We start from the raw sequence: 57,671 nt of genomic DNA on the forward strand, positions 1-57,671 counted from the left end.
CGAGCTCGGTCGCGCGGGTGACCCGGCCGCCGGCGCTCGCGGTGGCCGTCGGGGCGACACCGGCCACCTCCCCGACGACGTCCAGGAGCCACTCCCACGTGCCGGGGGAGTCGTCGGCCGGGACGTCCCGCACGAGGGCCAGGGCGACGCCGTCGTAGACCGCGAGCAGCGGCTGGCGCCACGACCGGCGCCGGGCCACCGACTCCCACACGTCGAGCTCGCGCTCGGGGTCGCCGGGGTGGTGCCGGCCGGGATGGGGATCGCCGGAGCTCTCGCCGGGGCGAGGCTCGCCGGGTCGGGCCTCACCGGAGTGCGCGCCGGAGAGCACGACGACCCGCCACGGAGCGGGTGGCAGCCAGCCCTCGGCCTCGAGCGTGTCGCCGCTCAGCAGTGCCCGCAGCCGGTCGGCGGCCACCCTGCGGGCGAGGTCGGCCTGCGAGCGCAGCCGCAGCAGGTGCAGCGCCACGACCGACGCGGTCTGGGCCAGTGAGGCGAGCACCGGCGCCGGGGGCTGCTCGTCGACGACGGCCCAGATGGAGCCGAGCCACTCGGTGCCGGCGCGCACCGGCACCACCGCGCGGGCGCCGAGGCCGCGACCGGCCGGCACGAAGAACGGCTCGTCGGAGCGCGCGAGCCGGCGGAAGACCCCGCGCCCGCGCAGGCCCGCGAGCACCTCGTCGGGCACCCGCCGGCCGACGATCGTCGAGACGCGGGCGGGGTCGGCGACGTCCTGGGTCGAGGAGTAGGCGAGCACGCGCGACTGCGTGTCCTCGATGGTGATGGGGGCGCCGACGAGCGCCGCGCACGCGTCGGCGAGGGCGAAGAGCTCGTCGAGCACCGGACCCTCGGCGCGCAGGGTGGGCCCGCTCGCCGCGCGGTCGAGCACCCCGCGCAGCAGCCACACGACGTGCGCCCACGAGGCGTGGTCGGCGAGCTCGACGAGCGGCACCCCGACCCGGCTCGCCGCCGCGCGCACGCGGGGGTGGCGTGCCGCGACCCGCCGCAGCACGACGGCGCCACTGCCGGCGGAGGCCGCGCCCTCGAGCAGCGCGACCGCGTCGTCCGCCCGCTCGACACCGACACCGAGCAGCAGGTCGCCGGCCTGGCCGAAGACCCCGGATGCCGGCTCCGCGAGGGTCACGTCGTCGACCGTGGCCCCACCGGCGGCCACGGCGACGGTGAGCAGCCCTCCGCCGAGCGTGTCGACGAGCCGGTTGACCGCGAGGCCGACCGTCGTGGTGGACGACGTGCGGGTGGCGGACTGCGAGCGCGAGGGGGCTGACGGCATACCCCATTGTCGCGCCCCGCTGTGCCGTGAGCACAAGGAGAGCCCGGAAGTCTGGCATTCCGGCACCACGTGGAGCGCACCCCCCGGCCCGACCATGGACGCAGGCACCAGCCCGTCAGTGTTGCCGAGTCCCGCCGAGAACCAGGAGCCGACCCGCATGTCCGCCGTGAACCCCACCGCCCCCGCCCCCCAGCGCGTCGCCGTCGTCGGCGCCGGCATGGTCGGCCTCGCGACCGCCTGGTTCCTCCAGGAGCGTGGCGTCGAGGTGACCGTCATCGACCGCGACGGCGTGGCCGCCGGCGCGTCCTGGGGCAACGCCGGCTGGCTGACCCCCGGCATCGCGACGCCGCTGCCCGAGCCGGCGGTGCTGAAGTACGGCCTGCGGGCCGTGCTCAGCCCGAGCTCGCCGGTCTACGTGCCGCCGAGCGCACGCCCCGACTTCCTGCGCTTCGTCACCGGCTTCACCCGCAACAGCACGATGAAGGCGTGGAAGAAGGCCATGGGCGCGCTCGTGCCCGTCAACGACCTGTCGCTCGCCAGCTTCGACCTGCTGCGTGACGGCGGCGTCGACGCCGAGACGTACGAGGCGAAGTCGTTCACGGCCGCCTACCGCACCGCCGAGGAGCGCCAGACCCTGCTCGAGGAGATCGAGCACATCCACGCCTCGGGCGGCGACATCACCTTCGACGTCCTCTCGGGCGACGAGGCCCGGGCCATCGAGCCGGCCCTGTCCGACGAGATCGGCGCCGCGATCGTGCTGCACGGCCAGCGCTTCATCAACCCCGGCGCCTACGTCGCGGCGCTCGCCGACTCCGTCACGGCCCGCGGCGGCAAGATCCTCACCGGTAGCGCCGTCGCCGGCCTCACCGAGACCGCCTCGGGCGTCACGCTGACGACCGAGATGGGCACGACCGAGCAGTACGACGCCGTCGTCGTGGCGACCGGTGCCTGGCTCGGTCGCCTGGCCCGCGAGTTCGGCGTCAAGCGAGTCGTGCAGGCCGGTCGCGGCTACTCCTTCAGCGTCGCCGTCGACGACCTGCCCAACGGCCCGGTCTACTTCCCGGCCGCCCGCGTGGCCTGCACGCCCGTCGGTGACCGCCTGCGCGTCGCCGGCATGATGGAGTTCCGCCAGCCGGAGGCCGCCCTCGACCCGCGGCGCATCCAGGCCATCGTCGAGTCGGCCCGCCCGCTGCTGCAGGGCGCCGACCTCGACCACCGCCAGGACGAGTGGGTCGGCTCGCGCCCCTGCACCGTCGACGGCCTGCCGCTCATCGGGGCCACCCGCAGCTCGAAGGTCTTCGTCGCCGGCGGCCACGGCATGTGGGGCATCACCCTCGGCCCGGTCACCGGTCGCCTCCTCGCCGAGCAGATCGTGACGGGCACCGCGCCCGCGCAGCTCGCGCCGTTCGACCCCCTGCGCTGAGACACCGGCTGCGCTGAGACACCCGCTGCGCTGAGACACCGGCTGCGCGCGGCGCGCGAGCACGGACAGGGCCCACCTGACGATCAGTCGTCAGGTGGGCCTCGGCGTGCGTCCCCCATCCCGCCGGCCCGTGCACGAGGCGGGCGGCGGCGGACGGCCGCCGCCGGACCCCTCAGTGCGGCGGCGACCGTCTCTGGTGCTTCGGAGTCCCGGCGCGGGCGGATGGGGGCTCGGGGGAAAAAGTTTCCCCGACCCCTCAGGCGGGGGTCAGCACGACGAGCGAGTAGGCGCCCACGGAGACCGTCCCGTGGGCGACCGACCCCTCGCCGGAGTCCGGGCCCTCGCCCTCCGGACCCTCCACCGGCCCCTCGACGGCGTCGACGCCCTGCGTGTCGTGACCGGCGAAGAGGGCGCTGTAGGTCGACGCGTCGGAGTTGAAGCGCACGGCCCAGTGCCCCCCGTGGGGCAGCCGCGTGCTCACCTCGCGCGGCTCGGCGGCCGCGTTGACGACCACGACGGCGGCGGCGTCGTCCGACTGCCGCGCCCAGGCGAGGGTCTTGGCCCCGTCGTCGAGGTGCAGCACGTCGAACCCCTCGCCCCGCAGGCCGCGCGAGACACCCTCGGCGTCGCGCCGGAGAAGTATGAGGTCGCGCGTGAGGCGGACGATGTCGCGGAACTGCTCCGCGCGCTCCCAGTCGAGCGGCACGTCGTCGCGGAACCACTCGTCCTCGAGGAACTCCTGGCCCTGGAAGAGCATCGGGATGCCGGGCGCCGTCAGGGCGAGGGCGAAGCCGAGGGTGGCCCGCTTCTGGGCGGCCCAGCCGCTCGGGTCGTCGCCGTCGACCTCGTGGGGCACCCGGAGCTTGCCGTTCGCGACCTCGTCGTGGCTCTCGGTGTAGACGATGCGCCGGAAGGGCTCGTCGACGCCGCGCAGCGCCTCGGCGAGCGCGCCCATCGAGCGACCGGAGTCGTCGACGGCCGTGAGCAGCTCGCGGACGGGGTGCACGAAGCTCGTGTCCCACTGGGCGTGGAAGCCGGCTCCACCGTCGTCGGTCGAGGTCATCGCCGGGTCGGCCTGCAGGTCCTCGGCGATGAGGATCTTGTCGGGGTGGCGCTCGCGGACCGTCGAGGTGATGGCGCGCATGACGTCCCAGCCCTCCGGCAGGTCGCCGGTGCCGAGCCCGTCGACGGTGCGGACGTAGAGCGTCGCGTCGAAGCGCAGCCCGTCGAGGTGGAACTCCTCGAGCCACATGAGCACGTTGTCGAGCAGGTAGGCCCGCACCTCCTCACGGCCGTAGTCGGGCCGGGTGTCACCCCACGGGGTGGCCGACCGCTCGTCGTTGTAGAAGTAGATGCCGCCCTTGTCGTTCTCGCTCCACCCGTCGAACTGCCACAGGGACAGGTCGCTCGGACCGTAGTGGTTGAGCACGACGTCGAGGATGACGGCGATGCCGTGCCGGTGCGCCTCGCGCACGAACGCCTTGAGGGCGTCGGCGCCGCCGTAGCCGCTCTCGACGGCGAACGGGTTCGACGGGTTGTAGCCCCAGGAGTAGTCGCCGGCGAACTCGGCGACCGGCATCAGCTCGACGGCGGTGATGCCGAGCTCGGCGAGGTAGCCGAGCTTGCCCGCCAGGCCGCCGAGGTCGCCCGCGTCGCCCTCGGAGGCGACGAACGAGCCGATGTGCGTCTCGTAGATGACGAGCTCGTCGTGCGGCGGGCAGCCGAACGAGTCTCCCTCCCAGTCGAATCCGTCGCGGTCGTAGATGACGGCGTTGCCCGACGAGTTCGTGACGACGCGGGCGCGCGGGTCGATGCGCATGAGGCGCTGGTCGCCGTTCGTGATGACGAACTGGTACTCGTCCCCGGCGCGCGCCCCCTCGACGTCGGCGTACCAGTGTCCGTGCTCCTCGGCCTCGAGCGGGTGGCCGTCCTCGGACCAGTCGGTGAAGCTGCCGGTGACCGCGACGGCGTCGGCGTTGGGGGCCCACACGCGGAAGGCGGTGCCCCCGTCGTGGGGCATCGACCCGAGGCCGGGACGGTGGGGTTCGGGGGCGGGCATGTCGGGCTCCAGTCTGCGGCGCGTCAGGGGGGCGGCCACCCCCGGGCGTCGCCGGCCGTGGAGGGACCGACCCGTGACGTACCCGTTCGCGGCCCGTCAGCCGACGAGCAGGTATGCCGGGTGCTCGGGCAGGGCGCCCGTGTCGCGCAGGTGCCGGGCGAGCAGGAGCGCGCCGTCGAGGGCGCCGCCCCGGGCGGGGGAGCGGTGGGCGCCGCGCTCGGCGAGCCGGGCCTCCAGCGCGGCCGCGACCGGCGCCGCGGCGAGCAGGCCACCGGTGGCCGCGAGCGCCGGCTGCTCGAGGCCCTCGGCGGCGCGCAGCAGCGCGTCCGCGAGGTCGGTGCCCGACCGGGTGCAGAGGGCGAGGGCGACCGGGTCGTGGGCCGCGGCCTCCGTCACGAGGGGCGCGACCGCGGCGAGCCGCTCGGGGGCGTCCGGGGTCGTCATGACGAGGCGGGGCCAGCCCTCCGGCGGCCCGAGCAGGTCGGTGGCCGCGGCGAGCAGCACCGGTGAACCGTCGGGGAGTCCGTCGTGGGCGCGCAGGGCGGCCCGCAGCCCGGCCATGCCGAGGGTGGCGGCCGACCCGGCGTCGCCGAGCACGTGGCCCCAACCGTCGACGCGCCGCCACTGGCGGTCGAAGTCGGTGCCGAAGGCGACGGCCCCCGTGCCGGCCGCGACGACGGCGCCGGGGGCCACGCGACCCGTCGCACCGACGAGCCCGGCGACGGCGTCGCTGACGACGACGGTGCGCCGGGCGCCCAGGCCCTCGGCCACCGTGCGCATCACCTCGGCCCGGTCGGCGAGGAAGAGCAGGCCGCGCATCGACCAGACGAGGACGTCCGGGCGGGCCGGGTCCGTGGCGCCGGAGGGGGCGTCGGAACGGGCGTCGGCCGACGCGAGCAGGGCCCGAGCGTCGCTCACGAGGGCCGGCACGTCGATGCCGCCCGCCCCGACCCGCGCCCCCGGTGCGGTGAGCACGGGACCGGGGGTGCCGGCACCCGTGCGCAGCCGCAGGCCCGAGCCCCCGACGTCGACGGCGACGAGCGGGCCCGTCACTTGGCCATGCCGGCGGTGAGGCCCGCCACGATCTGCTTCGTGGCCACGAGGAAGAGGACGACGAGCGGGATCGTCGTGATGACGAGCCCGGCGAAGACGGCCGAGTAGTTCGTCGCGTTCTCGCCGAAGAAGTTCGTCAGGCCGACCGGGAGGGTGTACTTCTCCTCGTTGCGCAGCAGCACCAGCGGGAAGAGGAAGTCGTTCCAGATCGGCACGAAGCGGAAGACGGCCACCGTGGCGAGGGCGGGGCGCACGAGGGGCACCATGATCCGCGTGAACGTCTGCCACGGGCTGGCTCCGTCGAGCGCCGCTGCCTCTTCGAGCTCCTCGGGGAGCTGCCGGAAGAACGTCGTCAGCACGAAGATCGAGAACGGCACGCCCGACGCGGCATACATGAGCACGAGGCCGAGGCGGGAGTCGATGAGTCCGAGGCCGTCGAAGAGGTAGAAGATCGGCAGGATCGCGAGGTGGATCGGCAGCATGAGGCCGGAGAGGAAGAGCGCCTCGAGCCAGCGGAAGATCCGGGAGCGACCGCGGGCGATCGCGTAGGCGGCCATCGTCGCCACCGCGGTCGAGATCGCGACCGCGCCGACCGTGACGAGGAGCGAGTTGCCGAAGTACGTCGCGAAGTTGCCGGTCGTCCAGGCCTCGACGTAGCTCGCGGTCGTCGGCGGGGTGGGCAGGCCGAGCGGGTCGGTGATGAGGTCGGCGTTGCTGCGGAAGCTGTTGCTCAGCATGAGCAGCAGCGGCACGAGGGCGAGCGCCGCATAGCCCCAGAGGAGCACGCTCGCGCCGGCACCGCCGACGGGAGCGCCGGCCCGGGGCGGGCGTCGGCGGCCGCGCGTGGCCGGGCGCGGGACGACCGGCTCCTCCGCGGCCTCGGTGGGGACGATGACCGTGGTCATGCGGTGATCCTCCGCTCGTGACGGCGCAGGACGGCCGTGGCGGCGTACGCACCGCCGAAGATGATGAGGAAGAGCAGCGTCGCGAGGGCCGACGAGCTGCCGATGGCGTCGGTCGCGCCGGAGTCGAAGGCCGTGCGGTAGAAGAGCAGCGAGACGAAGTCCGTTGCCCCGGCCGGGTTTCCGGTCGACCCGCCGAACGCGTACGGCAGGGCGAACGCCTCCATGGCGAAGATGAAGGTCAGCACCGAGACCGTGCCGATGGCCGGGACGAGGAGCGGCAGGGTGATCTTGAAGAACGCCTGGCGGTTCGTCGCGCCGTCGACGCGGGCGGCCTCGGTCAGCTCCTCGGGCACGCCGCCGAGGGCCGCGCCGTAGAGCAGCACGGGGAAGCCGATCCACTGCCAGACGCTGACGAGGATGACGACCCAGATGGCCGTCTTCGGGTCACCGAGCCACGGCAGCGCCCACGACTCGAGCCCGACCTTCGTCAGCAGCGTGTTGACGGGCCCGAAGGTCGGCGAGAGCAGCAGCGTCCAGAGGTAGCCGATGACGATGGGGCTCACGAGGTAGGGCATCGCGTAGAGCGTCTGCAGCACCCGGCGGCTGCGCGGGCGGCTGTAGAGCAGGTAGGCGATGGCCAGCCCGAACGTGTTCTGGATGAGCATCGTGCCGACGAAGAAGAGCACGTTGTGCAGCAGCGCGCGCGGGAGGTCGGTCGTGAAGGGAGCCTTGGTGAAGAGCGTCACGAAGTTCTCCAGCCCTGCGAATGCTCCGCGGGTCGTGCCCTGCCACGAGAAGAAGGCGTACGAGAACGCCGTCACCATCGGGTAGAGCACGAACACCGCGAAGAGCGCGAGGGCGGGCGCGACGAAGACAAGGCCGGTGCGGCGCCTCATGCTGTGCCTTTCGGGTCGAGCGTCAGGCGCTCGGCTTGAACCAGGTCTTGATGCCGGTGTCGAGGTCCTGGCTGACGCCGCCGGCGTCCTTGGACCCGAGCAGCATCTCCTGCAGGCCCTTGCCGAGCAGGTCGGTGCCCGACGGCGAGCCGTAGCGGAAGTCGGTGAGCAGCAGGTAGGGCGAGCCGGAGTTCGTGTAGTTGTCGCTCATCTGCTTGAGCAGCGGGTCGCTGGGGTCGACGCCCGGCACGGCCGAGATCTGCTTGATGTCGTCGTTCACCATCTGGCCGAACTCCTTGGAGGTCATCCACTTCACGAGCTCCGTGGCCTCGGTCGGGTGCTTCGACTTGGCGCTGACGGCGAAGTTGCCATCGGCCCATCCTGCCGTGGTGGCGGCGGACCCGCTCGGGGAGCCCGGGGCCGGCGGCACCTGGAAGATGCCGATCTTCATGGCCGGGTTGGCCTTCTGCAGCACCGAGAGGTCGAAGGAGCCGCCGGGGATCATCGCGGCCTTCTCGGCCGAGAAGAGCGTCTGGGCGTCGGTCTGGGCCACGCCCGTGACGTTCTTCGGCATGTACTTCTCGAGGTCGCCGACGACCTTGACCGAGTCGACCCAGTCGGGGTCGGTGAACGAGGTCTTGCCCGAGAGCACGTCGTCCTGGAAGGCCTTGCCGCCGAAGCGGGCACCTGCGAGCACCTCGTGCACGATCGGCAGCGTCCAGTCGTCCTTGGCGCCGACGGCGATCGGCGTGACGCCGGCCGACATGAGCTTGTCGTTGGCGGCGATGAACTCGTCCCACGTCTTCGGCGCGGCGATGCCGTTCTTCTCGAAGAGGCCCTGGTTGTAGAACATCTGCACGGTCTGGCGGGCGAGGGGCACCGAGTAGGTCTTGCCGTCCTCCTTGCCCTTGGCGCTTGCGACGACGTTCTCGTCCCAGCCGGTGAGGTCGACCTTGCCGTCGAGGGGCAGGAGCGACTTGGCGGCGACCGTGCCCTGGAGCTGGCCGTAGGAGCGAACCTGCGGCACGTCGGGGCCGCTCGAGCCGGCGAGGCCGGTCGCGAGGATCTTGTTGTACTCCGTCGCCTTGAAGGCCTTGAAGTCGACCGTGACGCCGGGGTGCGCTTTCTCGTAGGCCGCGAAGATCTTCTTGTAGGCGGCCTCGTCCTCGACGCGCCACGACCACACCGACAGGGTGACGTCGCCGCCTCCGCCGCCGCTGCCCGAGGAGCCCGACGAGGACGGGGAGCAGGCCGTCACGGCGAGCGTGCCCGTGAGGGCGGCGATCGTGAGGACCGTGCGGCGGGTGAGACGCGACGAGCCGGTGGGGCGTGAGGACGTCATGGGTGGAGCTCCTGTCGGTGCTGCAGCGTGCCGGGTGGTGGCGCGCATGGGGTGGTGGGTCGGGTGGTGGGTCGGACGCTTCTTCGGTCAGGGGTGCTGGGTCGAGCGGTTCGTCGTGCCGGCGGTGGGGGAGCGGGAAGGGGAGGGCGGGTTCAGTGGATCCGGGCCGGGCCGGCCGTCACGGGTCCGCCCAGCACGACGAGGGCCTGCGCGACCGAGCCGTCGTGGTCGGCGATGGCGCGGCGGGCGCTCGCGGCGTCGACGCCGGCCAGCATCGACAGGAGCGCGGGCTTCAGCTCGCCGTCGGCGTCGTCGAGGGCGCGGCGGGCCTGCTCGGCGCTCGCGCCGGTGGCCTCCTGCAGGATGCGCACGACCCGGCCCCGCAGCTTGGCGTTCGTCGCGACGACGTCGACCATGAGGTTGCTCCACGTGCGGCCGAGGCGGATCATCACGGCGGTCGAGAACGAGTTGAGGATGAGCTTCTGCGCGGTGCCGGCCTTGAGACGGGTCGACCCGGTGAGCGCCTCGGGTCCGGTGTCGGCGGCGAGGAGGTGGTCGGCGAGCGGGGCGAGCTCGGCGTGCGGGTTGGCGGTGACGAGGGCGGTCACGGCGCCGATCTCACGGGCACGGGCGAGCGCGCCGGCCACGAAGGGAGTGCGTCCCGAGGCGGTGAGGCCGATGGCGACGTCACCCCGGTGGAGCATGCCGGCCTCGGAGCGGCCGAGGTCGACGTCGTCCTCGACGTTCTCGACGGCCTGGAGCAGCGCGGCCGGTCCGCCCGCGTGGTGGGCGACGACGAGTCCCGCCGGCGCGTTGAACGTCGGGCGCAGCTCGGCGGCGTCGAGCACGGCCAGGCGGCCCGACGTGCCGGCGCCGAAGTAGTGCACGGCGCCCCCGTGGCGCAGGGACTCGACGGCCCGGTCGACGAGGAGGGCGAGCTCCGGCAGCACGGCGCTCACGGCGCCGGCGACGGTGGCGTCCTCGGCGTTGAGCGCACGGAGGATGTCGAGCGACGGGTGGGTGTCGATCGACATCGTCCCCGGATGGCGCTCCTCGGTGGGGGCGTCCACGGTCACCTCGCTGCTCACCCGAGCGATGTTAGTTTCCTACGCCACCAGCGTCAATGGTGTAAATGAGTAACATCTGTCGACTCCCGTCGGGTCAGTCGGTGACGTGGTGGCCGGCCACGGCCTCGCGCGTCTCGGCGACGGCCTTGCGCACCCGGCGCAGGTTGCGCTGGGCGACCGCGATGTAGAGGCAGTCGACCACCGTGAGCGCCGCGATGCGGCTCGCCGTGGCGCCCGAGCGCAGGCTCGTCTCGCGCGCGGCCGTCGTGAGCAGGAAGTCGACGCCCTCGGCGAGCCGGGAGAGCGGGAAGTTCGTGATCGCGAGGGTCTTGGCGCCCGTCGAGCGCGCGGCGGCGAGCGCCTCGATCGTCTCGGTCGTCGTCCCGGAGTGCGAGATGCCGATGGCGATGTCGCCCGCCCCGAGCAGCGTGGCGCTCGTCAGGGCGAGGTGCGGGTCGTTCCAGGCGAAGGCGACGATGCCGATGCGGTGCAGCTTCTGCTGGAGGTCGACGCCGACGACCGCGCTCGCGGCCACCCCGTAGATGTCGACGCGGCCGGCCTTGGCGATGACCGCGGCCGCCGCCGCGAGCGCCTCGCGGTCGAGCTGCTGGGCCGTCTCCTCGACCGCGCTCGCGTCGGTGAAGGCGACCTTGGCGATGATGTCGTCGATCGTGTCGCTCGCGCTGATGTCCGTGCCGCCCTGCACGAGCGTGCGCGGGTGGGCCGACTCCTCGGCGAGTGCGAGCCGCAGCCGTGGGTAGCCGGGCAGGCCGAGCCGCCGGCAGAAGCGCAGCACCGTGGTCTCGGACGTGCGCGCCGCCGCGGCGAGCTCGCTGATGGTCAGTCCGGCCGCCCGCCGCGCGTCGGCGAGCACGATGTCGGCCACGCGGTCCTCGGCGGGCGACAGCGAGGGCTTGATGCCCCGGAGCCGGATGAGCAGGGAGGTGCTCATCGCGGCGGCGGTGGCCGGCGCTCCGTCCTCGGTCTTGGGCATGGCCCTACGCTACGGCGTCGCGGCCCGTCGGCCGCCACCCATCCGCCGTCAGCGACTCGGGGTGTCGCTCCGCGTCGAGCAGCAGGCCGCGGTGCCCCGTGACGCGGATGCCGTCGACGAGCACCCCACGGCCGAGGTATGCCGCGTCGGTCGTCAGGCGCCAGCGCACGAGCTGGGTGCCGCCTGCGAGGGCGGCCCGCGCCTCCATCCAGCGTCGGGTGCCGGACCCGGCCACGGTGCCGTCCGTCGTCCGCGTGGCGCCGCGGTCCTTGAGCGTGAAGGGCAACGGTGCCCACGTCGCGCCGCCGTCCGTCGAGCGCTCGAGGTGGAGCAGGTCGGTCTCCTCCGTGTCGACGAAGAGGTCGAAGCCGAGACGGGCGCCGCGGGCGTCGACCGCGAGGGGGCGTGTCGTGAGGGTCGCGGTCGTCGCGTCGGAACCGCCGGCATACCAGGACGTGCGGCCGTGGCGCGGGCGGACGGGCATCGCGGTGGCGAGCCCGTGGGCCCACTCGCGGCGGGCCCCGTTGACCGATCCCCAGTCGCGAGAAGGGTGCACGCGGTTCGTCAGGAGGATGGCGAAGGAACGGCTGTCGAAGTCGATGACGATCGACGTCCCGGTGTAGCCGGTGTGGCCCGCGGTGCGCGGGCCGGAGAGCGCGTCCATGTACCAGCGCTGGTCGAGCTCGAAGCCCAGGCCGTGCGCGTCGCCGGGGAAGGCCTCGTTGAAGTTCGTGATGAGCTGCTCGACGCTCGAGCGTTCGAGGATGCGGTGGCCCCGGTAGGTGCCCCCGTTGAGCAGGGCCTGCGAGAGCACGGCGAGGTCGTCGACCGTCGAGAAGACGCCGGCGTGCCCCGCGACGCCGCCGAGCGACCAGGCGTTCTCGTCGTGCACCTCGCCGCGCACCATGCCGCGCGGCGGTGCCGTCTGGAACTCGGTCGCGGCGGTGCGGTCGACCGCGGTCGGGTTGTAGCCGGTGTCGGTCATGCGCAGGGGAGCCGTGATGCGGTCGTGCACGACGCGGTCGAGCGACTCGCCGCGCAGCCGCTCGACCATGACGCCGAGCGTGATGAGGTTGAGATCGCTGTAGAGGTAGGTCGTGCCCGGAGCGTTGGTCAGGGGCTGGTCCATGACGGCCTTGATTCGCGAGGCCTTGTCGGGCCACTTGCTCCAGAGCGGCAGCCACGAGGTGAAGCCGGAGGTGTGCGTCAGCAGCTGGCGCACGGTCACCGCCTCCTTGCCGCCTGCGGCGAACTCGGGCAGGTAGGTCGCCACCGGGCTCTCGAGGGAGACCCGCCCCTCCTCGACGAGCTGCACGACGGCGATCGAGGTGAACAGCTTCGACATCGAGGCGAGGTCGAAGATCGTGTCGGTGCGCATGGGGACCCAGGCGTCACGGGGCAGCTCGGTCGTCGCGTCGGCGTACCGGAGGGCCCAGCCGCTCGCGTCGCGCTCGACGATGCGCCCGTCGTGACCCATGATCCCGACGGCTCCCGCGAAGAGGGGGTGCCCACCGGCCGTGGCCTGCTCGTGGGCGTGGATCCGGTCGACGGCCTCCGCGATGGGCGCCGGGTCGAGGCCGACCCGGGCGGGCGCGGCGTCGCGCAGCACCGTGCGCGGCGACGCGAACCCCGGGTGGGGGTCGTCGAAGTCGTCGGCGGTGGCGGGCGCGGCCGTCATGAGGCCGCCCACGAGGACGAGGCTGCCGAGGGCCGGGACGAGGGTGCGCAGGCGCATGTCACTCCTGAAGGGTGCCGCAGCGGGGGACGGGGAGGGGCGGGCAGGGGGTCAGCGGGTGGCGCCGCGGTAGAGCAGGTACGGGCGCCGGCGTGCGTCGAAGGCGGCGAGCTCGCGCCGCCACGCACCGACGACCTCGTCGGCGTCGGCGCCGGCCGAGATCTGCGTGCGCAGGCGCTGCGACCCGGTCAGCTTGTCGATCCAGTAGGGCCGCGCCGGGTCGTAGCTGTCGTAGCGCCAGGCGAAGTCGGGGTAGAGCCGCTTGGCCGCGACGAGCATCTCGACGGCCGACCGGATCGGGTCGAAGCGGCGGCCGTCGGTGACGTGCAGCTGCACGCCACCGCACACGACGCCGGTGTGCTTGCTGAAGGTCGGCGTGAAGTAGGCCTCGCGGAACATGACGCCCGGCAGGTCGAGCGCCGCGAGCGCCTCGGCCCAGCGGTAGTCGACGTACGGCGCGCCGATGAGCTCGAAGGGGCGCGTCGTGCCGCGTCCCTCGGAGAGGTTCGTGCCCTCGAACATGCCGGTACCGGGGTAGACGAGCGCCGTGTCGGGCGTCGGCATGTTGGGGCTCGGCGTCACCCACGGCAGGCCGGTCTCGGCGAAGGGGGTGCCGCGCGACCAGCCCGTCACCTCGACGACGGAGAGCTCCCCCAGCCGTTCCCCTGCGTCGGCCGGGAGGAACTCTCCGTCGAAGTAGCGCGCCAGCTCGCCGACGGTCATGCCGTGCGCCTGGACGATCTCCTTGGCACCGACGCCGGAGGTCCACGGCGTCGTCATCATCGGGCCGCGGGCCGTGCCGCCGACCGGGTTGGGCCGGTCGAGCACGACGAACCGGGCGTCGACGGCGACTGCTGCGCGCATCGCCGTGTACATGGTCCAGATGTAGGTGTAGAACCGCGCGCCGACGTCCTGGATGTCGAAGACGACGGTCTCGACCCCGGCCGTGCGGAACATCGAGGTCATCTTCTCGACGCCCGCGCCGTAGGCGTCGTAGACGGTGAGGCCGGTGCGCGGGTCGGTGTGGGTGCCCTCGGAGTCGCCGGCCTGCGCCGTGCCGCGGAAACCGTGCTCGGGGCCGAAGACGCCGACGATGTCCACGGCCCCCGACTCGTGCATCTCGTCGACGACGGTCCGGAGGTTGGTCAGGATGCCGGTCGGGTTCGTGATGACGCCGACCTTCTGCCCCGCGAGGACCTTCCAGCCGGAGGCAGCCGCGCGCTGGGCGCCGGTGAGCAGGGTCGTGCCGTGCGGTGGACGCCCCGGGCCACCCGGCCTGCCGGGACCACCGGGCCCGCCGTGGTTCTCGGCCGCGCCCGCCGACGCGGCGGTGGCGACGGCCCCGACGGTGCCGGCCGCGCCGGCGGCGAAGAGCTGTCTGCGGTTGAGGTTCGTCATGGGTCGTCTCCGCGTCAGTAGGTGAGGCCGTGGCCGAACGGGTAGAGGATCGTGCCGGGGTCACCCGCGGCCGGGATGTCGACGGGGAGGGTCGCCGTCGGCGAGGACGCCCCCGTGAGGATGCGGGCGGCGGCCTCGATCGCGACGGGGCTGTAGGAGTAGGTCGCGACGTAGGTCGGGGCGTCGGTGAAGTAGGCGATGTCGTAGGGATCGCGCACGGACACGACGACGACCGGCGTACCCGAGGCGAGCAGGGCCTTGACGAGCTTCTGCTGGCCGCCCTTCGGGTCGGTCACCGAGGTGTCCCAGGCCTTCATCGTCGTCACGACGACGAGGTCCTGGCCGGCTGCGGCCGCGACGGATCGCGACACGGTGGCGTCGGTCGGGGAGGTGCCGGTCTCGACGGTCGTCGTCGTCGCACCCTGCGCGCCGAGGGCGGCCGCGATCGTCGCGGTCGTCGTCGCGCCGTAGCCGGTGACGAGGACCTTCCTGCCCTTCGGGGCGAAGGGCAGCACGGCGTCGTCGTTCTTGACCACCGTGGTCGTGCGGTCGGTGACGGATGCCGCGGCCGCGAGGTTGCGCGGCGTGCCGACGCTCCGCGCGACCGCCCGCGGGTCGGCGAACGGGCGGGCGACCATGCCGCGGCGGTACTTGAGGTGGAGCACGCGCGCCACCTTCTCGTCGAGGGCCCGCGTGCTGAGGCGGCGCGTGCGCACGGCCTCGATGACGGCGGCATACGCGTCGTCCATCGCGGGCGTCATGAGCAGCTGGTCGACGCCGGCGAGGAGGGCCCGCACGGCGACCTCGGCGTCCCCGTAGAGGTCGCGGACGCCCTGCATGGCGAGGGAGTCGGTGATGATGACGCCCGTGTAGCCGAGCTCCTCGCGCAGCAGGCCGGTGAGGATGGGGTGGCTCAGCGTGGCCGGGTTGCCCGAGTCGTCGAGTGCCGGGAACGACAGGTGGGCCGTCATGATCATGTCGATCTGCTCGCGGATCGCGGCGCGGAACGGCGGGGCGTCGATCGTCTCCCACTGCTCACGCGTGTGCGTGATGACGGGGAAGGCCACGTGGCTGTCGGTCGCCGTGTCGCCGTGGCCGGGGAAGTGCTTCGCGGAGGAGGCGACCCCGCCGTCGCGCTGGTAGCCGGCGACCTGGGCGGCCGCGAGCTGCGCCGCGAGGTCGGGGCGTGAGGAGAATGACCGCGTGCCGATGACGGGGTTGAGCGGGTTGACGTTGACGTCGCAGTCGGGCGCGAAGTTCGTGTTGACGCCCATCGCGAGCAGCTCGCGCCCGGTGATGGCGGCGGCCGTGCGGGCGTCGGCGGCGCTGCGGCCGGCGCCGAGGGCCATCGACCCCGGGAACTGGGTGGCGGGCGGGCCGATGCGCGTGACGACGCCCTGCTCCTGGTCGGTCGAGATCGACAGCGGCACACGGACCTTGCTCCGCTGGGTGAGCGCCGCCCGCTGCAGGCCGTTGGACAGCCCGACGATCTGGTCGGGGTCGCGCACGCTGTCGGTCCAGGCGAAGTAGATGACGCCGCCGAGGTGGTACTTGCGCACGACCTCGGCCGGGCTCGCGACGCCGTAGAGCGGCAGGTTGCGGTCGTCGGGGGTCGTGGCGTCGGAGCCGTAGACGTTCTGGACGAACAGCTGGCCGACCTTCTCCTCCAACGTCATCCGTCGGAGCGTGGAGGTGACCCAGGCGTGCTCGCGACCCTTGGGGCCGTGCGAGCCCGGGTGGCCCGCGCTCCCGGCGTCGCCCCCGGTGGCGCTCGCGCCGGTCGCGGTCGCGCCCACCGCGGCCGCGGCGAGGCTGCCGGCCAGGACGGACCGGCGGGAGAGGTCGGACGTGGACATGGTGCCTCCAGGGATGTGAAGAATTCACGCATTGTGTCGTCCGAACGGAACTTACCTACGTACTCGGGCGTAGGCAACAGATAGCGCCCGCCGACCTTCCGGGCGACGGGGCGGTGCGAGCGGGCGGTGCGAGCGGGGGGTGCGACGGGGGTGGTGCGACGGCCGTCACCCCGCGGGAGGGGCGACCGCGCGTGACCTCACCAGCCGGCGAGCGACCTCACGGTCTGCACGGTGTCGATCTCCGTCACCGGCTTGTCGTCGCGGTAGCGCAGCACCCGGGCGAAGCGCAGCGCCATCCCCCCGGGGTAGCGGCTCGAGCGCTGCACGCCGTCGAAGGCGATCTCGACGACCTGCTCGGGCCGCAGCCGCACCACCCACTCGCTGCGGTCGACGGGGCCCTCGGCGAGCTCGGTGAAGCGCTCGGTCTGCCACGCGAGCATCTCGTCGGTCATCCCCTTGAACGTCTTGCCGAGCATGACGAGCTCGCCGGTGTCGGGGTCGCGGGCGCCGAGGTGGATGTTCGACAGCCAGCCGCTGCGCCGGCCGCTGCCCCACTCGACGGCGAGCACGACGAGGTCGAGGGTGTGGCGGGGCTTGACCTTGACCCACCCGGGCCCGCGGCGCCCGGCGGCATACGGCAGCTCGGGGTCCTTGACGACGACGCCCTCGTGCCCCGCGGCGACGAGGTCGGCGAAGAACGCCTGGGCGCGCTCGGGGTCGTCGGTGAGCTCGCGCGGCACGCGCCACGCGGCCGGCACCGTGGCCGCGAGCCGCTCCCAGCGGGTGCGCGCCGGTGCGTCGAGGAGGTCCTCGCCGTCGAGGTGGAGCAGGTCGAAGAAGAACGGCGTCAGCGGCACGTCCCGGCGCAGCGCGTCGACGTCGGCGCTGCTCGCCGTGCGGGCACCGGTCACCTGGAACGGCTGCGGTCGCCCGTCCGCGGCGAGCGCGATGACCTCGCCGTCGAGCACGAGCGTCTGCACGGGCAGCGCCGCGAGCGCCTCGGTGATCTCCGGCATCCGCTCGGTCACCTCCTCGAGCGTGCGGGTGAAGAGGCGCACGGTGCCCGGGGACGTGCGGTTGTCGACGTGCGCCTGCAGCCGGATGCCGTCGAGCTTGGTCTCGACGACCACCTCGCCGCCGAGCGCCGTGAGCGCGGCGGCGACGTCCGGCGCGGAGCCGGCCAGCATGGGCCGCAACGGCCGACCGACCTCGAGGGTCAGGGCCTCGAGGGCCTCCACCCCGCCGGCGAGGGCGGCCCGCGCGACGGGGCCGGCGAAGCCCGCGAGCATGACCGCGCGGCGCACGACGGCGTCGGGCACCCCGGCCGCCTTGGCGACCGCCTGGAGCATGACGCCGTCGCCCGCGCCCTGGCGGGTCTCACCCGTGATGAGGCCGCGCAGCCAGGTTTGCTCATCGGCCGTGGCGCGGGCGAAGAGGTCGCGCACGGCCGAGGCCCGGGCGGCCCCCGACCCCGGGCCCCCGATCGCCGCGATGGCGGTGGCCGCCGCATCGACCTCCTCGACGGTGAGCGTCGAGGTGTCGGCCGGGGGAGGGAGGTCGCGCAGGCCGCGCCAGCTGACGCCGATGCGGCGCTGCGGGAGCACGCCGGACAGGTGCGCCGTCACGACCTCGACGACGTCGGGCCCGCTGTCGGCCGCGCCGCGCAGGCAGTCGGCGAGGGCCTCGACCTTCGCGGTGCGCGAGGACGTGGCGGCGACGGAGTGCGAGGTGGCGACGACGTCCGCGAGCAGCATGCCTCCATCGTGCCCGCCCCCACCCACATCCCAACCGTTGAGAGGCCACCCATTGCGGGTGCGCCACCGTCGAGAGGCCACCCATTGCGGGTGCGCAACCGTCGAGCGGCCACCCTTTGCGGGTGCGCCATCGTCGAGAGGCCACCGTTTGTACGCCGCCGGACTAGATTCGCGACATGGCAGCCATCGTCGGTCGGGCCCGCGGTCTCGCACGCCGGGTCGGACTGGGCTCGGCGGCCGCGGTCGGTGCTCTCGTCGTCACGGTCAGAACCACTCCGTGGCCGTCGGCGCTGCTCATCCGGGCCGTCTTCGACCGCGGCGCGGCACGCGCGAGCGCCGCGCTGGAGAAGCACGTCCCCGGAGACCTCGTGGAGGTGGTCGACGAGGCCTACGACATCGCCTCGCCCGACGGGCGGCTCGACGTCTTCCGTCCGTCCCGACGCGAGCCCCTGCCCACCGTGGTGTGGGTGCACGGCGGCGCCTTCGTGTCCGGCTCGAAGAACGACGTCGCCAACTACCTTCGCGTCCTCGCCGGGCGGGGCTTCACGACGGTGGGGGTGGACTACTCCATCGCGCCCGGCGCGCGGTACCCGAGGCCCGTCGAGCAGGTGGCCGCGGCGCTCGACCACCTCGTCGACCACGCCGACCGGCTGGGCGTCGACCCGGGCCGCATCGTCCTGGCCGGTGACTCGGCCGGCGCGCAGATCGCGGCGCAGGTGGCGCTCGCCGTCACCGACACGGCATACGCCAGGGACGTCGGCATCGAGGTCGACCTGCCCTCGAGCTCCCTCAAGGGGCTCGTGCTCTTCTGCGGCGCCTTCGACCTCACGCTCGCCCACGGGTCGACGCGCCTCGGCAGCTGGCTCGTCGACACGGCCATCTGGTCCTACCTCGGTTCGAGCCGACGGCACGACGACCGGACGACGGAACAGGGATCGATTCCGGTCCACGTCACGCCGTCGTTCCCGCCCGCCTTCGTCTCGGCCGGCAACGGTGACCCGCTGCTGCCGCACACCTCCGCGCTCGTCGAGGCCCTCGATCGACACGGCGTCGACCACGACACGCTGCTCTTCGACGAGACGCACGAGCCGCGCCTCGGGCACGAGTTCCAGTTCGACATCGACAGCGCGGACGGGCGGCAGGCCCTCGACCGGGCCGTCGCGTTCGTCGAGCGCGTGACGGGCTGAGCCCGCGACCCGCAAAAGCTGGCCTCTCGACGGTGGGGGACCCACAAAGAGTGGCCTCTCGACGGTGGGGGACCCCCAAAGAGTGGCCTCTCGACGGTGGGGGGCACTTGACGGGGAGGAGGGTTTGCCGCAAGGTAAGCAAGCGCTTAGTCAACCGCGAGGAGCTGGCATGCCCGACACCGCCGTCGTCACCGGGGCCGCCCGGGGGATCGGCCGCGCCATCGCGACCCGACTGACCCGCGAGGGGTGGCAGGTCGTCGTCGCCGACCTCGACGCCGACGAGCTGCAGGCCGTCGCCGAGGAGACCGGGGCGCTCGCGGTGCCCGGCGACACGTCGACCGACGCGGGCGTGCGCCACCTCGTCGACACGGCCTACGCCCACCTCGGCCAGCTCGACGTCTTCTTCGCGAACGCCGGCATCGGCACCCTCAAGGGGCTCGACGCCGACGACGCCGAGTGGAGCCGGGCGCTCGAGACCAACGTCCTCGCGCACGTGCGCGCCGCGCGCCACCTCGTGCCGCGCTGGCTCGAGGCCGGTGGTGGGCGCCTCGTCGTCACCGCCTCGGCGGCCGGGCTGCTGACGATGCTCGGTGACGCGCCCTATGCGGTGACCAAGCACGGCGCCGTCGCGTTCGCCGAGTGGCTGAGCGCGACCTACCGGCACCGCGGCGTCGTCGTGCAGGCGATCTGCCCGCAGGGCGTGCAGACGCGCATGCTCGACGAGTCGGGCCCCTTGCGCGAGCTGCTGACCCGCGATGCCACGGTCAGCGCCGACGACGTCGCCGAGGCTGCGTGGCAGGCCCTGTCGACCGATGACTTCTTCGTCCTGCCCCACCCCGAGGTCCACGACTACGCCGTGCAGCGCGCCACCCACCCCGACGCCTGGCTCGCCGGCATGAACCGGCTCCAGCAGAAGCTCGACCACCAGACCGGCACCACCCACGAGGAGAACGCATGACCGAGCAGCCCACGTCCGACACGCCCACCCCGCGCACCGCGATCGTCACGGGAGCGGCGCGCGGCATCGGCGCCGCGGTCGCCAAGCGTCTGGCGTCCGACGGGTATGCCGTGGCCGTCCTCGACCTCGACGAGTCGGCCTGCGCCGCAGTCGTCTCCGAGATCGAGGCTGCGGGCGGCAAGGGCCTCGCCGTGGGCGTCGACGTCTCCGACGAGGCGGCCGTCCAGGCCGCCGTCGACCGAGTGGCCGCCGACCTCGGCGCCCCGACGGTGCTCGTCAACAACGCCGGCATCATCCGCGACAACATCCTCTTCAAGATGACCGCCGACGACTGGGACGCCGTCATGAACGTGCACCTGCGTGGCTCGTTCCTCATGACCCGCGCGACCCAGAAGCACATGATCGACGCGAAGTTCGGCCGCATCGTCAACCTCAGCTCCACCTCCGCCCTCGGCAACCGCGGCCAGGCGAACTACTCCGCCGCCAAGGCCGGCCTGCAGGGCTTCACGAAGACCCTCGCCATCGAGCTCGGCAAGTTCGGTGTCACGGCCAACGCCATCGCCCCGGGCTTCATCGCCACCGACATGACCCGGCAGACGGCCGAGCGCATGGGCATCACCTTCGAGCAGTTCCTCGAGGGCGCGGCCAAGGAGATCCCCGTCGCCCGCGTCGGACAGCCCGACGACATCGCGGCGACCGCCTCCTTCCTCGTGCGCGACGAGGCCGGCTTCGTCTCGGGCCAGGTCATCTACGTCGCCGGCGGGCCGAAGGACTGACGTGACCGACGACCGCCCCGAAACCCCCGGGTCGCAGGGCGATCCGCCCGGACTTCCCCTGGCTGACCTGCGGGCCTTCCTCGACCGAGCGGCGCCGGGCCTGCTCGACGGGCCGCTCGCCGGCCGGGTCGTCGCGGGCGGCAAGTCGAACCTCACCTACGAGGTGGGCGACGGCACGAGCACGGTCATCGTGCGGCGCCCACCGCTCGGCCACGTGCTCGCGACCGCGCACGACATGGTGCGCGAGCACCGCGTCATCACGGCCCTGCGCGAGACCGCGGTACCCGTCCCGAGGACGTATGCCGTCTGCGAGGACCCCGACGTCGTCGGGGCGCCGTTCTACGTCATGGAGCGCGTCGCCGGCACGCCGTTCCGCTTCGAGGCGCAGCTCGCGCCCCTCGGGGCGGAGCGGGTGCGGGCGATCAGCGAGCGCATGGTCGACACGCTCGTCGCGCTGCACGCCGTCGACCCCGCCGAGGTCGGCCTCGCCGACTTCGGGCGTCCCGAGAGCTTTCTCGAGCGCCAGGTGCGCCGCTGGAAGCAGCAGCTCGACGCCTCGCGCAGCCGCGACCTGCCGGGCATCGACGAGCTCCACGAGCGTCTCGCGGGTTCCGTTCCCGCACAGGGCGACCCGACGATCGTCCACGGCGACTTCCGCCTCGACAACCTGCTCGTCACGGCCGACGACGAGGTGTCGGCCGTGCTCGACTGGGAGATGGCGACGCTCGGCGACCCGCTCACCGACGTCGCGCTCCTCGAGGCCTACCAGCGGCTGCCGCTGCTCATGGACACCGTCGCCGTCTCCGACGTCTCGCGCGCGCCCGGTTTCATCAGCGGCCCCGAGCTGCGGCAGCGGTATGCCGGCGCGAGCGGCCGTGACCTCGGCCACCTCGCCTTCCACCTCGGCCTCGCCTACTTAAAGCTCGCCGTGATCCTCGAGGGCATCCACTACCGCCACACCCAGGGCCAGACGGTCGGCGGTGGGTTCGCCGGCATCGGCGAGGCGACCGTCCCCCTCGTCACGGCCGGCCTCGCCGCGCTCAAGGAGAGCTGACGTGGACTTCGGATTCGACGCCCGCACCGAGGAGCTGCGCCAGTCGCTGCTCGCCTTCATGGACGAGCGCATCGTGCCGTCGCTGCCGGTCTTCGACGAGCAGGTCTCGGTGCTGCCCGACCGGTGGGCCTGGAGCACCGCGCCCGTCCTGCAGGAGCTGCGGCAGGAGGCCCAGGGCCTCGGGCTGTGGAACGTCTTCCTGCCCGGCGAGCACGGCGCCGGCCTGACGAACCTCCAGTACGCCCCGCTCGCCGAGGTCACCGGGCGTTCGATCCGGCTCGCGCCCGCCGTCCTCAACTGCGCGGCCCCCGACACCGGCAACATGGAGGTGCTCGCCCAGTTCGGCACGGCCGAGCAGAAGGAGCGGTGGCTGGAGCCCTTGCTGCGTGGCGAGATCCGCTCCGCGTTCGCGATGACCGAGCCCGACGTGGCGAGCAGCGACGCGACGAACATCGGCACGAGCATCCGGCGCGACGGCGACGACTACGTCATCAACGGCCGCAAGTGGTGGATCACCGGTGCGATGAACCCCGAGTGCGAGGTCCTCATCGTCATGGGCAAGACCGACCCCGACGCCGACCGGCACCGCCAGCAGTCGATGGTCCTCGTGCCGCGCGACGCCCCCGGCGTCGAGGTCGTCCGCGGCATGGAGGTCTTCGGCTACGACGACCACGACCACGGCGGCCACGCCGAGCTGCGCCTCACCGACGTCCGGGTCCCCGCGAGCAACCTCATCGGCGAGGAGGGCACCGGCTTCGCCATCGCCCAGGCCCGCCTCGGCCCCGGCCGCATCCACCACTGCATGCGCTCGATCGGCCTCGCCGAGGTCGCCATCGAGGCCATGTGCCGCCGGGCGTCCGAACGCGTCGCCTTCGGTCGCCCGATCGCCGAGCAGGGCGTCGTGCGCGACTGGATCGCCGAGTCCCGCGTGCGCATCGAGCAGCTGCGCCTGCTCGTGCTCAAGACCGCCTGGCTGATGGACACCGTCGGCAACAAGGGCGCCCACACCGAGATCCAGGCGATCAAGATCGCCACGCCGAAGACCGTCGAGTGGATCCTCGACAAGGCCATCCAGACCCACGGCGCGGCCGGGCTCAGCCAGGACACCGAGCTCGCCGCCGCCTTCGCGGGCATCCGCACCCTGCGCTTCGCGGACGGCCCCGACGAGGTGCACAAGAACGCCCTCGCCAAGGCCGAGCTGCGCAGGTATGCCGCCCGCTGAGCCCGCCGGACGGCATACGCCCCCCAGCGCCTGACGCACGACCCACCCGACCGCACGACGAAGGGACCGACGATGGACTTCGACCTCAGCGCCGAGGAGCGCGAGATCCGCGACTGGGTGCGCACGTTCGTGCGCAAGGAGATCGTGCCGCTCGAGCCGCAGGTGCTCGAGCGTGAGCGGAGGGGCGAGCGTGGTCTGAGCGCCGAGGAGCTGAAGACCCTCCAGGACAAGGCGCGCTCGTCCGGCTTCTTCGGCATCCAGACGCCCGAGAGCCACGGCGGCATGGGCCAGGGCGCCGTCGTCGCGGCCCTCATCGAGATCGAGCTCGGCCGCTCGTTCGTGCCGTTCCGCTTCGCCGGCGAGGCCGACAACATCCTCTTCTCGGCCACCGAGGAGCAGCAGGAGACCTACCTCGGGCCCACGATCGAGGGCACCCGGCGCTCGTGCTTCGCCATCACCGAGCCCGGCGCCGGGTCCGACGCGCGCGCGATCCGCACGAGTGCTCGCCGCGAGGGCGACGAGTGGGTCATCAACGGCGAGAAGACCTTCATCACCGGCGGCCACGAGGCCGACTTCGTCATGGTCTTCGCCGTGACCGACAAGGCCAAGGGCGCCGACGGAGGCGTCACGTGCTTCCTCGTCGACCGCGACCGCGGCTGGACGAGCACCCCGATCGACACGATGGGGGAGTGGGGTCCGGCCGCGCTCGTCTTCGACGACGTCCGCGTGCCGCACTCGGCGATCCTCGGCGAGGAGGGCAAGGGCTTCGAGCTCGCCATGCGCTGGATCGGCAAGGGGCGCTACATGCTGCCGGCCCGCGCGCTCGGCTCGTGCGAGCGGCTCGTCGAGATGGGCATGGAGTGGGCCCGCAACCGCGTCACGTTCGGGGAGCCCATCGCGAACCGCCAGGCGATCCAGTGGATGGTCGCCGACTCGGCCGTCGAGATCGAGGCGCTGCGCTGGCTCGTGCTCACAGCCGCGTGGCAGGTCGACCGCGGCCTCGACTCGCGCCAGTCGCAGTCGATGGCCAAGCTCTACGGCGGGGTCAAGGCCAACGAGATCGTCGATCGCGTGCTCCAGATGCACGGCGGCATGGGCTACACCCGCGAGCTGCCCGTCGAGCGGTGGTACCGCGAGCTGCGCCTGCTGCGCATCTACGAGGGCACCGACGAGATCCAGCGTCGCACCATCGCCCGCAACCTGCTCAAGGGCCACGCGTCGGTGCGCGGGCACCTCGGCTGAGGCGGCAGATGGGGGGCCACCCTCGACACATGCGCCCGAAAAGTCCGTTTCACTGGGACGCGCGGGCCCGGGTGCGCCATCATGTCCGCATGCGGTCCCGCGCCTGGCTGCCGCAGCAGCCGACGCGTCGCGTCGGCCGAACGAGCCCGAAAGCAGCAGACGTGACCCCAGTGACCTCCCCCGGAGCCGTGATCGACCCCGGAGCAGCCCGATGACCGTGCCCGTGCTGGGGCGACCCCGGTGGTGGGTCAGCGCCTTCCTCGCGCACGTCGGCATCTTCGTGCTCGGTGCCACGGCCGTCCGCTTCGCCCCGCCCGGCTCGACCGTGGCGGTGTGGTGGCCGGCCGGTGGGTTGGCCGTCTCGTTCGCGCTCGCCACGGGGCGCAGCGCCCGCGCGTGGATCTTCATCGCCGGGGTGGTGGTCTCGAGCGGGCTCGCGAACGCGTATGCCGGCCGGCCGCCGCTCGTGGCCGCCTGCTTCGGCTTCGCGAACGCCGCCGAGACGGCCGTCGTCCACGGTCTGCTGACCCGGGAGCGCCGACGCCCCACCCTCGCCTCGATGGACGACCTCTGGCGCCTGCTCGCGGCGACCCTCGCCGGGGCCCTCGTCTTCGGGCTGCTCGCCGGGCTCACCGTGCGCCTCGGGCTGGGCGGTCCGTTCCTCGCCACGGTGTATGCCGTCGCCGCCTCCCACGCGGCCGCGGTCCTCGTCTTCGCCCCGCTCGGCATCGCCGCCCGCTCCGCCCGCGGCCGGCGGCCCAGCCTCGAGGCGGTCGTCCAGTGGGTCGGCGTCGTCGGCGTCACGGCTTGGGTCTTCGGGGCGGGCCAGAGCCTGCCGCTCGCGTTCCTGCCCATCCCGCTGCTCGTCTGGGGGGCGCTGCGGCTCAGCCTGCGCACCGTCGCGGTGCAGCTGCTCCTCGTCGGCGTGCTCGCCGTCGTCCTGACGAGCCTGGGCGGCGGACCGTTCGCCGGTGCCGCCACGCTGACCGGCATCCGGCCCGAGACCGTCGGGGCGCTGACGCAGGCCTTTCTCGCGACGGCGGCCGTCACGACCCTGGCGCTCGCCGTCGCCGCCACGCAGCGCCGCACGGCGCTCGGTGACCTCCGCAGCGAGGTCGAGCTCACCGGCGTCGTGCTCGACACCGCCGCGAGCCTCATCGTCGTCGTCGGGGGCGAGGGTCGCATCGAGCGGCTCAATGCCACCGCGGCCCGGCTCCTCGGCCGGCCGGAGCCGGCCCTGGTCGGCAGGCTCGCCGCCGACGTGTTCCCGGTCGCCGACCGCGAGGCGGTGGCGAGCCGCATGTCCCGGATCGCCGAGGGTGCCGTACCCCTGGGCGAGGAGCAGGACTGGCACGTCGAGGGCCTCGGGGTGCGCCGCATCGTCTGGACCAACTCCTACCTCACCGACGGGCAGGGGCGGCGCACGCACCTCGTCAAGACCGGCGTCGACGTGACCGACGAGCGGGCCTCCCGTGCGTTCATCGAGACCGTCCTCGAGGCGGCCACGGCGACCGTCATCGTAGGACTCGACCTCGAGGGGCGCATCACGCTGTTCAACCCCGGCGCGGAGAACGTGCTCGGCCACCGCGCCGAGGACGTCGTCGGCCACCACGACTGGACGTTGCTGCACGACTGGAGCCAGGTCGAGGGCCACGCAGCGGAGCTCGGCATCGAGCCGGGGCTCGACGTCCTCGTCCACCGCGTCCGGGAGGGCGCGAGCGCCGACACCCGCGACTGGGCCTACGTGCGCCGGGACGGGCAGCGTCGCACCGTCTCGCTGACGGTGAGCGGCATCCGCGGCGACGGCGGGCACCTCACCGGCTACCTCGCCGTCGGGGAGGACGTGACCCACCGGCGCCAGGCCGAGGTGGCCCTGCAGGTCGCCCTCGAGCGGGAGCGCCAGGCGGTCGAGGAGCTGACCGAGCTCGACCGCACGAAGTCCGACTTCGTGTCGTCGGTCAGCCACGAGCTGCGCACCCCGCTCGCCAGCGTGCTCGGCTACTCCGAGATGCTCGAGGACGGCGCGGCCGGCCCGCTCACCGACCGCCAGCTCGAGCTCGTGGCCCGGGTCGACCGGAACGGCCGCCGCCTGCTCTCGCTCATCGAGGACCTGCTCTTCAACTCTCGCATCGAGTCCGGCCGGCTCGACCTGGCGACCCTTCGCTGCGACCTGCGGCCGGTGCTGACGCAGGCCTGGCACGCCGTGGAGTCGGTGACGCAGGAGCGCGACCTGGCTCGCGAGCTCGACCTGCCGGCGAGCCCACTGTGGGTCGAGGGCGACCCGGCCGCGCTCGAGCGGATGGCCATGAACCTGCTGACGAACGCCGTGAAGTTCACCCCGGACGGCGGGCGCGTCGCGCTCGCGGCGCGGCGTGGCGACGGCGACGTCCGGCTCGTCGTCTCGGACTCCGGCATCGGCATCGAGCGCGCCGAGCACGAGCGGGTCTTCGCCCGCTTCTACCGCACGAGCGTCGCCAACGAGCGGGCCATCCAGGGTTCGGGGCTGGGCCTCTCCATCGTGCGGGCCATCGTCGAGGGCCACGGCGGCAGCGTGGACGTCGAGTCCGAGCCCGACGCGGGCGCGACCTTCACCGTGATCCTGCCCGCCGCCGATCTCGAGATGCGCGCAGACCCGACATCGGGTATGGATTCGGACGAACCGGCAACAAAGTCAAGATTTGCACCATATGGTGAGGTTCAGAATCAATCAGAGACCCGTGATGGGCCCGACTGAGGGAGCAAGGGTGCGCGAGGGGGAGCTCTGGGAGGTCCTCGCGCTGCGTCGACTCACCGAGCTGATGAACCGGGTCAGCGCCCAGGACGACCTCGACAGCCTCTTCTCGATGGTCGTCGACGGCGCTGCTGGCGTGGTCGGCTTCAAGGTCGCCGCGATCAGCCTCGTCGTGCCCTCGGGCGACGTCCAGATCGTGGCCGTGGCCGGTGACGACGACGCACGCACCGAGCTCATCGGACGCCGCACGACCCGGGCGAGCCTCGAGGCCGAGTTCGCGGTGGCGGAGCGGTGGGGCAGCCTGCGCTTCGTTCCGGCCGGTCAGCTGCCCGACGGCTCGGACGACGGATGGGTGAGCACGGACTGGACCGCGCCGACTCCTGCCGGGGACCCCCTGGCCTGGCACCCCGAAGACACCCTCATCGCGCCGTTCTTCGACGCCGTCGGCGACCTGCTCGGCATCCTGTCGGTCGACCTGCCGCTCAGTGGCCGGCGGCCTGACGCGACCCAGCGCGCCGTGCTCGAGCTCTTCGCGAACCAGACCGGTATCGCCATCTCGGCCGCCCGCGAGCGGCACGCCCTCTCGGAGCGCGTGCGCCTCGGCGAGGCCGTGCAGGCGGTCGCGCGCATCGCCCAGGAGGACCTCGACGTCAAGCGCGTCATCGACGTGGCGGCGGCCGAGATCGCCGCCGGTCTCGCCTCCTCGGGCCTGTGGCTGCGGGCGTTCGCCAGCGCCGACGACGACGAGCGCGAGAGCGTGTCGGCGCGCACCGGCGTGCCGGTCGAGACCCCGGTGTCGCTCGTGACCACCGCGCGCTCGATGGCGGCCCGGTGCTGGAAGGAGGGCGTCGTCGCCCTCGTGGACCGCCACCGCTCGATCCCGGACGCCCTCTGGTCGCAGCCCGACATCGACCGCGTCCGCGTCTTCCTCGCGGACGCCTCGGCCGGCTCGTTGCTGCTCGTGCCGATCGGCTCCGGGGCCAGCTGCTACGGCTACATCGCGTGCACCCGGGGCCCCGACGACGCCGAGTGGATCGAGGCCGAGACCCGGGCCGCGCTCGAGATGGGCCGCGACCTCGGGCGGTCGATCCGCAACGCACGCCTCTACGCGGTCGAGCGCCGGGTGGCCGCCGAGCTGCGCGAGGCCGACCGGAGCAAGACCCAGCTGTTCTCGACGGTCTCGCACGAGCTGAAGAACCCGCTCGCCTCGATCGTCGGGCACGTCGAGCTGCTGCGGCAGGACTCGGACGGCGAGGCCGAGTGGTCGCTCGGGGTCATCGCCCGCAACACCGAGCGCCTCCAGCACCTCGTCGACGACCTCCTCACCCTCTCGCGGGTCAGCGACCCCGACCGTCCGCTGCCCGAGGTGGAGGTCGACCTCGGCACGCTCTCGCGCGACGTCGTCGACATGTTCCGGCCGCGCGCCGACAACCAGCAGGTGAAGCTGCGCTTCGAGCAGGCCGTGCCGCTGCCGGCCGTGCGGGGCAGCGCGTCCGACCTCGAGCGCGTCGTGCAGAACCTCGTGAGCAACGCGGTGAAGTTCACCCCGCCCGGCGGCACGGTCGCCGTGTCCGTGGGTCGGGACGACGACCAGGTCGTGCTCGAGTGCATCGACGACGGCATCGGCATCTCGCCCGAGGACCAGGCGGGCCTCTTCACCGAGTTCTTCCGCGGCACCAACCCGGAGAGCCTCGCCGTGCCGGGCACCGGCCTCGGCCTCAGCATCGCCCAGCGCGTCGTGGCCCGCCACGGCGGCGAGATCGACCTCGACTCCGAGCTCGGTCGCGGCACGAGCGTGCGCCTGCTCCTCCCCGTCGCCTGACGCGGCTGACCCGGCACACGCCCCGGGCCCGAAGATCGTCGATCGGCTGACCTCGCGCGCGTTCGGCGCCATGCTGGAAGGCGGCGCATCGGAGCGGGTCACATCGACGGCCGACCGCTCGGCTCCGGCCGCCGCCCGAAGGAGGCCCGGCCATGCTCGTCGCCCACATCCGCCGCACGGGCTCGGCAGCGCTGCTGCTCGCCGGGGCGATGGCGGCGTGCGCCGGCTGCGACGCCGCGCCGCCCGTCGGCCCGGTGAGCCCGGGGCCCCTCGTCACCGGTCCCGTCGCCGAGCGCCCGATCGGCGACGCCGCGTCGAACGCAGCGGTGACGTCCGCGCGTCTCGTCGCCCTCGCACCCCTCACGACGGAGCTCGTGGGCTCCTGGGAGACCCAGCACTGGCTCGACTCGAGCGGGTCGCGGGCGATCGTGCGCACCTACACGTTCACGGCCGACGGTCGCTACGACTACCGCCTCGCGCGCTGCGAGTCGTCGACGAGCTGCGCGATCGAGGGGTCCGAACGGGGGATCGTGAGCGCGTCCGGCGGCGTCCTGACGCTGGTGCCCGCGACCACCTCCGGCGAGGGTCCGCGGTCGTTCCCGTATGCCGTCGGGCGCGACCCGAACGTCGGTGACCTGCAGCTGCACCTCCGGCTGCCCACGGGCGAGGACGACGTCTTCTACGCCGGCTGACTCAGGGCGCCGGCACCCGGCCGACCGTCACTGGGCGTGACCGAACATTGTGTCGAAGCCCGCCGCGTACGTGCGCACCACCGAGCGGTCGGCCACCTTGACGAGCGCCTCGTCGTTGCGCCGCAGGCTGGTCGCGTTGTAGTTGTGGCTCCCGGTCAGCACCCAGCTCGACCGCGCGCCGCCGCCGGCGTCGACGACGAGGAACTTGGAGTGGATGCGCCCGGGCAGGGCGGACGAGTCGAGGGTCCGGGTCTCGATCGACGGGTGCGCGGCGAAGGTGGCCGTGATGCCCGGCTCCAGGGGCCCGTGCACGACGCGGACCCGGCATCCGGCGTCGGCGAGCTCGCCCAGGCGCTCGGCGATCGCGATGCGGGTGTCGTCCCACTCGGACATGCCGACCCGGACGGTGCCGCCCCGGTGGCAGCGCACGCCCTGCAGCTCGCCGAGCACCGGGTCGCCCTCGACGACGGGGAAGAAGTAGGCCGTGACCGGCCCGCCGCGCATGCCCGTATGGACGGGCCCGCGGGTCCGGTCCGTGCGCTCCTCGGCCGCCAGCTCCTCGAAATAGCGCCCGTATGCCGCGTACAGCCGCTGGTTGCCGACCAGCGTCAGGGCGTTGTTCCAGTACGACCGCGAATTCACGTCGGTGAAGTTCGCCGAGGACTGGACGACGACATTCTTCGCGCGCCCGGTCTCGGAGAAGAGGTAGAACTTGTTGTGCATCCCCTTCGTGCCGAGGCAGGAGGAGGTGTTGCCCTCGGGTGAGACGTTGCTGCACACGTGCAGCCACGAGTCGGCGCCGGCGTCCTCGCCGAGGCCCTCTCTCAGGAGCTGCGCTGCGGGCGTCGTGTCCTGCCACCCGTCGAGGACGACCTGCACCCTCACACCGCGGTCGTGGGCGGCCACGACCTGCTGGGCGAAGTCGAGGCCGGCCGCCCCGCTCACGACGAAGTGGGCGATCCGGATCAGGGATCCGGAGGGTGCCTGCTTGACGAGGCTGCAGACCTGGCGGACCACGGCGGTCGGGTCGCCCTCTGCCGGGTTGTTGAGCACGGCTCCCGTGCGCACGGGTCCGGTGGGGGCGTCGCGGCACGGTTGGACGTCGGCGACCGCCGTCGCGGCCTGGGGGCCGACGAGGGCGAGGGGGGCGGCGGCGACCAGCGCAGCGAGGATGCGAAGACGAGGCACGTGAGCTCCAGAGAATGTCGTTGGCGTCAATGGCAAGCCGACGCTAAAGGACATCTCCTCCATTGACCACGTTCTTTGCGGACTCTTTGTGAAGAAAAGAAGAATGGCAGGTGATGAATGCCGTTCACGTGAATTCTCACGTGATTCTTCACGTGAATAGTGGGGCTTTCACGTGAATGTTCAGGGTCGGGGTCGCAGCCCGACCGTCCACATCACCGTGTTGCTGCTCGTGGCGTTCGTCGTCGCCGTCCGGGCGCCGTAGCTGCCGGCGCCCACCGTCGTGCCGGCGTCGACGAGCAGCGAGCCGAAGCGACCGGCGCCCGTGTCGGTGGAGGTGTCGCGCGTCGTGACGCCTGCGGGGGTCGTCCACGCGGTCGTGCCGGAGGACTTCTCGCCCCAGTAGGTGACCGGCCACGTCCCGCTCGTCGTCGCGACCGTGGGGCTCGTGTGCGTCGCGGTGTTCGCGTCACCCGCACGAGCGAGGGTGGTGGCGGTCAGCGCCGCGGTGTCGACGCCGGAGTAGGCGGCCACCGTCAGCACGCCCTTGGTGTAGGTCGTGGCGTCGACGCGCACGGGGCGGCCGGGGTCGCCGGCGACGACCGTCTTCTTCCAGAGCGTCGAGGTGACCGAGCCGGTCGTGACCGTGTCGACCTGCGTCCAGCCGGTGACGCCGGTGGGTGCGCCCCACGTCGCTGACGCGCCGCGGGTGAGCCACAGGAGCAGGGTGTCGCCCGGCCGGGCCGCCGCCGGCACCGTCGCGGACTTGAAGAGGGTGGCGCCCGGGGCCGAGTGCCCGGCGCCGACGAAGGCCACGGGGGTGACCGGCGCCGGTGCCGACGGGCGCGTGATGGTGTACGCGTCGGTGAACCCGGCTCCGCTCGTCGGGACGAACCGCGCCGAGAGGCGGTTCTCGTCGGCCGTCACGTCGAGGAAGCCCCACGTCGGGTTCGAGCCGTTGCCGGCATACGCGGAGAAGTAGTTGCGCTCGGCATCCGCCGGCCGCACGAGCTCGAGGGGGGTGCCGCCGGTACCGACCGTGGAGAAGACGGTGCCGCCACCCTGGGTGAAGGAGGAGTCGGAGTCGGCGATGCACGCGGCCGACGTCGTGCCGGGCACGAGGGCCGGGCAGCCCGCGGACAGGGACAGCTGCTTGGTGCGGTCGTAGACGTGGCTGTGACCGGTGAGGACGAGGTCGACCTTCTTGGAGACGAGCAGGTTGACGAGGTCGGCGCCGGGGTCGCAGGCGATGGACGTCATCGAGAAGCAGGGCTTGTGGAAGCCGACGACGATCCACCTCACCCCGGCGGCGCGGGCGCTGTCGATGGCGTTGGCGGTCCACGTGTAGCGCGCGCTGCCCCTGGCGTACGAGTACGTGCCGTCGGGGAACCGCAGGTTGGGCGAGATCATGATGACGCGCACCAGGGGAGCGGCCTGGGGGACGTCGGCGTACCACTGGCGGGCGTACGTGCCGACCATGCCGGGCAGGCGGTTGGGCAGGCACGCGGCGAAGGCGTCGATGCGCCCGTCGGTGCCGTTGCTCTCGTGGTTGCCGGCGACGAGCTGGAACGGGTAGCCCGCGCCGACCCGGCTCGTGACGAAGGTGCACCACGCCTGCTCCGTCGGCGTCATGCCGTAGGAGAGGTCGCCGAGGGCGAGGGTCAGCTGCGAGCCGGACGCGTGGATGCCGTCGAGCACCCCGGCCGTGTCGCTCGTCGCGGAGAAGTCACCGGCCGCGGTGAAGTGCACCGGCGTCGTCGCGGCCGCGGCGGTCGGCGCCGGGGCGGCGGGCGTGACGGCGGCGGCGAGCGCGAGGGCCGCCGCGGCAAGGACGGACACGACGCGAGCACGACCCATGATCTCCCCCTGGTGCCGGGCGTGGGCTGCCCTGGCGTGTCCGGAGGCTACGCCGGGAGCGGCCCGGAGGGAAGGGATGTCCGCAATGTCGGCGGCTGGGAACCCTTGTGCTGCATCGGATTTCCCATATGTCTGATACGCGTTCGGCAAGTGGTCAAAGAACCACGGGCTCCCGCCGAGCGGCGCCATACTGTGCCGGTCGGACGGGGACAGGGGGTCTTGCCGACCACCCCGACCGACGTGCGGCACGCATTCCGTGCCACGTCAGGGAGGACGTTGGGGATGGACATGAGCGATCGAGCGCGCAGCCGACGACGCAGGGTGGCCCTGGGCGCCACCGCCGCGGTGGTCGGCTCCCTGGTGGTGGCGGTGCCCAGCGCCTCCGCCGCCACACCCGGCGACGTCGTGATCAGCGAGATCATGTACGACCCGGTGTCCGACTACGACACCGATGAGTTCCTCGAGGTGGCCAACACGACGACGGCCACGGTCGACGTCTCGGGCTGGTGCTTCAGCGGCGTCACGCTCTGCCTCCCGGCCGGGACGACGATCGCCGGCAAGGGCTTCCTCACGGTCGCGCCGGACGCCGCACGGTTCCGCAGCCTCTACGGCTTCAGCCCGGCCGCCGTCTACACGGGCAAGCTCTCCAACGGGGGAGAGAAGCTGACGCTCAAGGACGCCGGCGGCGTCACCATCGACTCGATGACCTACAGCGACACGGGTGGCTGGGCCGTGACGCCCGACGGAGGGGGCAAGTCCCTCGAGCTGCGCGACCCGACGCTCGACCACAACGACCCGCTCAACTGGGCGGCGTCCACCGCGGCGGCCGGCCACACGGCCGGGGCCGCGAACTCCACGGCCCGCCAGGGTTTCAGCCCGCGCATCTCGGCGATGACGCCCACCCCGGCCGTGCCCAACGCCGGGCAGGCCGTGCAGGTCTCGGTCACGGTCACCGACGCCACGTCGATGACCCTCCGCTACCGCGTCGACTTCGGCGCCGAGCAGAGCGTCGCCCTGACGCCCGTCGGCGGTGACGTCTACAGCGGCACGATCCCGGGCGTCACCGCCGGGCACGTCATCCGCTACCGGGTCGTCGCGTCGAACGCCGTCGGGCAGAGCACCCTGCCCCGCACGGACGACACGATCGCCTACGAGGGCGTCATGCCGCCGACGGGCACCCAGAGCGCCATCCCGGTGCTCGAGTGGTTCATCCCGGATGCCGACTACACCGCGATCACGAGCCAGCCGACGGTCGACATCGTGCGCCCGGCCGTCATCGCCTACGGCGGCAAGGTCTACGACAACACGATGGTCAGCATCCGCGGCGCCATCTCGCAGACCTCGCCGAAGCCGAGCTGGAAGTTCGAGCTCGCGCACAGCCACCCGATCGACATGCCCGGCAAGCTCGTCGAGCCGGTCGACGAGTTCGCCATGAACGGGGACTGGAGCGACCACTCACGCGGGCGCCCGATCCTCGGCTGGGACGCCTACCAGCGAGCCGGAGTCGTCAACGCCCAGGTCTTCCCGATGCGCGCCCAGCGCAACAACCGGTTCCAGGGTCTCTACACCTACGTCGACCTCTTCGACGGCACGTGGCGCGACCGGGAGGGCTACAGCGACAAGGAGTTCTACAAGGCCTCGCACGACGCCTTCGACGAGTCGCGGGTGCTCGAGGACTACCGGATGGAGAAGAAGAACCCGAGCGACCCCAACTACGCCCCGATCCGCTCGTTCCTCAACGGCATCGAGCTGAGCGGCACCGCCCAGCGGGACTACGTCCTCGCCAACGTCGACATCCCGCAGATGCTCAACTACGCCGCGGTGACGGCGATCATCCAGAGCAGCGACGCGTCGAACAAGAACTGGTACAACAGCCAGGACCCGGCCACCGGGCGCTGGTCGATCATCCCGTGGGACCTCGACAAGACCTGGGGCAACACCTGCTGCGGCATCAACAGCACCTTCGTGACCCCGTCCGAGCCCGGGGACACCCCCAACCGGCTGATGGCCGCGGTGCTGTCGCAGCCGGAGTGGCGGGCGATGTACTTCCGGCGCCTGCGGACCCTCGTCGACGACATCCTCGCCCCGGGACGCCCCGAGGCGGTCTTCGACGCCAAGGTCGGGCCGGCGCAGCCCGAGTTCGCCCTCGACCTGCAGGCCTTCCCGAGCCAGCCGTGGATGGCGTACGGCACGCAGCGGACCAACCTGTTCGCCGCGATCAACGCCCGCCGCAACGTGTTCCGCACCGACGCGCGGGTGCCCGCCGCCCAGGGCGCGAACCCGAACGTCGTGATCAGCGAGATCCAGCACAGCCCGACCGCAGGTGGCGCCGCCGAGTTCCTCGAGCTCTACAACCCGTCGGCGACCGAGGCCGTCGACCTCTCGGGGTGGAGCATCGCGGACGGGGTCACGCTCACCGTGCAGCCCGGCACCGTCATCCTGCCCAAGGGCACGATGACGTTCGTCGCCGACGACCCGACGTTCCGCACGACCTACAGCCCGCGCGTCTTCGTGGGTGGCCGGTTCAGCGGTGGGCTGTCGGCGGGGGAGACCCTGACGCTCAAGCGCGCCGACGGCTCGACCGCCGACGCCGTGACGTACGGGGGCCCGGGCTGGCCGGTCTCGACGGACGGCAGCTCGCTCGAGCTGAACGACCCGCTCGCCGACAACGACAACGGCGCCAGCTGGCGGCTCTCCACCGGCAGCGGCACGCCGGGCGTCGCCAACTTCACCGCGGGCGGCACGAACCGCGCTCCGGTGGCGGCGTTCTCGTCCACGGTGTCGGGCTCGACGGCGGCGTTCGACAGCTCCGGCTCGAACGACCCGGACGGCACGATCACCTCGTACGCGTGGGACTTCGGTGACGGCTCCTCCGGCACCGGGGCGTCGCCGAGCCACCCGTATGCCGCGGCCGGCACCTACACGGTGCGGCTCACGGTGACCGACGACGCGGGCGCCACCGGGGTCGTCACGCACCCGGTCACCATCGCGTCGGTGCCGACCTCACCGCTCGCCTTCGTCGGGGCGGCGCACTCCGCCCCGGGGGCCACCCTCTTCAAGTCGGCGGTCGTGCCGGCGGCGGCGAGGCCCGGCGACACGATGCTGCTCTGGCTCACCCGCGGCACCGCCGCGAGCTGGGGCTCCCCGACCGGTGTCACCGGGTGGACCCAGGTCGACAGCTTCACCACGGCGGGCGTGACGTCCACGCTGTGGAAGAGGACCGTGGCGACGGGCGACGCCGGCCGCACCGTCCGGGTCGACGCGACGGCATACGCCAAGGCGGTGCTCAGCCTCGGCGTGTGGTCCGGTGTCGACGGGTCGGCGCTGACGGCGGCGTCGCTGGCGCGCTCCGGTGACGCGAACACGGCCACCCACACGAGCCCGACGGTGACCGCCGCCGCGGGGTCGTGGGCCGTGACGTACTGGGCCGACAAGTCGTCGGCGACCACCGCGTGGACGGCGCCGGCAGGCACCTCCTCGCGCGACTCGTCGGCCGACACGGGCTCGGGCCGGTTCGGCTCGCTGCTCGTCGACTCCGGGGCCGCGGTCTCGGGTGGCTACGGCGGCCGCACGGCGACGACGAACGCGACGAGCAGCAACACGGCGATGTGGACCGTGGCCCTGACGCCGGCGCCCTGACGTCGAGGGGAACTGACGAAGCCGCAGCCCAGAGTCCTCTGGGCTGCGGCTTCGTCAATGCTGTGGCCAGGGGCGGGGTCGAACCGCCGACCTTCCGATTTTCAGTCGGACGCTCGTACCAACTGAGCTACCTGGCCGGGACAACGAGTGGAACTATAGCCGACCCGCTGCCCCTTCCTGCAAACCGTCCGGCGTCACGCGGACGGGCCCTTGGTGCGCACGTCGGCGACGTGCGACATCGCCTCGCGCAGCTCGCCGAGCCAGTCGCTCTCGTGCTGGCCGACGAGCTTGACGCACCACGCCAGCGCCTCGGCCCGTGAGCGCGCGACCCCGGCGTCGACGAGCGTGTCGAGGACGAGCCGCTCCGGCTGGCGCAGCCGCGTCATCGACGGGGCCGCGACGTGCGTGAACAGCTCGGTGCGGTCGCCGATGCGCACGGCCCAGGAGACCTTGCGGTCGAAGCGGTGCTCCGCCTCGCGGGCGATCTCGATCCGACGGCTGCGGGTCTCCTCGCGGAAGGCCTTGGCGCGGCCGGCGCGGGCCTCGGCCCGCTCCGCGTCGCCGGAGCCGTCGGGCAGGTCGACGTCGTGGACCGTCAGCACGACGGTGATCTCCTCGCGGTCGACGGTGATCTCGGGTGGCGTGCTGCGCCACTCCTCGGGCAGGCGGCCGACGAACCAGCCGCGCACCCGCTCCAGTGCTTCATTCGTAATGATGTAATCAAGATTACGCCGTCACGGACAGAGGTCAACGCGTTCTGCCGTGAGCGTGGGGACGGACGCCGCCGGGTGGTGGAGGGGGAGGGGTGCAGGCGGCGTCCGTCCGGGGACGAGCCGACCCGGGCCGGGTGGGAGGACGCGGCCCGGGCCGGCCCGGGCTCACCGCCTCCGGGCGCGGATGGTGTAGCTGCCCGTGCCGGTCGGCGCGTAGTGGCGCACCTGCGCCACGTAGCGCCCGGGCGTCAGGCTCGAGCGGACCCGGGGGTTGACTCCGTAGCCGCTGTCGTCGTCCTCGGCGACGAGGGTGGTGTCGCTGTCGGGCCCGAAGACGGTGAGGAAGACGTCGGTCGAGCCCCGCGTGGTCACCTCGTAGAGACCGTCCTCGGCGACCTCGAAGGCGTAGAGGTCCTCCTCGCCGGTAGCGCCGATCGACCCCTTGACCTTGGGCCCGTCCACGACGAGCTCCGTCGCGTCGGCCGGGCCGGTCGGCCCGGTGGTCGACCGGGGGTACATCGACGCCCCGGAGACGAACGCCTTGTCGAGCGTGGACAGCACGTCGTTGGCGTGCGTCGCGACCCCGTTGGTGGTCCACGACGCCGGGAAGGAGTAGAGCATGATCGAGTCGGGGTCGAAGGCGGTGCCCTTGATCTGGTCCAGCGCGTACTTCATGAAGACGTTGTGGCGCACCTTGGCCTCGTCCCAGAAGTTCGGCGGGCCGGCGAGCGCGCGGATCACCACGGGCTCGTTCCACTGGATGCCGCCCGCCGGGTTCGAGTGCTCGTGCGCGAGCCCGATGGCGTGCCCGAACTCGTGGCCTGCCGTGCCACCGTCGAGGAAGCCGAGGTTCATCGTGGCCTCGTTCGCCGGGATGCTCGTGTTGTCGGTGCCGACGTACGACCAGGCGCCGTCGTTGGGGTCGAAGGAGATCCGGATGTCGGCGTCGGGGTGGTCGCCGAAGTCGAAGGTGAGGTTGCACGCCGCGGACCACCACGCCGCCTGCTCGCGGGCCGTGGCCTGCTCGGCCGCGGAGCCGGCGAGGAAGCGGACCTTGAGGGTCGTGCCGTTCATCCACGCCTTGCCGATCGGCGAGATGGCGCGATCCGTGCCGTCAGGCCCCCGCTGGCGCCGGTGGGGGCGCATCAGGTCCCTCGGCAGGATCCGGTCGAAGCAGACGTGCGGTGCATCCGTCATGGCGCCACCCCTTCAGTCGCTGGGGCCCGGGCCGTCACCCGTGCCCGCCTTCCATCGTCCTCGCCGGAGGCGCCGCGCACAGGAGAACGCCGGATGCCGTCCGGTGGCGCCGGGTGCCCCCGGCGCGGGGTCCGACGCCTAGAGTTGGTGCTCGTGCAGTTCCTCAACGGCCTCCAGCCCGCCCACGACCTCACCTACGACGACGTCTTCATGGTGCCGAGCCGCTCCTCGGTGACGAGCCGGCTCGACGTCGACCTCGCGACCGCGGACGGGTCGGGCACGACGATCCCGATCGTCGTGGCCAACATGACGGCCATCGCCGGTCGCCGGATGGCCGAGACCGTCGCCCGCCGCGGCGGCATCGCCGTCATCCCGCAGGACATCCCGGTCGAGGTCGTGAGCGAGGTCGTGCGCTGGGTCAAGGAGCGCCACCTCGTCCACGACACCCCGATCACGCTCGAGCGGCACGTGACCGCCGGCGAGGCGATCGGGCTGCTGGGCAAGCGCGCCCACGGTGCGGCCGTCGTGGTCGACGGTGCCAAGCCGGTCGGCATCGTCACGGAGAAGGACCTGACCGGCGTCGACCGCTACACCCAGGTGCACGACGTCATGCGCCAGGACATGGTCGTGCTGCCCGACGACATCGACCCGCAGGAGGCCTACGAGCGGCTCGCCGCGGCGCGCCGCAAGGTCGCCCCGGTCGTCTCGGACACCGGTGAGCTCGTCGGCATCCTCACGCGCGGCGCGTCCCTGCGCGCCGGCCTCTACAGCCCCGCCGCCGACGACCACGGGCGCCTCCGCGTCGCTGCCGCCGTCGGCATCAACGGCGACGTCGCGGCCAAGGCGGAGCAGGTGCTCGCCACGGGCGCCGACGTGCTCGTCATCGACACCGCGCACGGGCACCAGGACAAGATGCTCGACGCGCTGCGCGCGGTGCGGTCGCTCGACCCCGGCGTGCCCGTCGTGGCCGGCAACGTCGTCTCGGCCGCCGGCACGCGCGACCTCATCGAGGCGGGCGCCGACATCGTCAAGGTCGGCGTCGGTCCGGGCGCGATGTGCACGACGCGGATGATGACGGCCGTCGGTCGGCCGCAGTTCTCGGCCGTGCTCGAGTGTGCTTCTGCCGCAAGGGATCTCGGAAAGCACGTCTGGGCGGACGGCGGGGTGCGTCACCCTCGCGACGTCGCCCTGGCCCTCGCGGCAGGCGCCTCCAACGTCATGGTCGGCTCGTGGTTCGCCGGCACCCTGGAGTCGCCGGGCGACCTCTACACGGACAACGACGGGCGGCAGTACAAGGAGTCGTTCGGCATGGCGAGCTCGCGTGCCGTGCGCAACCGGACCGCGACCGACTCCGCGTACGACCGCGACCGCAAGGCCCTCTTCGAGGAGGGCATCAGCAGCGCACGCATGTACGTCGACCCGGCCCGGCCGTCGGTCGAGGACGTGATCGACGAGATCATCGCCGGCCTGCGCAGCAGCTGCACGTATGCCGGCGCGCGCACCCTCGAGGAGTTCCACGAGCGGGCGATCGTCGGCCTCCAGAGCACGGCCGGCTTCGCGGAAGGACGCCCGCTCCACACCTCCTGGTGAGCCGGTCCCGGCGGCGGCGCATCGTCACCCGGGCGGCGCTCGCGTCAGCACGGAGATGAAGCCCCCGGCGGGACGGTGCCGCGCGCCGCTGCGGTCGCACGGGGTCTTGCCCCACCCGGTCGCCGTCCCTAGCATCGGCCCACGCGGTCGTCGCGTGCACGAGCACACAGGGGTGAGAGATGCGCGGTAGCCGCGTGCTGGTCCAGGTCGTCGCGGCGGTGGCGGTCCTCGTCACGACCGTGATGTCGCCGTCGGCGGAGACGGCACGGGCGAGCGCGCCGACGAGCGCTGCGCAGCAGAGCGCCCCGGCAGCCACCGCCGACGCCGACCCGGTCTGGAGCGCGCCGGTCACGGCCATCCTCGACCGGGGCCGGCCGAGCGACGTGTCGTGCCCGTCGACGACGTGGTGCATGGCGATCGACCTCTCGGGTCAGGTGCTCACCTTCGACGGCAGCACCTGGAGCAGCCCGCGGAAGATCTTCCCGAAGGCCCCCGGACAGCCGCAGTCGGCCGTGTCATGCCCGACGACGACCTTCTGCCTCGCGACCCACTCTTCTGGCTACGCGGTGTACCGCTCGGGCAGCTGGACGGTCACCCGGTCGGCGCTCGCGCCCTTCCGCACGGTCGGCTGCTACAGCGCGACCCGCTGCGCCCTGATCCGGGGGGATGTCTTCTCGTCCCACGCCATGGCGTACTGGAACGGCTCGAGCCTGACGTCGTCCGTGAACATGCCGTGGGCCTACCGGGTCGACGCCGTGTCCTGTGTGTCCGTGACGACGTGTCTCGCGATCGGCTTGGAGCCCAACGGTGGTGCGATCGCCCTTCGGTCCTCGGGGGCGACATGGGTGGCCTCATACCTGGGGCAGGTGACCCGTTTCGCCACGTTGGACCTGTCGTGCACCTCGACGTCGTTCTGCCTCGCGACGAGTGGCAACAGCTACCGCAGCTGGCGGTGGAACGGGACCTCGTGGGGGGCCGCCGCGGAGACGCGCGCCGGCATCTACCTCGATGCGAACGTCGTCTCGTGCGTGTCGACCACGTCCTGCACCGCTGCCGGGGACGGGCGGGTCGGGCGGTGGAACGGCAGGAGCTGGTCGGTCCGTGAGCTCTTCCCGATCATCGGCGCGACGTATGCCGTCGACTGCCCGTCGTCCTCCAGCTGCGTGATCGTGGACGACCGTGGACGGTGGTGGCGTGGGGGCGGCTCGACGTGGAGCGCGGCCCGGAGCTTCGACACGACGACGGGGTCCGGGGTCGCGGACCTCTCGTGCCCCACATCGGCCTTCTGCATGGCGACGGATCACGTCGGGAATGCCTTCCGATGGGATGGCGCGACCTGGAGCGGACCGTCGCGCCTCGGGACGATGTCGTCGTCCGTCTCCTGTCTGTCTTCCAGCTGGTGCCTGACGGTTGACTCGCAACAGAGCACCTCACGCATCTGGAACGGGTCGTGGGGCGCGGTGACCGGCGTTGACTACGTCACGCTGCTGCGACCTGCCGAGTGTGCCTCCACGACGGCCTGCTTCGTGTTCGAGGCAGGAGACGTGCGGCGCTGGAACGGACGCGCGTGGTCGGCGTCCACCCAGCTCTTCGCCCCTACGGGCATGGACGTCCGTATCGACTGCGCCGGTCCGCGATTCTGCATCGCCATGACCGAGGACGGGTTGTTCCGGACGTGGAACGGGTCGTCGTGGTCGGCGGCACGCCGGTCCGGGGTCACCAACACGAGCCAGCTGACCTGCACCTCGAGCACGTTCTGCATGGTCGAGTCCGACAGCGACCTCTACTCGACGTTCAACGGGTCGAGCTGGTCGGTGCGGAGGACGCTGCCGGCCGGCGGGGGCCGATTCGGATGCCAGAACAGCACGCGCTGCGTCATTGCCTCCGACGACGGAACGCTCTACTGGTGGGCGGGGGGTCCGTGGGTCGCAAGCACCAACCGTATCGGCTTCCTGCCCAGTCGGATCGCGTGCGCCCCGAGCCGATGTATGGCGGTGGGCTACGAGAAGGCCAGCTGGACCGTCTGAGCCGACGGCAGGGTGCACAGCGGTCCGTCCGCCTCCGATGCTCCAAGGGCGCGCCGAGGTGCGGTGAAGGGAACCGACCGCGGCCGAACGGCATCCATCCGGGCATGACGACCCCCGGTGGAGTGCCTGACGACGTCGTGCCGCAGCTGCGGCGGCTCGAGGAGGCGCGCCGCGACCTCGCGGAGCGCGAGGCGGTGCAGGCCCGGCTCGCGACCTCACGGGCCTCCCTCGACCGGGCACGCAGCGAGCACCAGCGCCTGCTCGACGCCCTCACCACGGAACAGCGCGACGTCGAGCGGCTCGAGCACGCCGAGGCCGGCTACGAGGCCGCGCGCGAGGCCGTCGCGGCCAGTGGGGGAGACGTCGACGACGCCGACGCCGCTGCTGCGGTCGAGGAGCTGTCCCGGCGCCGGGAGCTCCGTGAGGTCGAGCAGGCCCGTGCGGCAGGGTGGTCCGCACTGCAGGGGCTCGTCGCAGCGCGGCAGAAGCTCGACAGCGCGGACTCCTGGTCCGCGTGGGACACCTTCGGCGGTGGCGGCATGGTGAGCTCGGCGCTCAAGCACGAGCGCCTCGACGAGACCCGCCAGCTCCTGCGGCGGGCCGGCGACCTGCTCGTCCACTTCAGCCGCGAGCTCGACGACGTCGGGGTCGCGGGGGTGGAGCTGCCTGAGTTCGACGGTCTGACGCGCGGGCTCGACATCTGGTTCGACAACGTCTTCACCGACCTCGCGGTCCGCGACCGGATCAAGCGCGCCCAGCGTGAGCTCGCGACGGCCCTGGCGCAGGTCGAGCGCGTCGTCGCCGACCTCGACGCCCGCGCCCTGGAGCTCCGCGCCTGACCGGGTCAGTGGCGCTTGCGGCCGACCTCGACGACGCGCCAGCCGCGCTCGCGCGCCAGCTCTCGCAGCTCACCGTCCGGGTTGACGGCGACGGCGGTGCCGACGCGCTCCATCATCGGCAGGTCGCTGACCGAGTCGCTGTAGGCGGTGCACCGGGAGAGGTCGTAGCCGCGCTCCGCGGCGAGCTTCTCGATCTCGATGACCTTGCCTGCGCCGTAGCAGAACTCACCGGCGAGGTGGCCGGTGTAGCGCCCCTCCTCGTCGAGCTCGCTGCGGGTCGCGACCGCGCCCTCGAGACCGAGCGCCGTCGCGATGCGGCTCACGAGCTCGATGGGCGAGGCCGACACGACGATCCGGTCCTGGCCCGCAGCGCGGGCGTCGGCCAGGAGCGCCATCGAGGTCGGGATCGCCTTGCGCACGATCCCCGGCGTGATGGCGTCGGTGAGGTGGATGATGTCCGACTGCCGGATGCCGGCGACGGCCCGGAGGATGCGCTCGCGCAGCGCCTCCGAGCCCTCGTCGGTGGATCCCTTGCGGTGGAAGGCGATCGCGTTGACGGTGTCCTTGACGAGGTCCTTCCACGGCACGTGGCCGCTGCGGAAGGCGGCGATCGCGAGCGGGTAGTTCGCGGAGCCGCGGATCAGGGTGCGGTCGAGGTCGAAGAAGGCGGCTGCGGGCGCGAGCGCCCCCGCCTCACCCGACACTGGCCACCAGTGGGAGGCCGGAGCGGCGCGGCGGGACAGCGTCGTTGACGGCCGTGCCGGAGCCCTTCGGCAGCGTGCGCGGCCGGTTGGGCAGGGCGAGGCGGAACACCTTGGCCCAGGCCTGGTACACCTGCTTGGGCAGCGGCCCCGTCGTGTAGGGCAGGCCGTAGCGCTCGCAGATCTCGCGCATCTCGACGGCGACCTCGTGGTAGCGGTTGCTCGGCAGGTCGGGGAAGCAGTGGTGCTCGATCTGGTGGCTGAGGTTGCCGGTCATCAGATGCATGAGCTTGCTGCCGGAGATGTTGGCCGAGCCGAGCATCTGCCGGATGTACCAGTCGCCGCGGGTCTCGCCCTCGATCTCCTCCTCCGTGAAGGTGTCGACGCCGTCGGGGAAGTGGCCGCAGAAGATGACCGAGTGCGCCCACACGTTGCGGATCGCGTTGGCGGTGAAGGTGCCGATGAGCGCCTGCTTGCCGGAGCCGAAGGGAGCGGCGGCGAGCGGGGTGGCGACGTAGTCCTTGGTGAACTGGCGCACCACCTTGCGGCCCACGGCCTTGAGGTCCTTCTTGAGGTCGGCCTTCGACTTCTCGCCGTCCTTGACGGCCTCGAGCTCGAGGTCGTAGATCGCGATGCCCCACTCGAAGAAGGGCGCGAGGATCATGTTGTAGAGCGGGTTGCCGAGGTTGCCCGGGTGCCACGGCTGGTCCTCGTCCATGCGCAGGATGGAGTAGCCGACGTCCTTGTCCTTGCCCAGCACGTTGGTCCACGTGTGGTGCAGGTCGTTGTGCGTGTGCTTCCACGCCGCGGCGGGGGTGACGAAGTCCCACTCCCACGTCGTCGAGTGGATGTCGGGGTCGCGCATCCAGTCCCACTGGCCGTGCAGGACGTTGTGGCCGATCTCCATGTTCTCGAGGATCTTGGCCACGGAGAGCATCGCGGTGCCGGCGACGAAGGCGGTCTTCTTCTTCGACAGCATCAGGGTGGCGCGGCCGGCGACCTCGAGGGTGCGCTGCACGCGGATGACGCGGCGGATGTACGCCGCGTCCTTGGAGCCGCGGGAGGCGACGACGCGGTCGCGGATGGCGTCGAGCTCCTGGCCGAGGCGCACGACGTCGGCGTCGGAGAGGTGGGCGGCGGCGCTCGGGCGCTTCGCCGGTCCGCCGGTCGCCGCGAGGACGGGCTTCTTGGGCCGGATCGTCGCGGTGACGCCCCCGGATCCCGCGGGCGCTGCGGCGCCGGTGGGCGTCGCGGTCGGTCGGTTCGTGGTGGCGGTCATGGGGATTCCCTTCTCAGATGTCCAGGTGGACGGGTCCGGCGGCGGCGTTGACGCAGGTCTGGATCAGCTCGCCCTCGTCGCCGTGCACCTCGCCGGTGCGCAGGTCGCGGACCTTGCCGGCGACGAGTGGGGTGAGGCAGCTGCGGCAGATGCCCATCCGGCATCCGCTCGGCATCACCACCCCGCACTCCTCGCCGGCCTCGAGGAGGGGGACGTCGCCGCCCACCTCCACTTCCTTGTCGGACTTCTCGAACGTGACGAGCCCGCCCTCGCCGCCGGAGCCCGGCAGCAGGACGGGAGCGAAGCGCTCGATGGTCAGAGCGGGGGCGGCGCCGTCGGCGCCGTCCGTCTCGGCCTCGCGCAGCCACAGGTCCGTGGCGGCGTCGAGGAACTCGGTGGGGCCGCAGGCGTATGCCGCCCGCTCGCGCCAGTCGGGGCACAGCGTCTCGAGGTCGGCGTGGTCGGAGAGGTCGAGACGGCGCCCGCCCTCCTCGCGCGTGAACCAGTGCCGCACGGTCAGGCCGGGGAACTGGTCGGCGAGCTCGAGCAGCTCGTCGTGGAAGAGCGCGTCGTCGCGCGTGCGCGCGGAGTGGATGAGCACGACGTCGGCGTCGGGGCGGCGCGGCACGAGCGTGCGGATCATCGACATGACCGGGGTGAGGCCGCTGCCGGCGGTGAGCATGAGCAGCGGGCGGGGGTGCTCGGGCAGCACGAAGTCACCCTGCGGCGCGTCGAGGAAGAGGATGTCGCCGACCTTGGTGTCGCGCGCCAGGGCCGTGGAGACGAAGCCGATCGCCGTGACGGTGATGGCCGGGTCGTGCCCGACGGCGGCGCTCAGCGAGTAGCTGCGCCACTGGCGCACCCCGTCTATCTCGACGCCGATGCGGGCCCACTGACCGGCGAGGTGGGGGTTCCAGCCGCGACCGGGACGGAAGTGGATCGTCGTCGAGTCGGGGGTCTCGCGGACCACCCTCGTGACGACGCCGCGCAGCTGGCGCGAGGAGGAGAGGGGGTTCACCAGACCGAGGATGTCCTCGGGGGCGAGCGGGGTCGTCAGCATCGACGCCACACGCCGGAGAGCTCTGATCTGGGCCATGGAACCATCCTCCTCCCGGAGCCCCTTCCGGATCTTGGGGTGAGGCGTACTCTTTGAGTGGGGAATCTGTCGTGTCGCAACAAATTGTCGGAGGCCAATGTGGCGCAGACCACGTCTGACCCGCCGTGGTTGTCTCTCCCGGCCGAAATCAGCGCCAGCCTGCGCCCCGTCGTGCACGACATGGTCGAGGCGATCATCGAGGGCATCCCCCGCGACGTCCCGGTCTATGCGATGCCGATGGAGGGCCGGTTCGGGCAGGGCGTGCGCCAGGGTGTGACGGTCGCCCTCAACCGCTTCCTCGACCTTCCCGGCACGCGGTTGCCCGCGCTCTCGGACGACGGCAAGTGGGTCTACGAGAGCCTCGGCCGGGGCGAGGTGCGCTCCGGGCGCTCGCTCGAGTCGCTCCTCGCGGCGTACCGCTACGGCGCCCGGGTCACGTTCCGGGCCATCTCGCGCCTCGTCGACGTCTCGCAGATGCCGCCCGACGTGCTCCTCGCGCTCGGCGAGTCGATCTTCGCCTACATCGACGAGATCTCGGCGGCGAGCGCGCAGGGCTACGCCCAGGAGCAGTCGGAGCGGGCGGGAGAGCAGCTGCGGCTGCGCAGCGAGCTGCTCGAGATGATCCTCCGGGGCGACTCGAGCGACGGCGGCGTGGCTCGCCTCGCGGCCTCCGTCGGCTGGACCCTGCCCGAGGTCGTCGTCGTCGCGCTCGTGCCGTCACCGCACGTCGACGGCCTCCGCGCGGCCCTCGGCCCCGACGGCCTCGTGGCCGAGCGCGGCACGGACGTCGTCGTCGTCTTCCCCTTCGTCAACCGCGCGCCGCGGCACCGCGACCTCGAGCGCGCCCTCCGTGGGCGGCGCGCCATCGTCGGCCCGGCCCGGCCGTGGCAGCAGGCGAGCGAGTCGCTCCACCTCGCCACCGCCGCGGACGCCCACGGGCTGGGCCCGAGCCCCGACGACCCGCACCGCGACACGGTCCCGGTGTGGGTGGACGAGCACCTCGCCGAGCTCGTCGTGCGGGCCGAGCCCCTCGCGACGGCCGACCTCGCCCGCACCCGCCTCGCACCGCTCGACGACCTCCGCCCGGCCGTGCGCGAGCGCCTGACCGAGACGCTCTTCGCGTGGCTGCGCCACCAGGGCCAGCGCGCCCCCATCGCCGAGGAGCTCTTCGTGCACCAGCAGACGGTCGGCTACCGCGTCGCCCAGCTCAAGGACCTCTTCGGTGACGTCCTCGACGACCCCCAGGCCCGCTTCGAGCTCGAGCTCGTGCTCAGGGCCGGCCACCGCTGACCGGCCCCCACCCGACCTCGACCCCGCCACTCGACGGGCGGCTCGTCAGAGGGCGCGGAGGGAGCTGCCGTCCAGGTGGGCGGTGACGTCCTCGACGACGCCGGTGAAGAACGTCGCGTAGACGTCGCGCGTGACGTAGCCGAGGTGTGGCGTGAGCAGGGTGCGCGGCGCGCGCCGGAGCGGGTGGTCGGCCGGCAGCGGCTCGACGTCGAACACGTCGAGACCCACGCCACCGAGGTGGCCGCGGTCGAGCGCGGCGAGCAGCGCCGTCTCGTCGACGATCGGGCCGCGCGAGGTGTTGACGAGCAGGGCGTCGGGGCGCATCAGCGCGAGCTCGCGCGGCCCGAGGAGGCCGTGCGTCTCGGCGGCGAGCGGCAGGTGGACCGAGACGACGTCGGAGGTCTCGAGGACCTCCTCGAACGAGGCCGACCGGGCCCCGGCGGCCGCAGCGCGCTCCGGCGTCAGCGACCGGCTCCACGCGACGACGTCCATGCCGAAGGCCCGCCCGACGGCGGCGACCTGGCCGCCGATGCGCCCGAGCCCCAGCAGCCCGAGGGTGTGGCCGGCGAGGTCGCGCCCGACCGTCGTCTGCCAGCCGCCCTCGCGCACGCCCGTCGCCTCCGGCAGCAGGTGCCGGGAGAGGCCCAGCACGAGCGCCCAGGTCAGCTCCGCGGGCGCCGTGGCGAGGCTCTCCGTGCCACAGACGACGATGCCGGCGCGCCGGGCGGCCTCGACGTCGATGCTCGGGTTGCGCCGACCCGTCGTCACGACGAGGCGCAGCCGTGGGAGTGCGGTCAGCACGGCCGCCGGCAGCGGCGTCCGTTCGCGCATGACGACGACGACGTCGTACGGCGCGAGCCGGTCGACGAGCGCCTCGGGAGCCGACACGTGGTCGCGGAAGACGTCGACCGTGCACGGGTGGGACGGGTGGTCGGTGACGGGCGACCAGTCGGCGCTGGAGAGCGCCACGCCCTGGTAGTCGTCGAGCACGGCGATCCGCATGCGCCCCACCCTAGGAGGCCCACCGCGGCGGCGCGGTCGTCGCCGCCCGGGGAAACGCGAGAGGCGCCGCTCCTGGGAGCGGCGCCTCTCGTGGTGTCTTGCGACCCCGACCGGGCTCGAACCGGCGACCTCCGCCGTGACAGGGCGGCGCGCTAACCAACTGCGCTACGGGGCCTTACTGGGTGGTGCGGGTTGAACTGTACTGCGTATCCCCAACGGGATTCGAACCCGTGCTGCCGCCGTGAAAGGGCGGAGTCCTAGGCCGCTAGACGATGGGGACCTGCCCGACCTATCCGTTGGGACGTCGAAACTATATGGGAGTTTCGGGAACCGTCCAAATCGGCTCCCGACGCCGCTCCCGCCGCTGCTCTGGCACGCCTGTTCAGCCCTTCGCCCAGGCCCGCACGTCGTCGACGGGCCACGTCGTGACGATCCGCTCGGCCGGGATGCCGAGGCGCTCCGCGCGCTCGCAGCCGAGCGACTTCATGTCGAGCTGGCCGGGAGCGTGCGCGTCCGAGTCGATGGTGAAGAGGCAGCCGAGGTCGCGGGCGAGCTCGATGAGCTCGTCGGGCGGGTCGCACCGCTCCGGCCGGGAGTTGATCTCGACGGCGACGTCGTTCTCGAGGCAGGCGCGGAAGACCTTCTCGGCGTCGAACTGCGAGGGCGGCCTCTTGCCGCGGCTGCCCGTGACGAGCTGCCCCGTGCAGTGCGCGAGGACGTTCGTGCGGGGGTTGCGCACCGCCGCCACCATCCGCGGGGTCATCTCGAACGAGGGCTGGCGCAGCTTCGAGTGGATCGAGGCCGTCACGACGTCGAGCTGGTCGAGCAGGTCGTCGTCCTGGTCGAGGGTGCCGTCGAGGTGGATGTCGACCTCGATGCCGCGCAGCAGCGTGAAGGCGTCGCCGAGGCTGGCGTTGATGGCGTCGACGCGCTTCAGCTGCTGGGTGAGCCGCTCGCGGCTCAGGCCGTTGGCGACCGTGAGGCGGGGGGAGTGGTCGGTCAGAGCCATCCACTCCTGCCCCAGCTCGACGGCGGCGAGGACCATCTCCTCGATGGGGCTGCCCCCGTCGCTCCAGTTCGAGTGCGCGTGCAGGTCGCCGCGCAGCGCCGCGTAGAGCGCGGCTCCACCACGCGTCAGGGGCTCGCCGTGCTTCTCCTCGGTGGAGACGAGGTATGCCGGCAGCACCCCGCGCACGGACTGGCCGATGATCGCGGCGCTCGAGTCGCCGATTCCCTTGATCTGCTTGAGAGTTCCGGCCTCGACACGCTCGCGCAGCTCCTCGTCGGAGACGAGGGTGATGGCCTCGATGCTCCGGCGGAACGCGTCGATGCGGTAGCTGCTCTCGCGCCCACGCTCGAGGAGGAAGCAGATGCGTCGCAGCGCGTCGATCGGGCTGATCGGCGCCTCGGGCGCGGTCGGCTGCTCCATGGACGGCAGCCTAGCCGCGGGGTCAGCGCTGCGGGGGCGGCACCGTGCTGCCGTCCGGCAGCTTGCCGGGGTTGCCCGGCGTGCCCGGCACGACCCGGACGATCGAGCCGTAGCGCTGGGCGAGGAGCCCCTGGGGGTCGTCCCCGTCGACGAGCACGTCGACGACGTCCAGGCGGGTGTCGACCATGGCGCCGACGACCTGGATCCCCTTGCTGCGCCAGAGCATTCGTTCGTCGACGACCTCGTTGGCGACTCGCTGCTTGTCGGCGAGCGAGTGGGTGGCGATGACGAAGTCGACGTCGTCGGGCGACGGCATCGCCTGCCTGACGAAGGCCTCGAGCGCGGCGTCGTGCCGGGTGACGGCAACGGTCACGCGCGCACCCGAGGGCTCGGCGGCATACGCCCCCGAGAAGACGTCACCCCAGCGGGAGACCACGGTCGGCGCGGCTGCCGTGAAGGCCGTCGTCTGCGGCGTCGAGAGCGCGCCGAACCACCGCGACAGGTCGCGGGCGGGCGGCACGGACGGCGCGACGAGGGGGCCCCTCCCGTCGGTCGTGCCCGGCTGCCGGGCCCCGCCGCCACCGCTGTCGACCGCCTCGTTGTCGTCCGTGGAGCCGGTGCCGGCGTCCGGGGGTGGTGTGCCCTGCGCGCCCTTGGCCGCTTCGGCGACCGCCGAGCCGGCCGTCATGCTCGACGGGTCGCCCTGCGTGGCCACCCAGGTGCCGCCGACGGCGCCGGCGACGACGACGACCGCAGCCGCTCCAAGCACCTGGCTCCGGCGGCGCGACGTCATCGCGCGGCCGCGCTGCAGGGCACGTTGGGCGAAGAGGTCGTCGCGGGGAGGTTGGAGGTCGTTCATGGTGGCCAGCGCCTTTCGCAGCTGCTGCTCGCCGGCCTCCGGTGCCGGCGGGCTGCCTCCGGGGTCGCGTGTCGTGTCGTCGCTCATGAGACGGCTCCTGCCCCGGTGAGTGGTGGGTCGGCGAGCCGCCCGCGCAGGGCGGCGAGCCCACGCGAGATCTGGCTCTTGATGGTGCCCTCGGCGACGCCGGTGCACTCGGCGATCTGGGGCACCGTGAGGTCCTCCCAGAACCGCAGCACGAGCACGGCCCGCTGCTTCTCCGGCAGGTCGTGCAGCAGCTCGGTGAGGGTCATCGCGAGCTCGCGGTCGTGCTCCTGCGTGGCCGGCTCGGGGGTCTCGTCGGTCAGCACCTCGCGGCGCCGCTTGCGCTGGTCGTTGAGGTAGAGGTTCATCATGGTGCGCCTCGTGTAGGCCGTCTCGGCGCCCGGGCCGATGCGGGGCCACGCGACGTAGACGCGGGCGAGCGCCTCCTGCACGAGCTCGTCGCCGTCGGCCCAGTTGCCGCAGAGCAGGTAGGCGCGGCGGCGCAGCATCAGCTGCCGCTCCTCCACGAAGGCGCGGAAGGCCGCCTCGTCCCTGCGTCGCATGGGGGCTCCCGGTCCGGTCGTCGGTCTTTCGGTCGTGTGGGTCGTGTCGTGTCGTGTCGTGTCGTCGGACGCCGTGCGTCGGCGCCCCTACAACCACTAGGACACACCACCCGCAGGGACCGTTGCATCCCGGACCGACCCGGTGCGGGGTCTCAGCCGACGCGGCCCAGAGCGGTGAGGGCGAGCATGAGCGCGGCGATGGTCTCCCCGTCGGTGATGGTCCCGTCGCGCAGCATCCCGAGCACCTCGGAGACGGGCACCGTGGTCACGGCCGCGATGCCCTCCTCGGCGCGGGCGTGCTCGTCGGCCCCGGACACCGGCGTGAGCCCCCGGGCGAGGAACACGGTCTCGGGCGCGCGGCACACGCCGTTGAGGGCGTTCATCGTGCCGACCTGCTGCCACTCGGTGGCGGCCAGCCCGGTCTCCTCGGCGAGCTCGCGCTGAGCCGCCACGAGCGGGTCCTCCCCGTCGGTGCCGCCGGCCGGCACCTCGACCGAGCGGCCGACGGTGTGCCGGTCGACGGTGACGAGCACGACCTCGTCGGCCCCGGTCAGGGCCACGACGAAGACCGCCGGGCGACGCAGCTCGACGACCCCGAAGACCCCCGGGCTCCCGTCGGGGCGCACCACGGCGTCCTCGCGCACGCGCAGCCAGGCGTTCTCGTAGACGACCCGGGTCCGGCGCACCGGCCACGTCATGCCCGCACCCCCTCGTCGGCCGCGCGCTCGAGGGCGAGCAGGTGCTCCTTGGCCGGCAGCCCGCCGAGGTAGCCGCCGAGGGTGCCGTCGGAGCGGACGACGCGGTGGCACGGCACGACGATGGGCAGGGGGTTCGTCGCGCAGGCGGAGCCCACCGCGCGCACCGCCCGCGGGCTGCCGGAGGCGGCGGCCACCTCGCCGTAGCTCTCGGTCGACCCGAAGGGGATGTCGCGGAGGTGCCGCAGCACGGTGAGGCGGAAGCCCCGGGCCAGCCGCAGGTCGAGCGGCACGTCGAACGCGTGCCGCCGCCCGGCGAAGTAGTCGTCGAGCTCGCGCGCGAGCGGGTCGAGCCGGTCGCCGCCGCGCAGGATCCGCGAGCCGACGGAGACGCCGAGGGAGTCGAGCACCCGCTCGTGGTCCTCGAGCTCGAAGGCGACGCGGACGACCCCCTGCCCGGTCGCCGCGAGGAGCAGGGCGCCGACGGGGGAGTCGAGCAGGCGGTAGGTCACGTCGACCGACGACTCGGCGCTCGCGCGGGAGACGAGGGCGGCGTGCAGCGCGTCGAGGCGCTCGGCGTCGCCGGCGGCGGGCTCACGCATGAGCGCGACCGGGTGGTGGGACGTGCTGTCGTCCGCGGACAGGCTGTGGGACAGGCTGTGCGACGGGGTGTCAGACCGGTTGTCGGACATGGGTGCTCACCTTTTCTCGTGAGGGGCGTACGTGGATCGGAGGCGCGCGATGCCGTCGGCGGCCGCGCGGCGGGCCGCGGCCGCGCTCCCGCCGACGATGCGGGCCACCTCGGGGTGGGGCAGGCCGGCCACGTGGTGGTAGGCCACGCAGAGGCGCTGCTTCTCCGGGAGCGCGGCGACGGCCGCCCAGAGTGCCCCGTCGGGCAGCGCGGCCTCGGGCTCGTCGGAGCGGGCTGCAGAGACGTCGGGCACGGCCGCGACCGGGACGGCTCGGCGGGCACCGGCACGCACGACGTCGAGCGCCTTGCGATGCGCGATCGTGACGAGCCACGCCCGCACGTTCGCGTCGTCGGGCAGGTCGGGCCAGGCGCGGAGGGCCGACAGGAACGTCTCCGACCACGCGTCGTCGGCCTCGGTCGGGCCGAGCACGGCGCGGCAGACGCGCAGCACCACGGCCCCGTGCTCGGTGACGGCCTGCTCGAACGGTCGCAACATGTCCTGTAGACGCTCCGGGTCGCGGAAGTGTGAGGTCACCCAGTCTGGGGGGTCCGTCGGGCAGGCATCCGGCTTCGGGCCGGCGATGTGCTCTCGGGAGCCCGACAGGTCGACGGACCGGGACGCGACGGCCCGGCCGGGGCCGGAACGCCGGTCAGAACAGGCGGCCCGACGCGGTCGCGGACGGCTCCTCGAGCGCGAGGAGGAAGCGCTTGCGGTCGAGGCCGCCGGCATACCCGACGAGCGAGCCGTCGCTGCCGACGACGCGGTGGCACGGCACGACGACGGCGATCGGGTTGCGACCGTTGGCGGTGCCGACGGCCTGGGCGAGGTTGCGGTCGCCGAGCGCGCGGGCGAGGTCGCCGTAGCTGCGGGTCTCGCCATAGGGGATCTCGCGCAGCAGCGCCCAGACGCGCTGGTGGAAGGTGTCGCCGCGCGGGGCGAGCGGGAGGTCGAACTCGGTCAGGGCGCCGGTGAAGTAGGCGGCGAGCTGCACGCCGACCGACGCGAACGGCTCGTCGGTCGGGTCGCCCGCCACCCCGAGGACGTCCGGGTCCTCGGGGCGGTACTTCGCGGCATCCATGAGCAGGTGCGTGACCGCACCGCCCTCGGCGACGACGGTGAGGTCGCCGATGGGCGAGGGGACGACGACGTGAGCGGGACCCGTGCCGGTCACGGCACGTCCGGGGACGGGCCGCCCGCGCGGTCGGGCGCCGCGGCGCCGTGGGCGGCGACGATGTCGTCGTGCGTCGGCACGGGGTACTCGGCGGAGTAGTCGCCGTAGGCGCGGGGGTCCTCGGACGGCTCGAGGTGGCAGGTGAGGGCGATCTCGCCGAACTCGCGGTGCACGGCCTCCTCGACCTCCTCGACGAGGTCGTGGCCGCGCTGCACCGTCCACGCGCCGGGCACGAGCACGTGCACCTCGGCGAAGCGGTGGTGCCCCGAGACCCGGGTGCGCAGGGCGTGGAAGTGCACCTCGCGCGTGACGAACCGGGAGAGGACGTCGGCGATCGCGCCGTTGTCCTCCTTGCTCATCGAGATGTCCATCAGGCCCTCGGTCGACTCGCGGATGAGCTTCCACCCGGTCCACACGATGTTGACGCCGACGAGGAAGGCGATGACGGGGTCGAGCCGCTCGACCCCGGTGAGCCCGACGAGGAGCACCCCGACGACGACGCCGGCCGACGTCCAGACGTCGGTCATGAGGTGCTTGCCGTCGGCGGTGAGCGTGAGCGACCGGTGCTGCCGGCCCGCGCGGAGCAGGACGACCGCGACGACCCCGTTGACGACCGAGGCGACGACCGAGATGGCGAGGCCGAGGCCGACGTTCTCGATGGGCTGCGGGTCGAGGAAGCGCTCGACGGCCGTGTACATGATGACGAGGGCCGCGACGAAGATCATCATGCCCTCGACCGCGGCCGAGAAGTACTCCGCCTTGGTGTGGCCGAAGTGGTGGTTCTTGTCGGCCGGCATCGCGGCGACCTTGAGGGCGATGAGCACGGCGACGGCCGCCACGAGGTTGACGACCGACTCGGCCGCGTCGGAGAGCAGGCCGACCGAGCCGGTGACGCGCCAGGCGATGACCTTGAGCGTGATGGTGACGACCGCGGCGGCGATCGAGAGGTATGCGAACCGGCTGAGGTCGCGCGTCTGCAGCCCGCGGCCGGTGGCCGGGCTGTCGGGGTTCGGGGTCGCTGGCACCCCACCAGTGTGGCAAACGGGGCCGACGACGGGCGTGCTGCGGCTCGCCCGTGGACGCGGACGGCATCCGGCCTCGGCGCCCGTCACGTGGTGCGGATCGAGGGGGAGCGGGTAGGACAACGACATCCGATCGGATACGGAAGGAGCCCAGACATGGGTATCGCAGACAAGGCCGGCAACTTGGGTGAAGAGCTCAAGGGCAAGGCCAAGGAAGCCGCCGGAAAGGTCACCGACAACGAGCGACTCGAGGCCGAGGGCGAGCGTGACCAGGCCTCGGCGGACCTCAAGCAGCGGGGCGAGCAGCTCAAGGACGCGGGCAAGGACGTCAAGGACGCCCTCGACCGCTGACCTTCCGGAATGGGGTGGGCCGGTCCCGACGGGGGCCGGCCCACTGCTCTGTCCGGCCGGCCGGGGTGGCACGCGTCCGGATGCCGTCGGGCTGGGTAGGGAGCTGACGTCCCCTTGCCAGCGCGGCTGGGTGCCGTGAGGCTCGGGGGACGGATCTTCGCTCCCCTCGAGAGGCACCCCGTGACACCCACGAGCACGCCCGCCCCCCTTCCCCCGGCGACACCGGACGAGCTCTCGGCGATGGATGCCTGGTGGCGGGCGAACAACTACCTGACGATCGGGCAGATCTACCTGCAGGACAACGCGCTGCTGCGCCGCCCCCTCGTGCCCGACGACATCAAGCCCCGCCTGCTCGGCCACTGGGGCACGAGCCCCGGACTGTCCTTCGTCTACACCCACATGTCGCGGGTCATCCGCCACACCGGCCAGCAGACGATCTACCTCACCGGACCCGGTCACGGTGGACCGGCGCTCGTCGCGGCGGGCTACCTCGAGGGCACGTACACCGAGACCTATCCGCGCGTGACGACCGACGCGGAGGGCCTGCGCCGGCTCTTCCGGCAGTTCTCCTCGCCCGGCGGCATCCCCAGCCACGTGTCGGTGACGACGCCGGGATCGATCCACGAGGGCGGCGAGCTCGGCTACGTCCTCGTCCACGCGTTCGGGGCGGTCATGGACAACCCCGACCTGCTCGCGCTCGCCGTCGTCGGCGACGGCGAGGCGGAGACCGGGCCCCTGGAAGGCTCGTGGAAGGGCATCTCGTTCCTCAACCCCCGCCGGGACGGCGCCGTCCTGCCGATCCTGCACCTCAACGGCTACAAGATCGCCGGGCCCACCGTGCTCGGGCGCAAGGACCCCGCGGAGGTGCGCAGCCTGCTCGAGGGGCACGGCTACGAGGTGCTCGAGGTCGAGGGTGACGACCGGCCGGGCATGCACGAGCGCTTCGCCCGGACGCTCGCGACGGCATACGCGAAGATCCGCGCGATCCAGACCGAGGCGCGTGCGGAGGGCTGGACGATGGGGGAGCGGCCGCGCTGGCCGCTCGTCGTGCTGCGCACCCCGAAGGGCTGGACCGGTCCTGCCGAGGTCGACGGCGTCGGGGTCACCGGCACGTGGCGGGCGCACCAGGTGCCACTCTCGGGGGTGAAGGACGACCCGGAGCACCTCGCCCTGCTCGAGTCGTGGATGCGCTCCTACCGGCCCGAGGAGCTCTTCGACGAGTCGGGGGCACCGGTCGCGCTCGTGCGCAGCGCCAACCCGGAGGGCGAGCTGCGGATGAGCGCGTCGCCGCACGCCAACGGTGGGGTGCTGACGCGGGGGCTCGACCTGCCGGACTTCCGGGACTTCGCGCGCGACGTCCCCTCGCCGGCGCAGGTGCGCGCGGAGTCGACGCGGGCGCTCGGCGAGCTCATGCGCGAGATCTACGTGCGCAACCCGACGACGTTCCGGCTCTTCAGCCCGGACGAGACGAACAGCAACCGCGTGGGGGCCGTCTTCGAGGTGTCCGACCGCATGACAGCCGAGCGCGTGCTGGCCGAGGACGAGAAGCTGTCGCACGACGGCCGGGTCATGGAGGTGCTCTCGGAGCACTCGTGCCACGGCTGGCTCGAGGGCTACACCCTGACCGGCCGGCACGGCCTCTTCGCGACCTACGAGGCCTTCGCGATGGTGAGCGCCTCCATGACCGTGCAGCACAGCAAGTGGCTCCAGGAGGCCAACAAGCTCGAGTGGCGGGCCGAGGTGCCGAGCCTCAACATCCTCCTGACGTCGACGGCGTGGCGCAACGACCACAACGGCTTCTCGCACCAGGGCCCCGGCCTCATCCAGACCGTGCTCAACTCGCGCGGCGAGGTGTCACGGATCTACCTGCCGCCGGACGCGAACTGCCTTCTCTCCGTGGCGGACCACTGCTTCCGTTCGAGGAACTACGTCAACCTGGTCGTCATCGACAAGCAGCCGCAGCCCCAGTGGCTGACCATGGACGAGGCGGTCGCCCACTGCGCGGCGGGAGCGGGGATCTGGGACTGGGCGGGCACGGACGACGGCGACCGCGATCCCGACGTCGTGCTCGCGTGCGCCGGCGACGTCGTCACCCTCGAGGTGGTCGCGGCTGCCGGGATCCTCAGGGAGCGGCTACCGCAGCTGCGCGTGCGCGTCGTCAACGTCGTCGACCTGATGAGCCTGTCGCGGCCGCGGAGCCATCCGCACGGCATGGACGAGATCCGTTTCGGCGAGCTCTTCACCGACCACGTCGACGTCGTGTTCGCCTTCCACGGCTACCACGGTGCCGTCCACCAGCTCGTGCACGGCCGGCCCGACGCCGACCGCTTCCACGTGCGGGGCTTCAGCGAGGAGGGCACGACGACGACGCCGTTCGACATGGTGGTGCGCAACGAGGTCGACCGCTACCACCTCGTCATGGACGCCATCAACAACGCGGGCCGCCAGGTGCGAGGCGCGAGCGAGGTCAAGCGGTGGTGCGAGGAGCAGCTGGTCCAGCACCACGCGTACATCGTCGAGCACCTCGAGGACATGCCGCAGGTGCGGGACTGGGTCATGACGACGGTCGTCGAGGACTGAGGCGGTCGAGGACCGACGCGGTCGGGCCGCGGCGGTCGGGCCGCGGCGGTCGGGCCGCGGCGGCTCGGGGTACCGGGCGGCGGCCTCGCGCTGGTGGGCCCCGTCGGGCTCGAACCGACGACCGGCGGATTAAAAGTCCGATGCTCTACCGACTGAGCTAGAGGCCCGGGAGGACGCGGGTGCTCCGCAGTCTCCGTGCAGCCACCACGCGGGCACGAGTCCCGCGGGTGGCTGACGCACGACAGTATGCCGCAGGTGAGGGTGGCGCCCGTCGAGGACCGCGGGTGTGGCGGATGCGCCGTAGAGTGGGTGGCTCGAGCAGTGCGATCTCGGGCCTGGTGCCGGTCCTCGCGGTGTGTCACCGGAACCGAGGTGCGTCGTGACCGTGTCCAGTCCGGACCCCGCCGTCGCGAGGG

Annotated in this window: 46 protein-coding genes and 4 tRNA genes (2 of these 50 only partly in view); 18 read left to right on the plus strand and 32 right to left on the minus strand. The window is 72.7% G+C overall.

The window, feature by feature from the left end; translation table 11 throughout:
- Positions 1-1,288, minus strand: the 5' portion of a protein-coding gene (locus tag ABD979_RS04355) for a PucR family transcriptional regulator (protein ID WP_345506217.1). It extends 380 nt beyond the left edge of the window; 1,288 of the gene's 1,668 nt are visible here — the first part of the coding sequence; it begins with the start codon at positions 1,286-1,288; the stop codon falls past the left edge of the window.
- Positions 1,289-1,445: 157 nt separating this feature from the next.
- Here ABD979_RS04355 and ABD979_RS04360 point away from each other — a divergent pair, with 157 nt between their 5' ends.
- Positions 1,446-2,711: an NAD(P)/FAD-dependent oxidoreductase gene (locus tag ABD979_RS04360; protein WP_345506218.1), complete on the plus strand. Its 1,266-nt coding sequence runs from the start codon at positions 1,446-1,448 to the stop codon at positions 2,709-2,711.
- Positions 2,712-2,967: 256 nt separating this feature from the next.
- Here ABD979_RS04360 and ABD979_RS04365 read toward each other — a convergent pair whose 3' ends face one another.
- From ABD979_RS04365 to ABD979_RS04415, 11 genes are all read right to left on the minus strand, one after another.
- The gene (locus tag ABD979_RS04365) at positions 2,968-4,770 is read right to left on the minus strand and encodes an alpha-amylase family glycosyl hydrolase (RefSeq protein ID WP_345506219.1); all 1,803 of its coding nucleotides are present in this window, start codon (positions 4,768-4,770) and stop codon (positions 2,968-2,970) included.
- A 96-nt stretch (positions 4,771-4,866) separates the two neighbouring features.
- Entirely contained in the window at positions 4,867-5,823 is a 957-nt protein-coding gene (locus tag ABD979_RS04370; protein ID WP_345506220.1) for an N-acetylglucosamine kinase, read from the minus strand.
- On the minus strand, positions 5,820-6,728 hold the full coding sequence (locus tag ABD979_RS04375) for a carbohydrate ABC transporter permease (RefSeq protein ID WP_345506221.1): 909 nt from the start codon (positions 6,726-6,728) through the stop codon (positions 5,820-5,822). The genes ABD979_RS04370 and ABD979_RS04375 overlap by 4 nt, the downstream gene beginning before the upstream one ends.
- Positions 6,725-7,624 carry a carbohydrate ABC transporter permease gene (locus ABD979_RS04380; RefSeq protein ID WP_345506222.1) on the minus strand — a complete coding sequence of 300 codons (900 nt, stop codon included), beginning with the start codon at positions 7,622-7,624 and terminating at the stop codon, positions 6,725-6,727. The genes ABD979_RS04375 and ABD979_RS04380 overlap by 4 nt, the downstream gene beginning before the upstream one ends.
- A 22-nt stretch (positions 7,625-7,646) precedes the next feature.
- Entirely contained in the window at positions 7,647-8,966 is a 1,320-nt protein-coding gene (locus ABD979_RS04385) for an ABC transporter substrate-binding protein (protein ID WP_345506223.1), read from the minus strand.
- A 152-nt stretch (positions 8,967-9,118) separates the two neighbouring features.
- Entirely contained in the window at positions 9,119-10,054 is a 936-nt protein-coding gene (locus ABD979_RS04390; protein WP_345506224.1) for an N-acetylmuramic acid 6-phosphate etherase, read from the minus strand.
- Between the two features lie 73 nt (positions 10,055-10,127).
- A complete protein-coding gene (locus ABD979_RS04395; RefSeq protein ID WP_345506225.1) occupies positions 10,128-11,027 on the minus strand; it encodes a MurR/RpiR family transcriptional regulator in 900 nt (299 codons plus the stop codon).
- A gap of 4 nt (positions 11,028-11,031) precedes the next feature.
- Complete coding sequence (locus ABD979_RS04400) at positions 11,032-12,762, minus strand: serine hydrolase domain-containing protein (protein ID WP_345506226.1); 1,731 nt, start codon at positions 12,760-12,762, stop codon at positions 11,032-11,034.
- 51 nt (positions 12,763-12,813) lie between these two features.
- Positions 12,814-14,160, minus strand: coding sequence for an exo-beta-N-acetylmuramidase NamZ family protein (locus ABD979_RS04405; protein WP_345506227.1), 1,347 nt, complete (start codon positions 14,158-14,160; stop codon positions 12,814-12,816).
- A gap of 14 nt (positions 14,161-14,174) precedes the next feature.
- Complete coding sequence (locus ABD979_RS04410; RefSeq protein ID WP_345506228.1) at positions 14,175-16,016, minus strand: glycoside hydrolase family 3 protein; 1,842 nt, start codon at positions 16,014-16,016, stop codon at positions 14,175-14,177.
- 197 nt (positions 16,017-16,213) lie between these two features.
- The gene (locus ABD979_RS04415; protein WP_345506229.1) at positions 16,214-17,770 is read right to left on the minus strand and encodes an ATP-dependent DNA ligase; all 1,557 of its coding nucleotides are present in this window, start codon (positions 17,768-17,770) and stop codon (positions 16,214-16,216) included.
- Positions 17,771-17,946: 176 nt separating this feature from the next.
- On the opposite strand from ABD979_RS04415, the gene ABD979_RS04420 reads away from it, so the two are divergent.
- The 9 genes from ABD979_RS04420 to ABD979_RS04460 all read left to right on the plus strand — a co-directional run bounded on the left by ABD979_RS04420 (position 17,947) and on the right by ABD979_RS04460 (position 29,454).
- Positions 17,947-18,957, plus strand: coding sequence for an alpha/beta hydrolase (locus ABD979_RS04420; protein WP_345506230.1), 1,011 nt, complete (start codon positions 17,947-17,949; stop codon positions 18,955-18,957).
- Positions 18,958-19,126: 169 nt separating this feature from the next.
- The gene (locus ABD979_RS04425; protein WP_345506231.1) at positions 19,127-19,915 is read left to right on the plus strand and encodes an SDR family oxidoreductase; all 789 of its coding nucleotides are present in this window, start codon (positions 19,127-19,129) and stop codon (positions 19,913-19,915) included.
- Positions 19,912-20,691 (plus strand): 3-oxoacyl-ACP reductase FabG, encoded by a 780-nt coding sequence (gene fabG / locus ABD979_RS04430; protein ID WP_345506232.1) that lies wholly within the window; start codon positions 19,912-19,914, stop codon positions 20,689-20,691. Before ABD979_RS04425 ends, fabG begins: the two co-directional genes overlap by 4 nt.
- A 1-nt stretch (position 20,692) precedes the next feature.
- Positions 20,693-21,745 (plus strand): phosphotransferase family protein, encoded by a 1,053-nt coding sequence (locus ABD979_RS04435; RefSeq protein ID WP_345506233.1) that lies wholly within the window; start codon positions 20,693-20,695, stop codon positions 21,743-21,745.
- 1 nt (position 21,746) lies between these two features.
- Complete coding sequence (locus ABD979_RS04440) at positions 21,747-22,967, plus strand: acyl-CoA dehydrogenase family protein (protein ID WP_345506234.1); 1,221 nt, start codon at positions 21,747-21,749, stop codon at positions 22,965-22,967.
- A gap of 72 nt (positions 22,968-23,039) precedes the next feature.
- Complete coding sequence (locus ABD979_RS04445; protein ID WP_345506235.1) at positions 23,040-24,209, plus strand: acyl-CoA dehydrogenase family protein; 1,170 nt, start codon at positions 23,040-23,042, stop codon at positions 24,207-24,209.
- A gap of 211 nt (positions 24,210-24,420) precedes the next feature.
- A complete protein-coding gene (locus ABD979_RS04450) occupies positions 24,421-26,943 on the plus strand; it encodes an ATP-binding protein (protein WP_345506236.1) in 2,523 nt (840 codons plus the stop codon).
- A 10-nt stretch (positions 26,944-26,953) separates the two neighbouring features.
- Complete coding sequence (locus tag ABD979_RS04455) at positions 26,954-28,762, plus strand: sensor histidine kinase (protein ID WP_345506237.1); 1,809 nt, start codon at positions 26,954-26,956, stop codon at positions 28,760-28,762.
- A gap of 152 nt (positions 28,763-28,914) precedes the next feature.
- Positions 28,915-29,454 carry a hypothetical protein gene (locus ABD979_RS04460; protein WP_345506238.1) on the plus strand — a complete coding sequence of 180 codons (540 nt, stop codon included), beginning with the start codon at positions 28,915-28,917 and terminating at the stop codon, positions 29,452-29,454.
- Between the two features lie 27 nt (positions 29,455-29,481).
- Here ABD979_RS04460 and ABD979_RS04465 read toward each other — a convergent pair whose 3' ends face one another.
- Together ABD979_RS04465 and ABD979_RS04470 are read right to left on the minus strand one after the other, a co-directional pair.
- Entirely contained in the window at positions 29,482-30,642 is a 1,161-nt protein-coding gene (locus tag ABD979_RS04465) for a phospholipase D-like domain-containing protein (RefSeq protein ID WP_345506239.1), read from the minus strand.
- A gap of 180 nt (positions 30,643-30,822) precedes the next feature.
- Positions 30,823-32,496, minus strand: a complete 1,674-nt coding sequence (locus ABD979_RS04470; protein ID WP_345506240.1) for a metallophosphoesterase — start codon at positions 32,494-32,496, stop codon at positions 30,823-30,825.
- A gap of 288 nt (positions 32,497-32,784) precedes the next feature.
- Between ABD979_RS04470 and ABD979_RS04475 the strand changes: the two genes are divergently transcribed.
- The gene (locus ABD979_RS04475; protein WP_345506241.1) at positions 32,785-36,135 is read left to right on the plus strand and encodes a lamin tail domain-containing protein; all 3,351 of its coding nucleotides are present in this window, start codon (positions 32,785-32,787) and stop codon (positions 36,133-36,135) included.
- A 63-nt stretch (positions 36,136-36,198) separates the two neighbouring features.
- Here ABD979_RS04475 and ABD979_RS04480 read toward each other — a convergent pair.
- The 3 genes from ABD979_RS04480 to ABD979_RS04490 all read right to left on the minus strand — a co-directional run bounded on the left by ABD979_RS04480 (position 36,199) and on the right by ABD979_RS04490 (position 38,045).
- Positions 36,199-36,272: transfer RNA gene (locus ABD979_RS04480), tRNA-Phe, on the minus strand.
- 57 nt (positions 36,273-36,329) lie between these two features.
- On the minus strand, positions 36,330-36,824 hold the full coding sequence (locus ABD979_RS04485) for a hypothetical protein (RefSeq protein ID WP_345506242.1): 495 nt from the start codon (positions 36,822-36,824) through the stop codon (positions 36,330-36,332).
- Between the two features lie 189 nt (positions 36,825-37,013).
- Complete coding sequence (locus ABD979_RS04490) at positions 37,014-38,045, minus strand: M12 family metallopeptidase (protein WP_345506243.1); 1,032 nt, start codon at positions 38,043-38,045, stop codon at positions 37,014-37,016.
- 153 nt (positions 38,046-38,198) lie between these two features.
- Here ABD979_RS04490 and ABD979_RS04495 point away from each other — a divergent pair, with 153 nt between their 5' ends.
- The 3 genes from ABD979_RS04495 to ABD979_RS04505 all read left to right on the plus strand — a co-directional run bounded on the left by ABD979_RS04495 (position 38,199) and on the right by ABD979_RS04505 (position 42,501).
- A complete protein-coding gene (locus ABD979_RS04495; RefSeq protein ID WP_345506244.1) occupies positions 38,199-39,635 on the plus strand; it encodes a GuaB1 family IMP dehydrogenase-related protein in 1,437 nt (478 codons plus the stop codon).
- A 179-nt stretch (positions 39,636-39,814) separates the two neighbouring features.
- A complete protein-coding gene (locus ABD979_RS04500; protein WP_345506245.1) occupies positions 39,815-41,662 on the plus strand; it encodes a hypothetical protein in 1,848 nt (615 codons plus the stop codon).
- 104 nt (positions 41,663-41,766) lie between these two features.
- Entirely contained in the window at positions 41,767-42,501 is a 735-nt protein-coding gene (locus ABD979_RS04505; protein WP_345506246.1) for a hypothetical protein, read from the plus strand.
- A 5-nt stretch (positions 42,502-42,506) separates the two neighbouring features.
- Here the strand turns inward: ABD979_RS04505 and ABD979_RS04510 are convergent, their stop codons facing one another.
- From ABD979_RS04510 to ABD979_RS04520, 3 genes are read right to left on the minus strand one after another with little or no spacing between them, the layout of a single operon-like run.
- Positions 42,507-43,205 (minus strand): HAD family hydrolase, encoded by a 699-nt coding sequence (locus ABD979_RS04510; RefSeq protein WP_345506247.1) that lies wholly within the window; start codon positions 43,203-43,205, stop codon positions 42,507-42,509.
- Positions 43,195-44,481, minus strand: coding sequence for a fatty acid desaturase family protein (locus tag ABD979_RS04515; RefSeq protein WP_345506248.1), 1,287 nt, complete (start codon positions 44,479-44,481; stop codon positions 43,195-43,197). Before ABD979_RS04515 ends, ABD979_RS04510 begins: the two co-directional genes overlap by 11 nt.
- Before the next feature lie 13 nt (positions 44,482-44,494).
- The gene (locus ABD979_RS04520) at positions 44,495-45,577 is read right to left on the minus strand and encodes a ferredoxin reductase (protein ID WP_345506249.1); all 1,083 of its coding nucleotides are present in this window, start codon (positions 45,575-45,577) and stop codon (positions 44,495-44,497) included.
- Positions 45,578-45,676: 99 nt separating this feature from the next.
- Here ABD979_RS04520 and ABD979_RS04525 point away from each other — a divergent pair, with 99 nt between their 5' ends.
- Positions 45,677-46,867, plus strand: coding sequence for a PucR family transcriptional regulator (locus ABD979_RS04525; RefSeq protein WP_345506250.1), 1,191 nt, complete (start codon positions 45,677-45,679; stop codon positions 46,865-46,867).
- A 45-nt stretch (positions 46,868-46,912) separates the two neighbouring features.
- Here the strand turns inward: ABD979_RS04525 and ABD979_RS04530 are convergent, their stop codons facing one another.
- The 11 genes from ABD979_RS04530 to ABD979_RS04580 form a co-directional block, all read right to left on the minus strand.
- Positions 46,913-47,869, minus strand: a complete 957-nt coding sequence (locus tag ABD979_RS04530) for a D-2-hydroxyacid dehydrogenase family protein (protein ID WP_345506251.1) — start codon at positions 47,867-47,869, stop codon at positions 46,913-46,915.
- A 101-nt stretch (positions 47,870-47,970) separates the two neighbouring features.
- A tRNA-Asp gene (locus ABD979_RS04535) sits at positions 47,971-48,044 on the minus strand.
- 32 nt (positions 48,045-48,076) lie between these two features.
- A tRNA-Glu gene (locus ABD979_RS04540) sits at positions 48,077-48,149 on the minus strand.
- A gap of 102 nt (positions 48,150-48,251) precedes the next feature.
- Positions 48,252-49,298, minus strand: coding sequence for a PHP domain-containing protein (locus tag ABD979_RS04545; protein ID WP_345506252.1), 1,047 nt, complete (start codon positions 49,296-49,298; stop codon positions 48,252-48,254).
- Between the two features lie 22 nt (positions 49,299-49,320).
- Positions 49,321-50,244 (minus strand): hypothetical protein, encoded by a 924-nt coding sequence (locus ABD979_RS04550; protein WP_345506253.1) that lies wholly within the window; start codon positions 50,242-50,244, stop codon positions 49,321-49,323.
- Complete coding sequence (locus ABD979_RS04555; protein ID WP_345506254.1) at positions 50,241-50,744, minus strand: RNA polymerase sigma factor; 504 nt, start codon at positions 50,742-50,744, stop codon at positions 50,241-50,243. Before ABD979_RS04555 ends, ABD979_RS04550 begins: the two co-directional genes overlap by 4 nt.
- 152 nt (positions 50,745-50,896) lie before the next feature.
- On the minus strand, positions 50,897-51,442 hold the full coding sequence (locus ABD979_RS04560; RefSeq protein WP_345506255.1) for an NUDIX domain-containing protein: 546 nt from the start codon (positions 51,440-51,442) through the stop codon (positions 50,897-50,899).
- Entirely contained in the window at positions 51,439-52,131 is a 693-nt protein-coding gene (locus ABD979_RS04565) for a methylated-DNA--[protein]-cysteine S-methyltransferase (protein WP_425583907.1), read from the minus strand. The genes ABD979_RS04560 and ABD979_RS04565 overlap by 4 nt, the downstream gene beginning before the upstream one ends.
- A gap of 6 nt (positions 52,132-52,137) precedes the next feature.
- Positions 52,138-52,626: an RNA polymerase sigma factor gene (locus ABD979_RS04570; protein ID WP_345506256.1), complete on the minus strand. Its 489-nt coding sequence runs from the start codon at positions 52,624-52,626 to the stop codon at positions 52,138-52,140.
- A 154-nt stretch (positions 52,627-52,780) separates the two neighbouring features.
- Positions 52,781-53,302, minus strand: coding sequence for a methylated-DNA--[protein]-cysteine S-methyltransferase (locus ABD979_RS04575; RefSeq protein WP_345506257.1), 522 nt, complete (start codon positions 53,300-53,302; stop codon positions 52,781-52,783).
- Positions 53,299-54,327 (minus strand): cation diffusion facilitator family transporter, encoded by a 1,029-nt coding sequence (locus tag ABD979_RS04580; protein ID WP_345506258.1) that lies wholly within the window; start codon positions 54,325-54,327, stop codon positions 53,299-53,301. The genes ABD979_RS04575 and ABD979_RS04580 overlap by 4 nt, the downstream gene beginning before the upstream one ends.
- 153 nt (positions 54,328-54,480) lie before the next feature.
- Here ABD979_RS04580 and ABD979_RS04585 point away from each other — a divergent pair, with 153 nt between their 5' ends.
- Together ABD979_RS04585 and ABD979_RS04590 are read left to right on the plus strand one after the other, a co-directional pair.
- Positions 54,481-54,675, plus strand: a complete 195-nt coding sequence (locus tag ABD979_RS04585; RefSeq protein ID WP_345506259.1) for a CsbD family protein — start codon at positions 54,481-54,483, stop codon at positions 54,673-54,675.
- A 180-nt stretch (positions 54,676-54,855) separates the two neighbouring features.
- Entirely contained in the window at positions 54,856-57,255 is a 2,400-nt protein-coding gene (locus ABD979_RS04590) for a phosphoketolase family protein (RefSeq protein ID WP_345506260.1), read from the plus strand.
- Positions 57,256-57,346: 91 nt separating this feature from the next.
- Here ABD979_RS04590 and ABD979_RS04595 read toward each other — a convergent pair.
- Positions 57,347-57,422, minus strand: a tRNA-Lys gene (locus ABD979_RS04595).
- Between the two features lie 218 nt (positions 57,423-57,640).
- Here ABD979_RS04595 and ABD979_RS04600 point away from each other — a divergent pair.
- Positions 57,641-57,671: the 5' end (the start) of a GAF and ANTAR domain-containing protein gene (locus ABD979_RS04600; protein ID WP_345506261.1), read on the plus strand. 743 nt of this gene lie beyond the right edge of the window; 31 of the gene's 774 nt are visible here — the first part of the coding sequence; the start codon lies at positions 57,641-57,643; its stop codon lies off the right edge, out of view.

The organism is Terrabacter aeriphilus (assembly GCF_039542985.1).
In the GTDB taxonomy this organism is placed as follows: Bacteria; Actinomycetota; Actinomycetes; order Actinomycetales; family Dermatophilaceae; genus Terrabacter; species Terrabacter aeriphilus.

What these genes read in the sequence shown, in the direction of transcription:
- ABD979_RS04360 (WP_345506218.1), top strand. Translation starts at nt 1,446, where the DNA reads ATGTCCGCCGTGAACCCCACCGCCCCCGCCCCCCAGCGCGTCGCCGTC.
- ABD979_RS04365 (WP_345506219.1), bottom strand. Translation starts at nt 4,770, where the DNA reads ATGCCCGCCCCCGAACCCCACCGTCCCGGCCTCGGGTCGATGCCCCAC.
- ABD979_RS04375 (WP_345506221.1), bottom strand. Translation starts at nt 6,728, where the DNA reads ATGACCACGGTCATCGTCCCCACCGAGGCCGCGGAGGAGCCGGTCGTC.
- ABD979_RS04380 (WP_345506222.1), bottom strand. Translation starts at nt 7,624, where the DNA reads ATGAGGCGCCGCACCGGCCTTGTCTTCGTCGCGCCCGCCCTCGCGCTC.
- ABD979_RS04385 (WP_345506223.1), bottom strand. Translation starts at nt 8,966, where the DNA reads ATGACGTCCTCACGCCCCACCGGCTCGTCGCGTCTCACCCGCCGCACG.
- ABD979_RS04395 (WP_345506225.1), bottom strand. Translation starts at nt 11,027, where the DNA reads ATGCCCAAGACCGAGGACGGAGCGCCGGCCACCGCCGCCGCGATGAGC.
- ABD979_RS04400 (WP_345506226.1), bottom strand. Translation starts at nt 12,762, where the DNA reads ATGCGCCTGCGCACCCTCGTCCCGGCCCTCGGCAGCCTCGTCCTCGTG.
- ABD979_RS04405 (WP_345506227.1), bottom strand. Translation starts at nt 14,160, where the DNA reads ATGACGAACCTCAACCGCAGACAGCTCTTCGCCGCCGGCGCGGCCGGC.
- ABD979_RS04410 (WP_345506228.1), bottom strand. Translation starts at nt 16,016, where the DNA reads ATGTCCACGTCCGACCTCTCCCGCCGGTCCGTCCTGGCCGGCAGCCTC.
- ABD979_RS04415 (WP_345506229.1), bottom strand. Translation starts at nt 17,770, where the DNA reads ATGCTGCTCGCGGACGTCGTCGCCACCTCGCACTCCGTCGCCGCCACG.
- ABD979_RS04420 (WP_345506230.1), top strand. Translation starts at nt 17,947, where the DNA reads ATGGCAGCCATCGTCGGTCGGGCCCGCGGTCTCGCACGCCGGGTCGGA.
- ABD979_RS04425 (WP_345506231.1), top strand. Translation starts at nt 19,127, where the DNA reads ATGCCCGACACCGCCGTCGTCACCGGGGCCGCCCGGGGGATCGGCCGC.
- fabG (WP_345506232.1), top strand. Translation starts at nt 19,912, where the DNA reads ATGACCGAGCAGCCCACGTCCGACACGCCCACCCCGCGCACCGCGATC.
- ABD979_RS04445 (WP_345506235.1), top strand. Translation starts at nt 23,040, where the DNA reads ATGGACTTCGACCTCAGCGCCGAGGAGCGCGAGATCCGCGACTGGGTG.
- ABD979_RS04450 (WP_345506236.1), top strand. Translation starts at nt 24,421, where the DNA reads ATGACCGTGCCCGTGCTGGGGCGACCCCGGTGGTGGGTCAGCGCCTTC.
- ABD979_RS04460 (WP_345506238.1), top strand. Translation starts at nt 28,915, where the DNA reads ATGCTCGTCGCCCACATCCGCCGCACGGGCTCGGCAGCGCTGCTGCTC.
- ABD979_RS04470 (WP_345506240.1), bottom strand. Translation starts at nt 32,496, where the DNA reads ATGGGTCGTGCTCGCGTCGTGTCCGTCCTTGCCGCGGCGGCCCTCGCG.
- ABD979_RS04475 (WP_345506241.1), top strand. Translation starts at nt 32,785, where the DNA reads ATGAGCGATCGAGCGCGCAGCCGACGACGCAGGGTGGCCCTGGGCGCC.
- ABD979_RS04490 (WP_345506243.1), bottom strand. Translation starts at nt 38,045, where the DNA reads ATGACGGATGCACCGCACGTCTGCTTCGACCGGATCCTGCCGAGGGAC.
- ABD979_RS04500 (WP_345506245.1), top strand. Translation starts at nt 39,815, where the DNA reads ATGCGCGGTAGCCGCGTGCTGGTCCAGGTCGTCGCGGCGGTGGCGGTC.
- ABD979_RS04505 (WP_345506246.1), top strand. Translation starts at nt 41,767, where the DNA reads ATGACGACCCCCGGTGGAGTGCCTGACGACGTCGTGCCGCAGCTGCGG.
- ABD979_RS04515 (WP_345506248.1), bottom strand. Translation starts at nt 44,481, where the DNA reads ATGACCGCCACCACGAACCGACCGACCGCGACGCCCACCGGCGCCGCA.
- ABD979_RS04520 (WP_345506249.1), bottom strand. Translation starts at nt 45,577, where the DNA reads ATGGCCCAGATCAGAGCTCTCCGGCGTGTGGCGTCGATGCTGACGACC.
- ABD979_RS04530 (WP_345506251.1), bottom strand. Translation starts at nt 47,869, where the DNA reads ATGCGGATCGCCGTGCTCGACGACTACCAGGGCGTGGCGCTCTCCAGC.
- ABD979_RS04545 (WP_345506252.1), bottom strand. Translation starts at nt 49,298, where the DNA reads ATGGAGCAGCCGACCGCGCCCGAGGCGCCGATCAGCCCGATCGACGCG.
- ABD979_RS04550 (WP_345506253.1), bottom strand. Translation starts at nt 50,244, where the DNA reads ATGAGCGACGACACGACACGCGACCCCGGAGGCAGCCCGCCGGCACCG.
- ABD979_RS04555 (WP_345506254.1), bottom strand. Translation starts at nt 50,744, where the DNA reads ATGCGACGCAGGGACGAGGCGGCCTTCCGCGCCTTCGTGGAGGAGCGG.
- ABD979_RS04560 (WP_345506255.1), bottom strand. Translation starts at nt 51,442, where the DNA reads ATGACGTGGCCGGTGCGCCGGACCCGGGTCGTCTACGAGAACGCCTGG.
- ABD979_RS04565 (WP_425583907.1), bottom strand. Translation starts at nt 52,131, where the DNA reads ATGTCCGACAACCGGTCTGACACCCCGTCGCACAGCCTGTCCCACAGC.
- ABD979_RS04570 (WP_345506256.1), bottom strand. Translation starts at nt 52,626, where the DNA reads ATGTTGCGACCGTTCGAGCAGGCCGTCACCGAGCACGGGGCCGTGGTG.
- ABD979_RS04585 (WP_345506259.1), top strand. Translation starts at nt 54,481, where the DNA reads ATGGGTATCGCAGACAAGGCCGGCAACTTGGGTGAAGAGCTCAAGGGC.